The following is a 52,830-nucleotide window of genomic DNA, read 5'->3' as shown; positions in this document are numbered from 1 at the left end:
ACGAAGGACTTTATTTCGGACAAATTGGGATGTCCTAATTGCTTCATTAATGGCGGTTATTTGTTGTGGTTTAGGGTAGACCTTAAACTCGTAGACAAACACGGATGATACTGAGTTAATGGATATCGAATATTATAATAACATGGAATTGAAAAATGGGTAATAAAAAGCCGTCCTGAAGGACGGGGCTTGTATCCCATTATTTTCGGTCAAAAGGAGATCAGAGTTTAACTCAACATACCGGAGGAATGGCTCGGGGCCGATCGCCACCCTCTCCTGATTCAGCATAAGGCATTACCTCGTCCCTCTGCTAAAAACAGCCGGAGTTGTGTGAGGGAGAGGATAGGGGCAAGGCGATCGCTAGGGGTTGCCTCCACCAGCTTAGGTTGACCGGAATCCGGATCATTACCGTCGATCACGGGTTGAGGTTTGCTCCAGTTCCAGAGGGAGTAAAGGGGCCTGAGCAACTGGAATTTTTATCCTGACTCCAGCTACGTTCAACGCGAGTGCGCCAGAATCATCAATGATCAAAATTCCCTTAGAATCATCACAGGGTTGAGGAGATGACTATGGATGGAAGGCGATCGCTCGTAAAATTAATCGTCGGTGGTAGCTGCGTCTTGGGTGGCGTGGCATTTCCCCCCTTACTCGCCGGAGAAGGGATTGTTTGGGGGACAGTCTTGGCAACTGCCCTAGGGAGTGTGGCTGCGGGCAATACTGCCAATGTCATTGATGCGTTACTCGATGGAAGAGAGGGGGAAGTCTCCCTAGAAAATCATGACTTAACCAAGGCGGTGGGAAAAGCCATAGCTGCCGTCATCACCCTCGCCGCCAAACAACAGCAAGGCAAAACCCGCCAATATTTAGAAAAAATTGCTGCCCAAGCCAAGGATAACTGGCTGCACATCGCCCAACAGGAACTCACCCAGCAACGTTACCCCGAACTGCGAGAAGCCAAACTCGACCAATTTCTCACCCCGGAAGAATTCCAACTCACCCAACAAGGCAACCTCACTGCTACAGAATGGGGGAATATTTTCATCCGCCTCAATATGAAAGCCTGTAAAGGGGGTGGGTTTCCCATTCCCCCAGAGGTGCGTCAAAAAGTCGCCGAATTACTGCATACCACCTTCCCCAAAGCCTTGCGAGAAACCCTTAAGGAAGACTTTGCCAATGATGGGAAAGCCTTTGCCGGGTTAACCTTGCAGTTACTCACCCGAATGCAGGCACAACTGAGTCAACTGCAAGCCAGTCAAGGGGGGATGAAGGCTGAGGAGTTCAGTCAAATTCTGCAACAGTTCCAGGAATTAGAAACCCAGTTACGGGGAACGGTTGCCCAGCAGCAGGCATTTTTTAACGATATTTCCCGCAGGATTGATTCGGGTTTTGCGGAAGTGTGTCACCAGTTGGGGGTGATGGAAACCACCATCACCGAATTGCTACAAAGCCTAGAGGAACGCCTAGAGGAGTTGCGCCAAGAAGTGACGGAATTTCGTCAAGAGGTGCGGCAGGGGTTCGAGTCGCTGCACAATCAACCGGGGGGGCGACAGTTATCTAAACAGGAGTATCGCCAACGTCAAAGTGTATTGGCATTAGCCAAAGATAGTCAAGCAGAATTTATAATTACAGGAGATGCCGATTTATTAATCTTGAAAGAGTTTGAAAGTACAAAAAACGTTGCTGCCTCTACTTGACAAAAGGCACACAAGCTTAACTTGTCAAAGTTGGGTAATAGGGAATAGGGAATAGGTAATTGTTCCCCCTCTTCCCTACTCCCCTGCTCTCGGGATTAGATACGCACTCGGGAAGCCTTAATTAAGGTTGGAGTTGATTCAGGCGATCGCGAGCAAATTTCTCCAATTCCTTGGCCTTCTCATGAGATGTCGTACCCGCCTGAACCCGATCCAACTCATTCAAGATCCCCTGCAACTGTGCCGCCACAAGACTCCGGTCCATATGTTCAGGATTGGCCGGAATCCCCGCAATAACCCGTTCTATGCCCTCCTGAGCCTTGGTTAAGGCCGCGTTAGCCTGTTCCTCGGCCTCTCGACGCAAGCGAATTTCACCCAGATTCTGGGTATATTGGGCAATCAAAGTCTGAGCCTGTAAATAGCCCTGACTTTCCTCTGGTGGAACCTTCTGCAACTCCTCAATCGCTCGTTCCCACGATTGCTCAATCTGTTGCCATTTACTAGCCGGATGGGGCGGATTCTGACTACTCTGGGCGGCGTGCCACGCAAACTGTTTCGCCACTGTCACCAAGGTACTGGAGCGCTCATTACTGGTTAGACTCCCCGCCACTTCCTGCAAATCCCGTTGGTAGGCGTGGAGTTTTTGTTGAGCATTCCGCCCAGCTAAAGTGTCCGGAGGCAGTTGCGTTAACTGATCAATGGCCGCCCGCCACGACAGCACCGCGTTTTGTTGTTCAGTTGGATTAGCCGCTTTTTGATAGTCAAGTTTCGACTCTTGAATCGCTTGCTCCGCCTGTTCGAGTTGTTGCAGGGCATTGGTTTCCTGAAAAACCTTCGCCTCCATGCGCCCCACACTTTTCCGGGCTTGCTCAAACTCATCAAAGGTAAAACGCCAAGTACAGCCGAACCAATTACAATAGGTAACGGGTTCATAGCCTAAAAACCAGACGGGAAGAGCGTTAAGGTGTCTTTTGGCTTCAGTCACCTTACGCGCTCCTAATTGGAAATCCTCCTTGCTGGTGGAACGATTAACCAGTTGATCAGCCTGTTCCACTTTCGAGACAGCTTGGCGATAGTTGGAGTCCATGCTGATGAAACTCGGCAACAGGAGAAGGGGGGCTGCTTTCGCAATGGGGCGACGAATGGGGGGAAAGGGGAGATTCACAACCCAGATGATTCCTAGTAGGCTGAGAATGAAAAGAATGGGGAATTTTAGCCCATCTAAGGCCGTCGTGGGGGATTGATGGGTCTTAGCGGCCTCGGCAATGACTTCATCGCTAAAGTCGGGAAACATATCTTTGACCGTGGCTGCTATTTCGGCTTCCGAGACCAATCGACCGGATCCGTTGCGAAGTTTGTCAAGGCGTTTGCGAACAATACGGAGTTCTACCTGAGCATCGAGGGGGGCTAAAGAAGCGCATTTTTCGGCTTCTTTAAGCAGGATATGGTAGGCACGATCGGTAATACGGGCCATTGTGTTTCTCCTGGCTACAAAAATCAATACTAGAAAAATTAATGGACAATTTCCGCTCTCAAGGGACGGAGATTTTTGAGTTAGGGCGGGCTGAAAAGAACCGGATGCTAGATGGAAGCAGAGCAAGCCCTAAATGTTCTAATGCTGACGCTATTTTGACATACTCCCGCCGTTAATTGCTTCGCTAACGGGGGAATCTTAAACTCGCGTTTAAGATTTCCTGCTTCACAGATTCTTGACTGGGCCAAGCTTCTAACGGGAGTCCTATGAGTGACATTTCAAGATAGCCCGGGGGGTAGGGGTTCGCCGCATTGGTGATGAATCTCCCCAATGCGGTGAAATAACCAAGGGTAGGACTGACGATATTCTGGAATTAAGGCTAAGGGACTTAAGAGGGCGGCGGCGGTTAAATCGGCTAGGGTTAATTGATTTCCCACGAGATAAGGCTGATCTTGCCAGTGGCCTAAAATCACCATGGCTTGTTCTAAACGGCATTGAGCCTGTTTCACGGCGGTTTCGGTGATGCCATATTGCCAGCGCACGACCTGAATCACCATCTGACTGGCGAGGGAGGGATCAATGCTTTTCCCGGCTCCGGCCCGGAAGTGATAGTAAACGAAACGGGTGGCGGTGCCAATGCTTTCATCAAGCCAGTCTTCTAGTAAATTCACCTGAGTTTGTAGGGTATGAGACTCGCCACATTGCCAAGAGGGTTCTGGACAAATTTGCTCTAGATAATGAAAAATAGCGGTGGAGTCTGCGATCGCCTCGGGTTCTCCCGCTTGTTGGGGCAATAACACCGGAACCGTATTCAGTCCCGTCAAAGGCTTAACCCGTAGTAAATGGGCTCCCGGAGTCAAATTTTCCACGGCAAAAGAAATTTTTTTATACCCCAAAGCTAAACGGACTTTGCGACAATAATGAGACGTACTAAACTGGAGCAGGAGCATGGTAATGAGTAAGATAAAACTTCAACAGATTTTCTAAAGTGGTATTATGACAGCTTCTCCCCGTCCCATTCGTTCTCTTCGAGACGCTACGCGAACAGCCCGATCCACCAAAACTCGTAAAGGATCGAACCCTCCTGCTCCTCCCCGCAACGGGGGCAGCAAGGTTGCTCGTCATCCCGCTTGGAAAGGATCTCCCACTCCCCCACCCCCCAACAATGTCGCTCAATTCCCCAAGCGACCTGTTCCCCGGCCCAATCCCTCCCCCCTCCAATCCTATCCCACCCCCAACCGTTCCCAACCTCCTCATCCGGGGTCACAACGGCGGGAAATGCCCCGTCCTACGCCCCTAAGACCTGTTGCCCCCCGTCCGAAACTGCCCATCTGGTTACGGGTATTACTGGGTATTCAACATGGGTCTTCTATTGTGACCTTTTGCCTCATTACGGCGGTTTTGATTGTCTACTCCTCCACCGTGTATATTCAGCAACAGTGGAGTCAAGATTACCGTAGACTAGAAAACCTCCAACGCGCTCAACGCAATCTAACTGTGGCCGATGAACTGCTCAAAAACCAACTCGCTCAACAGGCCAACCGTCCTGAAACGGGTATGGTTGCCCCGAGTCCGGATAATACCATCTTCCTACAACGGTCGATGGAGAGTCCTTTCACCTCTGAACCTGCTCCCACCACAAGGGATCATGAAACCACTTTTGTAACCCCTCTGGGATATTAGTAATGGCCGGATCCAAAGTCACTGTTTTACGTCCGAAAACCTCATCTTCTCGTCCTCATGCCTCGACTGTTCCTCCACAATCCCCGACTCCGAAGAAACAACGGAAAGGGGGCTGGGTGGGTCGGAATCGTAAAACAGGCCGTTTGCTTTGGAGTCGTTTGTTACTGGTGTGGGGTGCATTATTAGCGGGGAGTGCGGCCTTGGCGTTTCATCTCTACCAGTTGCAGATTGTGCAGGGCGATGAGTTTATGGAGAAGGCCCAGCAGCAACAGATGGTCTATATGCGCCCCTATGTGCCGCGACGACCAATTGTAGACCGTCATGGGAATGTCTTAGCCACAGACCGTTTAGTGTATAAGTTATTTGCCCATCCTAAGCTGTTCAAAATTCCGCCCGAGGAAATAGCGACTCGGTTGGCCCCCATTTTGGAACGGAATCCAGAACGGTTGTTGGAGGCGTTCCAACGGCGAGCGAGTGGGATTCCCATTGCCCATCGTTTGCCGGAAGAACGGGCGGATCAAGTGGCGGCCTTGGGGTTGGATGGTTTAGAGTTAATTCGTCAATATTCCCGTTTGTACCCCCAGCAGGAGTTAGCGGCGGAGATTGTGGGCTATGTGGATGTTGACCATAAGGGGCAGTCGGGGCTGGAATTTACCCAGCAGGATTTGTTGGAGCGCAATGTGCGCACGCTGCGACTGAATCGGGCGGGAAATGGGGCGCTGATGCCAGATCATATCCCGGAAGGGTTTATGAATTTTGATGATCAACGGTTGCAGTTGACTCTGGATATGCGTTTGCAACGGGTGGCTCGTTCCATCTTGAAACAACAGGTGACGAACTATCAGGCGAAGCGGGGGGCGGTGATTGTGATGGATGTTCGGGATGGCTCGATTTTGGCGTTGGTTACTGAACCGACGTTTGATCCCAATGAATATTCAAGGTATAACATCAATTTGTTTAAAAATTGGACGATTACGGACTTGTATGAACCGGGATCGACGTTTAAACCGATTAATATTGCGATCGCCCTCGACAAAGGCGTAATTAACGAAAATACCATTCTGGCGGATCCAGGTCGCGTTCAGATTGAACGCTGGGAAATCCGTAACCATGATTTTGAACGACGGGGAGGCCGCGGACGACTTAATTTAAGTGAAACCCTGATTTATTCGAGCAATGTAGCGATGGTTAACTTGGTTCGTAAAATGCGGGTTCAGGATTATTACGAGGCACTGCAAAATCTAAAAATGAACCAACGCATGGGCATTGAGTTACCGGGGGAATCGGCCGGACAACTCAAAAGTCCCCAACAGTTTTTTGCTTCTCCGGTGGAGGCGGCCACTAGCTCTTTCGGTCAAGGTTTTTCTCTCACGCCCCTGAAGTTAGTACAACTCCATGCGGCTTTAGCCAATGGCGGGAAGTTGGTCACGCCCCATGTTGTGAATGCCATGATTGATGGGGAAGGGAATGTAATGAAACGCCTTCCTCTCCCCAAACCGGAGCGCATTTTCTCGGAGGAAACGACAAACATTGTGATGCGCAAGATGGAGGATACAATTAATTCCTCTGCCGGGGCGACGGTGAAAATCCCCAATTATCGCCTTGGGGGTAAATCGGGGACGGCTCAGAAGGCGAGTCCGGCGGGGGGCTATTATAGTGATCTCAAGATTGTGAGTTTTATTGCTGCTTTACCTGTAGAAGACCCCAAATATGTTGTTTTGGCGGTGTTGGATGAACCCAAGGGAGATAATGCTTTTGGGTCTACGGTGGCTGGTCCGGTGGTGCGGGCGGTGAGTGAGGCGTTAATTGCGATTGAAGGGATTCCTCCGAGTCAGTGATGGGGAATTGGACATGGAGCAAAACCGCCGCGCATCCTAGGAATGAACGCTTTGGCGTAGCCTGTCCACAGGAAACAGCGTCAAAGGCAGAGTGTTCACAGTTGATCAGTGATTATGGAGTCAGGGGAAATGAATAAGAAAACCCGCAAGACGTTAGTTGACATTACCCCCCGTTTAATGGAGTTTCGTAGTCTGCCTAAAAAGACCCAAGAGGAGTTATTTCCTCTGTTGGGTTCTGTCGCCCAAAATGCGTTACAACTGATTGATGCGCTAGAAATTACGGGGGAAACAACCTATGAGGAATTGGCTATTCAGTTGGGTCAGAATCCCCAAACGATTTCCCAAAAACTCCACGCTTTGATTGAGGGGGGATATCCGATTCAATTGGATGAGCGCACGGCGATCGCTAAAACGGGCCGACTTCGACGCACGGCGAAGTTGCTTTAACAAAGTTGCTTTAACAAAGGTGTTGCGGAATTCCCCTTTCTCGCTGGCAGGGATGAGCCGGATTATCCCCCAATTTGGGACATGGTGCGGTGATAACTCCCATCTTCGGTTCCTGAATCGCGCAATTTAAAGTTAATCTCGGGCTTAAGTAGAATTAAGTCCTGTACTTGTTGCTGTAAAATACTCCAACTTACCCCTTCCCGTAGGGCTGATTTTAAGTTTAATTGTCCGGTTTCATTTAATAAACAAGGGCGTAACCAACCATCGGCGGATAAGCGCATTCGATTACAGCGATCGCAAAAACACTCAGACATCTGACTAATAAACCCCACAGTCCCCTGTGCGCCCGGAATGCGGAACACATCGGCTGGACCATTTCCCTGTACTTGACTGGCTTCTAGCCCCCATTGAGCGCGAATTTGTTGCCGTAACTCTTCTGAGGGAATCCAAGCGCGTTCGCCGAATAATTCTGGATTGCCAATGGGCATAAATTCAATAAACCGGATATGCCAAGGGCGATCGCAACTTAAGGCCGCTAAATCCAACACCTCCCCCTCATTCACCCCCGGAATCACCACCACATTAAGCTTTAAGGGGCTGAACCCCACCTCATAGGCTTTCTGTATGCCCGCCCAGACCCGTTTCCAGCGACTTTTGCCCCCGTTGCCGATGATTTTGTCAAAATTAGCCGAATTCAGGGAATCTAGGCTAATATTCAGCCGTCTTAGCCCGGCATTATAGAGGTCTTGGGCCATTTCCGGTAAGAGGAAACCGTTGGTGGTGAGGGCGAGATCCTCGGTTTCCGGCAAATTTGCGATCGCCTCCACTAAATCCACCACCCCCGGTCGCAGCAACGGTTCCCCCCCCGTCAGGCGAAATTTGCGAAATCCCACCGGAATAAACACCCCTTGTAACAACGCTAAAATTTCCTCCGTTGTGAGCAGATCCTGCTGGAGAATATAATCTAACTCTGCCCCTTCCGGCATACAGTATTGACACCGAAAATTACAACGGTCAATTAAGCTAATGCGTAGATAATCAATCGGATTCATTCGAGCTAATTTTCAGTAAAAATTCAGGATTCCTCAGTACAGTTAATTGGTTTAACATCAGCAGTCAACATGGAAGTCGTCTTAACTTGGACATTACTACTCGGTTACAGTTTTTTCATCTATCAAACGGTGCAGAAAACCACCCCCCATCGGGTTTCTGCCATTGCCTTTTTTCAGGGAGAGTCTGAACAAGGAACACCTCCCGGACTTTGGTTATTAGTATTTAGCGCCGCCATTAGTTGGATTTTTGCCAAGTCCATTGAAAATGCCGCCAGTTTGACCCAAGCTTTTGGCATTAGCGGGGGGATTGGCTATGGAATCTATTATCTCAGTTTTGTCACGGCCGGGATTGTGATTTATTTCCTGCGCTGTCGGGGGGGATATCATTCCCTGCCTCAGTTTTTGGTGGACAAATATGGGGGAGATTGTGCGAAATTGTTTTTAGGTGCGATCGCCATTCGTCTTTTTAACGAGGTGTGGTCAAACACCAAAGTCTTTTCCCTCTACTTTGGCCCCGAAGGCAGCACCGGATACTGGTTAGCCGCCCTCTGTGTTACAGCTTTTACCGTCTATTACAGTCTCCTCGGTGGTTTGCGTAGTAGTTTACTCACCGATGGCATTCAAATGATTTTAGCCGCCATTCTCCTCGTGATCATTCTAGGGTTTCTGAGTCCCACCCTGATCAGCCAAGGGTTGCCCCGCGTCCCCCCAGAAACCCACCATGCTGGTCTGACCTTTTGCGGCCTTGCCCTCGTCCAAGTCCTCAGTTATCCCTTTCATGATCCCGTCCTCACAGACCGCGCCTTTATAACCGCCCCCAAAACCATGTTAAAAGGGTTTATCTGGGCTGGATTGCTCAGTGGTAGCTTCATCATCCTCTTTAGTGTCGTGGGACTCTATGCCTTGCGCTTTGACCTACCCGGACAAGCGACCCTCAGCGTCCCTCAACTTTTTGGTTTACCCCTTCTCCTGATCTTCAACGCCATCATGTTAACCAGCGCTGGGTCTACCTTAGATTCCACCTTTTCCAGCGTGGCTAAACTATCCGGTCGTGATTGGTCCAATGCCGAAGGGCAACCCTCAGAAAATCAAGCCTATATTGGACGTTGGGCCATGATTATTATTGCCATTTTAGGCAACCTGCCCCTCTTAAGCATTTACTTAGGCGATCAAGTCGGTCCGGCCATCATTTTGGCTACTACGATTAGCGGAACAATGGTCATGGGATTAGCTCCCATTTTCCTGCTGGCCTTTTTACCCCGTGCCGGTCGTTTAAGTTTCCATCTCGCCTTTTGGATTGGTTTAAGTTTGGGCGTGTTACGGGTGGTTGAAAATGCCTTTGGTGTGGAAGTTTTCCCAGCTTGGGTTTCCTTGGGAACCGGTCGCTATGCCCTAGATTTAGGGGTCAATGTTTATGGTTTACTGCTCTGCGTTGGCGGGTATTTATTCGGGATGATTTTTCCTTCTCGACCCAACCAGAATAAGAGCATCTATCGAAATTATTCATCTTAACCATGAATGTTCTGCGTTGTTGCGGGTTTGGGGCTGTTGTTAGAGTGAATGTACTCCAGACAAAACCCCAAGCATTATGATTACTCATTCTTCCTCAACCCAACGCATTGAAACCCCGGTTATCCGTTGCCTAAAATGGTTTCTCCGGTTTAGTCGTTTTTACGGTCAGTTTATTACTACCCCTCCTCATCAACGCCATTGGGTCGGGCGTTCATAGGGTCTGCTGAAAAAAACGAATGCTAGACTCAACTAGGGAATAGGGAATTGATAATTGATAATTGATATTAGAAACCGGGTTTTTGCTAGGGTGTATCGAGAAAACTAGACAATGAACGCAACCCGGTTTCTGGCTAAAGTTAGTCAATGACATTACACCCGACTCCTGACCCCCCTCTCCCCTGCTCCCCGAGTTATTCAGCAGACCCTACTTATTTCTCTTCTGTCAGATCCGGTTCAAACCCTGATTCTCTCGTTGGCTGTGATGGCGAAGATTCGTTAAAATCTTCCAGAGTGACAGAAGAGGGTTATATTAAGTCCGGTTAAACACTTGTCATTGCGATCGCAGGGAAGCAATCGTCAAGACTAGCGATATAGCAGAGATTGTTTCACTCCACTGCGTGACCTTCGCAATGACTTAATCTGCTTGATTAAGCTGATATGAATACTCCTCCACCTCGCGTAGCAGGTGGAGGAGTATTCATTAGAAGGATTTATCCCTCCCGACAGGCGGTATTCTCGCGCCCGTTCTGGGAACTTTTGCCCAGAGACACCCCCAAGTCGTTTCCGCTATGGGGCTTTGAGTGAAACTTTGACCCGGAGTCCGACCTATATGAAGCGACTCTCTAGGATTTATAGGGTGCTTCTCCATCACTTGAGAGGTCGTGTCTCCGGGGTGTTCGGATCTCTCAGTTCCGCCCTTTACCGTACCGCTCAAGATGTGTAGCATCATAACATAGAAACCGCCGCTCCTTGACCCCCACCTGTTCCGAGGTGGGGGAATGCGTCGCTCATTTTGTTCAAGATAAAGGCTCAAAGGATTTGAGATGAACTCCCATTTTCAGCCAAATCGCTGATTCTCGGACTACTCCACACCGTAGCCCCCAAAAAAACCCAAAAAACTTGTTATCATCAAACAATCCCGATGCTGTGGGAAAGTATCAGTCATCAACGGGATGGTGCATCCGACTGGGCATTTCAACCAGTCCTTACAACATTTTACGCTTAACCATAACCCCTCAGAGCAGAACATCTGCTCCATCTTGCACTGCCATCCTTTGCTCTAGCACACAAATCTATGCCCCTGACTCGCCCTATCCTGACCCCTACAGTCTGTCTCCTCTCCACCCTTGCCCTCCTAACCAGCCCATTAATCCCCATCCACAGTCAAATTCTCCCCGAGGCCAACACCCACATCACCCCCGACAGACAACACCTCAACATCACCGGAGGCATCTTGTCGGGAGACGGTAGCAACCTCTTCCACAGTTTCCAAGAATTCAGCCTACAAACCGGACAAACTGCCAACTTTCTCACCACCCCTGAAATCCAGAATATCCTTGGACGAGTCACCGGAGGCAATCCCTCCCTCATCAACGGTTTAATTCAAGTCACCGGAGGTTCATCTAACCTTTATCTCATGAATCCTGCCGGGATTATCTTTGGACAAAATGCACAACTCAACATTCCGGGGGACTTTTTCGCCACAACAGCCACAGGCATCGGATTCAATAACAATTGGTTTAATGTATGGGGAGAAAACGACTATCAAAAGCTCATCGGGACTCCCTCACAATTTGCCTTTGACCTGACCCAACCTGCCCCTATTTTCAATGCCGGAACGTTAGCACTCACCACAGGACAAAACTTAACCTTTTTAGCCGGAAATGTGATTAATACGGGTAGCATTCAAGCCGGAAATATTACCATTGCCGCCGTCCCCGGTAGCCATTTAATACAAATCTCCCAACCCGGTCATTTATTACGCTTAGAAATTGTCCCTCCCCGAGATACACAGGGCAATCTTCTCCCCTTTTCTCCCCTAGATATACCGACCTTACTGACTACCCCTGCCGTCACCCAAATTACAGGTAATCTCCCCACAAGTAACCCGGGAGAAATTACCATTGGCGGAACTATTCAAGGGGAAACTGTTAATCTATTTGCCCAAGAGAAAGTTTATCCTCTCCCCGCGTCTAGCCCTTGGGTTTTAACCGGAGATGGCACAGAAAGCGCCCCCACTGTGACCATTTTTCCCCGAAGTCCCCAAGATTCTAAGATTTTTACGTTTATTGATGCCACAGTCAAAGATTATGAGCAGTTTCTCTATGGTGGCATTCCGGGAACAACTCATATTGTTGTTACGCCCAAAGAATCAGGTATGCGCAAGATTACAGATAGTTTAATCGGGATAACAGGGATTAATTCTCTACAAATTATCTCAGAAGGTAACGAGGGAAATTTTTGGTTAGGTCAAGACTTTGTAAGTGCAGAAAATATCGAACAATATCAAGAACAGATGCAGCAATGGGGTCAATCTTTAGCCGTTGGGGCAGATATTTTGCTCTGGAGTTGTTACACGGCATTAGGCACTCAGGGCGATATCTTATTAGCTAGTATTGCCAACGCAACGGGGGCGGATGTGGCAGGTTCTACTAACCTCACAGGGAATGGTCAATTAGGAGGAGATTGGGTCTTAGAAAAACAGCTAGGAGAAATTAATTCAACTCTGGGCATAGATAGCCAAATTTTAGAGAATTATCAAAATACTTTCCTACTTTATACTGTTACGAATAATAATGATAATGGTGCAGGTTCATTAAGGGAGCAAATTAATACGGCTAATGGCACGTTGTTTGTAGCGGATGAAATTCGCTTTGCTCAAAGTTTTACAATTTTGTTGAATTCTGAGTTAATGATTGCCTCTAATGGGGGAGATTTAACAATTAACGGAGGCACAAATCAAATTATTTTAGATGGTCAAAATAACACTAGAGTTTTACGAATTCAGGGGACGGGAGGGAGTCCTAATGTTACGTTAGAGAATTTGACGATTCGCAATGGTAACGCGACGACTGGCCCGGGGGGAGGGATTTTAGATCAGAGTCCGGGGACACTCACTATTAATAATAGTATTATCACCAATAATGTCACAGGAGGAATGTATTCAGGTGGTGGCATTAGTAGCATCGGGAATGCGATAATCACCAATAGCACTATTTCTAATAACACCGCTACAGGAAATGCAGGGGGAGGTATTGATATGAGCGGTACTTTAACTATTACGAATAGCACAATTTCTAATAATACGTCAACGAATAGCAGTGGTGGGGGTGTGCATATTGGGGGAACTGTTACTGTTAATAACAGCACATTTTCTAATAATGTAGCTAATTCTGATGGTGGGGGAATTGCTGCTACTACGGCTACAATTAGTAGTAGCACTATATCGCAAAATAGAAGTCTTTCTAATGGAGGAGGTGGCGTTAGTGCTGTTAATATTGCTGTTAATAATAGTACTGTTTCTAATAATTCTGCTGCTTTGACGGGGGGTGGAATTTCTGGGATAACGCCGACTAGCAATATTACTATTAACAATAGCACCGTCTCAGGTAATTTTGCGGCTATTCGGGGGGGTGGTGTTCATAGTGCAAATAGTTTAGCGATTACGAATAGTACCATTTCTGGCAACTCCGCGAATTTTTTTGGGGGTGGAATTTTAAGTTTGGGGGATATGACGATTAATTTCTCTACCATTACGAACAATTTGGCGGATGCTAATAATAGCGGAACGGGAGATGGTGGGGGTATTTATAATAATGATGGGGCGAGAGCTTTAACGATTCGCCATAGTATTATTGCGGGTAATTTTGATAGTCCGGGTAATTCAGGGACTGGCTCAATTCATCCTGATTGGGGGGGTAATTTTGGGATTAATCAAGTTTTTGAATATAATTTAATTGGCAATACAAGCGGATTGACTGGGGTGAATTTAGGCAATACCAATATTTTAAATCAAGACCCTAAATTAGCTCCTTTGGGGAACTATGGGGGGGCGACTCAAACTCATGCTCTTTTACCGGGAAGTCCTGCCATTAATGCAGGGGGTAATTTAGGGGGAATTCTAACGGACCAACGGGGACAACCGAGGGGAGTTCCTGATTTAGGGTCTTTTGAAGTAAATGCGGCGTTAAGTTTAACGACGACTCCCCCACAAGTTGCTGGAAATATTGTTTCAACGACGATTGTTTTAAGAAATTTGGGACCCGATGCGATTGGCAATATTATCCAAACGATTACGCTGCAAAATATTGCTAATTTGGTCGGTTTTGTCCCTTCTTACGGCACTTATGACCCCCTGACTGGGATTTGGCAAATTCCCCAATTAGATGGCAATTTTGACCTGTTACCCCAAGGAAATGAGGTGACATTAACGCTGAGGTTTTTGTTGCCAACTCCACCCCCAGATTCTCCTGTTTCTGTTCCTCTTCCTGACCAGATTGTTCTTTTTACGCTAGAACCTCCCACTTTTCGAGGAAATTCACTAAATCTGAATGATCCTATTGTACGAGATTTTGTTCTGTCTCTGAGTACGTTTAAAGACAGGGTTAATTCTGATGTTCCGGTACAAAATCAACGGAATGTGATTGAGGTGACGGATTCGGTTCAAAATTTAGATGAAGTGGTGGCATCAGAGTTTAAAGATCACTTTAATATCCCTGATGATGAGTTGGAATCTATTACTCTGGATCAAGCACAATCGAAGCTCAAGGAAATTGAGGAAGTTACGGGAATTCGTCCGGCTTTAATTTATGCTTTCTTTCGACCTGTTACGGTTGAAGGTGGAGGTGAAGAGTTGTCAGAGGGGAGTATTTTATGGCAGTTTACGGAGGCTGGATTTAATACGAATCGGGATCAGTTTATTAGTGTGTCTGATACTGAACAACCAACGGATCAGTTGGAGTTAGTTTTAGTGACTCAGACGGGGGATGTTTTGCGTTATTATGTGCCGGAAGCGACGCGAGGACGAGTGATGGAGGCGGTAGACGAGTTAAATCGGATGGTTAAAACGGTGAGTCGTCGCGATCGCTATTTGAGTTCTGCTCAAAAACTCTATGATTGGTTAATCAAACCGTTAGATAAGGATTTGCAAAAGTTAGGCATTGCTAATCTTTCTTTTATTATGGATAGTGGTTTAAGAACGTTTCCTCTGGCGGTACTTCATGATGGGGATGGGTTTTTAATTGAGCGTTATAGTGTAGGTCAAATGCCTAGCCTAGCGCTGACCAATACGGACTATCAAGATTTACGGAGTTTTGATGTTTTAGCGATGGGGGCGGATCGTTTTGAAAGGTTGCCTCGTTTACCGGGTGTGTCGGCGGAACTGGAGTTAATTAGTGAGGAGGTTTGGCAAGGAACGGCGTTTTTAAATGAAGCCTTTACTTTGGAAAATTTGCAAAAAAATCGTTCTCAGGGTGTTTATCCTTTGATTCATTTAGCCACTCATGCGGAGTTTAATCCGGGCAGGTTGCAGGATTCGTTTATTCAGTTTTGGGATGAGTCTTTAACGTTAGATCGTTGGCGAGATTTAACGTTACATGAACCTCCGGTGGAGTTGTTAATTTTAAGTGCTTGTCGGACGGGTTTGGGGGATAAGTCGGTAGAGTTAGGTTTTGCGGGGATTACGGTGGCTTCTGGGGTTAAATCTGCGATTGGGAGTTTGTGGTATGTAAGTGATTGGGGAACGTTGGCCTTGATGACGATGTTGTATGATCGGTTGCACCATGCTCCCATTAAGGCTGATGCGTTGCGACAGGCACAGCTAGCGATGCTGGAGGGGAGGGTGCGCATGGAGGGGGGTGAGTTGGTGATTGGGGATGAGCGTTTTCCTTTGCCTACGGGATTGGAGAATGTCGGTGATTCTCGTTCTGAGAAACTGCCTGATCGCATTTTTGATCATCCTTACTACTGGAGTGGCTTTACCCTGATTGGTAATCCTTGGTAGACTGTGGGGCATTCACATCATGGGTAATGGCTCAATGTCTCCCCTATTGCAGGTTTTGAATTTGGAAACGCGCTTTTACACTCGTGAGGGTGTGGTTCATGCGGTGAATGGGATTTCCTTCATGGTTAATAAGGGGGAAACGCTGGGGATTGTGGGGGAGTCGGGATCGGGGAAAAGTATCTCGATGTTGTCGATGCTGGGATTAATTCCCTCTCCTCCGGGGAAGGTGACGGGGGGGGAGGTGTGGTTTGAAGGACGGGATTTGTTGCAGTTGACGGATCGGGAAATGCGGGGGGTGCGGGGGAATGAAATCTCGATGATTTTTCAAGATCCGATGACTTCTCTGAATCCGGTGTTACGGGTGGAACGACAACTGACGGAGGGTGTGGAACGACATTTGGGGTTAAATCGGGAGGAAGCGCGGGAGAGGGCGATCGCATTGTTAGAACAGGTGGGGATTGCTGGAGCGCGAGAACGTATCCGCTACTACCCCCATCAGTTCTCGGGGGGGATGCGGCAACGGGTGATGATTGCCATGGGGTTAGCTTGTCATCCCAAGTTACTGATTGCCGATGAACCCACTACTGCTCTAGATGTGACGATACAAGCACAAATTGTGGAATTAGTCAAGCAACTTAAGCAAGATTTTGAGATGGCGGTGATTTGGATTACCCATGATTTATCGCTTTTGGCGGGGCTAGCGGATCGGATTATGGTGATGTATGCGGGGCAAATTGTGGAAGTTGCGCCGTTGCGTCGTCTGTATCAAAACCCCCAACATCCTTACACGATGGGATTATTAGCGAGTATTCCCCGTTTAGATGAACCGAAAGATCCCCAAAACCCCCAGCGTTTGCAAACAATTGAGGGTTTGCCCCCGGATTTAACGGATTATCCCCCAGGCTGTCCTTTTGCGCCTCGTTGTCGGTTTGCGATCGCCCAATGTCACACCGAAGATCCTACATTACGCAGGGTTGAGGAGGATCACCAAGTCGCTTGTTGGGTAGAATTTTGATCGAGGAGTCGGGAAGGGATTGCTCTTTACCGATTTTAGCCTTCATCATCTTTCGTTAACACAAAAATACTGCCCTCATTTCCCCGTCCAATCCTTAAATTTTCGTCTAAATAAGTAATATCTAACCAGCCTTGACGGTCGCGATTTTCAATGGAGATATCTGTGGGAAAGAAACGTTTTCCGGCTTCTAACTGCTTAATAAAATCATGAGAAGATTTATAACTGACTAAGCGCTGTAATCCTACGACTAGGCGTTCAAATTTAACGTTAACCCGTCGTTCTGAAATGGGTTCAAAAACGGCGGACACACAAATAAACCCCTCTAAAAAAGGCACGCCAATCACTTCCGCGATATTGTAAATGTGGTTGGTTTCCGTGCGGATACATTGATGAATTTGTCCTAACTGAAACAAGGGGAATCGATCCAGCCCTAAAAGCTCCTTACTGGTGGTGTAAAGGAGTCGCCAGTTGCCATCTAAGAGGGAGGTGGCTTGGAGGGGTTTGGGAGTAGGGTTTAAGTCTTCCAATTCTGCGATCGCCCCGAGAATTTCCACTTTGTCTAACTCTCGGGCGAGCAAACCGCGATTTTTTCCGGCGATCGCGCTTAATAGTTTAGCTTTCTGGGTCATCTCCCTCCATTGTGCTTGTAAACCGTCCATCTTTGAAGTTAACATTTAACTCCCCGGATAGGGTAAACTCGGAAAGGATAAATGGTAAACAACAACTGGCACAACACGGACTGAAGCCCATGCAAAACCCTGCTTTACGCCAAGAACCCCGCTACGAACCCGCTTCTGTCATTCCCCTCAAGCGAGACGGTTCTCTGTTGGATTGGTTAGAAAAAGAAGGTCGTCTCTTGCCCCGAGAACCTCTAGAGGACGTTTTTGAGGAAGAAGACAGCGATGAGGAAATTGCTGAATTGATGGATGTGGATGATCGGGACTTCGACGACGATGATGACGATTTGATTGATCTCGATGAATAATTTTTCGCTGAATTTTGCCCGTTGGCTGGTATAACAAAGGCTAGGAGATTAAGTGGGTGAGTGAGTTGTGGAAGCTAAATTGTTATCGCGCAAGATTCTAACAAAGCCTTCAGGTCAACAGTTACTAGGGTTATTAGCCCTCGTCTTAACCGGGTTTGTCGTCCTCTGTGATGGAGTTTTAGGATGGTTAACCCACCAAACCTTCGGGTTAACCCTGCCTTTTGCCCTAAGTGCGATCGCCAGTGTTAGTCTAGGGTTTTGGGTTATCCCCCTGCTCAGAAAACTCAAGGCCGCCCAGGTGTTCCAAGAAGATGGCCCCCAAAGCCATTTGAAAAAGGTGGGAACGCCAACCATGGGCGGTATTTTCTTTGTTCCTGTGGCTATTGCGATCGCCTTAATTCTGTCTAACTTTAGTGCTAATGTTCTAGCTGTCTCCCTAATCACCCTATTTTACGGGTTAGTGGGCTGGTTAGATGATTGGCAAATTCTCCGCCTCAAATCCAATAAAGGCATCTCACCCCGGGCAAAACTACTCTTTCAATTTGCCGGGGCGATTGTTTTTTGTCTCTGGATGACCTTCACCCAACCGGACAGCATAACCACCGTGGCTTTACCCTTTGGGGTAGCCATTCCCTTTGGCATTTTCTTCTGGTTTTTAGCCGTGTTCGTCTTTGCGGCTGAAAGCAACGCCACCAATATTACAGACGGAGTAGACGGACTAGCTGGGGGAACCGGTGCGATCGCCTTACTCGGACTGGCCGCCCTCATTGCCCCGAGTTACCCCGATTTAGCCATTTTCTGCGCCTCCCTCAGTGGAGGATGCTTAGGCTTCGTCTTCCACAACCGCAACCCCGCCAAAGTCTTCATGGGCGACACCGGATCCCTAGCCCTAGGGGGGGCATTAGCCGCCGTTGGGCTACTCTCCCAACATCTTTGGGGGCTATTCCTACTCAGTGGTTTATTTTTCGTCGAATCCCTCTCTGTCCTTGCTCAAGTGGGCTACTACAAAGCCACCAAGGGACCCGATGGCGTAGGCAAGCGCCTCTTCAAAATGGCTCCCATTCACCACCATTTAGAAATTACAGGTTGGCAGGAAACCCAAATTGTGGGAGCATTCTATGTCCTGAGTTGTTGCCTTGTCCTGTTCACCCTTATCCTACGTTGACAGAAGAAAAAAGGCTTAACTTGTCAAGATTGGCGAATATCTAGGGCTTGCTGAATAAGTCCAAGAGTGCGGAATTGGGAGTCGGGGAATTAAGAATTATTCCCTATTACCTGTTCCCTGTTCCCTAGCCCCACGAGTAAAGTTATTCAGCAAGCCCTACCTATCAGCTAGGTTGGGAGCATTCGTGCGCTATATTTCTGGTGAGGATCATGCCGCAACGTGATGCTCAGATGCCAGCACCATCAAAAAACTCTTGTAACTGGCGATCGCCTACCCGACAATAAGACCGTTCCAACCCTTGAATCTCTTGGGTTGCAACCCCCACTAACACCCGATCTTGATCTTGGCGTTCCTGTAAAGCTTGGATCTGTTGTTCTAGGCCTTCAATGCGATCCACCAAAGCCCGAATAACCGTCGCTTCAGAATCCGGTAAACGACCATGCTCCAAGGGGTCAACCCGGACACCCGAGCGATACAACACCCGCCCCGGAACCCCCACCACCGTACAATCCGAGGGAACATCCCGCAGCACCACAGAACCCGCCCCAATGCGGACATTATTGCCAATTAACAAATTCCCTAAAACCTTTGCTCCGGCCCCAACCACCACATTTTCCCCGAGAGTGGGGTGGCGTTTGCCGCTTTCCTTACCCGTCCCCCCGAGGGTGACACCTTGATAAATCAAACAATAATCGCCCACAATAGCCGTCTCACCGATCACAACACCCATGCCATGATCAATAAACACCCCTTGACCAATGGTGGCACCTGGATGAATTTCAATCCCTGTAATAAACCGACTGATATGGGACATAAGACGGGGAATAAACGGTAAGCCCAAATGCCATAACCAATGGGCGACACGATGGAAGAGCAGAGCCTGTAAACCGGGATAGCAGAAGATAACTTCTAACCAGTTGCGAGCCGCCGGATCTCGCTCGAAGATGATTTTAAAGTCAGCAGTTAGGGTCGAGAGCATCGAATAATCTTATCTTTCCTATAATCAGCAGCCATTGACTATCCTACCAAAAACTGAGGGATAATCACCTGTCCCATTACGGATTAATGGGGATTAATGGGTCACAAACTGAGCCGCGCCATTAAAAAAACTCCGAGCAATGCCCTGAGTCACCAGAATCACCGCCACCAAATTCCCAAAAGCAATCATGATCATAATCAAAATCTGATACAGTGCCGCCGTGAGGGGGTCAATTCCGCTTAAAACCTGACCCGTGAGCATCCCCGGCAAACTGACCAAACCCACCACCATCATTTGATTAATAATGGGAATCAGTCCCGCCTGCATGGCCGCTTTCCGATAAGATGCGATCGCCTGTGGAGGACTTGCCCCCAAACTGAGATAAGTTTCAATCTCCCCCGGACTCTCCTTTAAACGACTTACCAAACGTTCCCCCGCCAACGTCGCCGCATTCATCCCATTGCCCAACACCATCCCCGTTAACGGAATTAAATACTGGGGACTGTACCAAGTCGGCGGTTGAATAATCACCACAATCACATAGGCCAGAGTAAGAGCATTACTCGCCCCCAAAGACAACCACAACAAGGGCAGCAAGTTTTTAATCTTCTTGCTAATGCGATTGCGGGCCACAATCGCCGCAATTGTTACCATGACCCCAAGCGCCAACAAAACCGCCCAAGCTTGGTCCAAGGCAAAAATCAACGTCAACCAATAGCCCGCCACCAACAATTGCAGAATAGTCCGCCCCGTTGCCATAATCCATTGTCCCGCCAGCGTTAACCCTTGCCAAAGAGACAACACAACCACTAAACCCATCAGCCCCAAAGCTAAGGCAATATCGAGCCAATCCAAGGCAATAAAAGAATCTTCCATAACATTTTGATTCACAGGAATTCTATCCAGCGTTTATCATGAGACTCACATCCCCAAAGTTTTGTAATTATTTCACGGTGTAAACGAGTGAACAACATTCCGCCTCTTGATTTAACTCGACAGTATCAACAAATTGACTCAGAAGTAAGTACCCAAGTGCTAGAAATTTTGCGCTCGGGTCGCTACATCGGGGGGGCAGCCGTCAGCCATTTTGAACAGGTCTTTGCCCAATATACCGGAACAGAGTATTCTGTCGGCTGTAACTCCGGCACCGATGCCCTCTATTTAGCCCTGCGCGTCCTCAACATCGGCACAGGAGATGAAGTAATTACCTCCCCCTTTACCTTCATTGCCACAGCCGAAGTCATTTCCCTCCTAGGGGCTAAACCCGTTTTTGTGGATATTGACCCCGAGAGTTATAACTTAGACGTGAGTCAACTTGAGGCCGCCATCACCGAACGGACCAAAGCCATTATTCCCGTGCATTTATTCGGTCGTCCGGTGGTTATGGATGCTTTAATGGCGATCGCACAGCGCCACAACCTCCCCGTCATCGAAGACTGCGCCCAAGCCACCGGAGCCGAATGGCAAGGGCAAAAAGTCGGCAGTATCGGGCATTTAGGCTGTTTTAGCTTCTTCCCCACCAAAAACCTCGGAGCCTGTGGCGACGGGGGAGCCATCACCACCAACAACCCCGACCTAGCCGCCCAACTGCGGATGTTACGAGAACACGGCAGCAAAGAACGCTACATCCACGAACTAATCGGCGTGAACAGCCGTTTAGACGCGCTCCAAGCCGCCATCCTAACCATCAAGCTCTCCCACCTCGACCAGTGGAACGAAGGGCGTTCACAAGTCGCACAACGCTATCACAAGCTGCTTTCACCCCTCGATACCATCGCCCTCCCCTCCAGTCCCGACCAGGGAAAAGCCGTCTGGAATCAATACAGCATTCGGATTTTAGCCGGGGAACGGGACAACATCCGCGCCAAACTCGCCGAACAAGGCATTAGCACCATGATTTACTATCCCATCCCCCTACACCAACAACCCGTTTATCAGCACTTAAACCATCCCCCCGGCTCCTTCCCCCACTCCGAACAAGTCGCCCGCCAAATCCTCGCCCTGCCCATGTTCCCCGAACTTTCCCCCAGCGAACAGGAACGAGTCGTCGATGCCCTATCTGCAATGTTGCCAAGGGAAAAAAACCGAGTTGCGGGGAGATTGTAGCCGGAAACAAGCGCGGGTGGTTTACCCTAAAACACCGAGGATTGACCACCGCGATTCATGCCGACGCTCACCGACTTAGGTAGGGCTTGCTGAATAACTTGGGGAGCAGGGGAGTCGGGAATAATTGTCAATTGTCAATTATCAATTATCAATTATCAATTATCAATTATCAATTCCCTGCTCCCCCTCCGCGAACGGTTTTTTCAGCAAGCCCTAACTCATCCATTCCGTGTGGAAAAACTCACCCCGGGGCTTATCCGTTCGTTCATAAGTATGCGCCCCAAAATAATCACGTTGCGCTTGGGTGAGATTTTGGGGTAAACTCGCCCGTCGATAACTATCAAAATAGTCCAGAGAAGCACTAAACGCCGGGACAGCAATCCCCATGCTATTGGCCGCGATTAAAACATCACGCCAAGACTGCTGACGGTCGAGAATACTTTGCTTAAACTCAGGCGCTAACAGTAAATTCGGCAGATTTGGATTCTCATTAAAAGCATTTTTAATCTTATCCAAGAAACCCGCCCGAATAATACAGCCGCCCTTCCAAATCCGCGCATCTTCCGCCAGATTTAAACCATAGCCAAACTCCGCCGAAGCCTTCCGTAACAACGCCATCCCCTGAGCATAGGAACACATCTTAGAACAATACAGAGCATCCTTCACCTTCTGAACAAACTCTTGAGGATTGCCCAAAAAAGGCGTTGTCACCGGGATTAACTCCTCAGATGCCGCCACCCGTTCCTCCTTATAAGAAGAAATCACCCGGGCATTGACAGCCGCGTAAATCGTCGGCACCGGCACCCCTAAATCTAAAGCCGTGTTCACCGTCCAGCGTCCCGTTCCCTTCTGTCCGGCAGAATCTAGGATAAAATCCACCAAATGCGTCCCTGTTTCCGGGTCAATATACTTGAAAATATCCGCCGTAATTTCAATTAAAAACGAATTCAGTTCGTCTGTAGTGTTCCACTCGCTAAACACTTCATGGAGTTGGGGATTAGTTAAGCCCGCACACTGTTTGAGCAAATCATAGGCCTCTGCGATTAACTGCATATCGCCATATTCAATACCATTGTGAACCATCTTGACATAGTGTCCTGCTCCTCCCGGGCCAATAAAGGTTACACAGGGGCCATCATCTACCTGGGCGGCAATTTTGACCAAAATCGGTTCTAACTCTTTATAGGCCGCCTCTGTGCCACCGGGCATGAGACTCGGGCCGTTTAACGCGCCTTCTTCTCCCCCACTCACACCCATCCCCACAAAGCCCAGTCCAGTGGCTTCTAAGTCTTTGGTTCGTCGTTCGGTATCTTCATAGTAGGAGTTCCCACCGTCGATAATCATATCCCCTTCTTCTAGGAGGGGTTTGAGTTGCTCAATCACCGCATCAACAGGTTTCCCTGCTTTCACCATGACTAAGATTTTGCGCGGCCGTTCTAGGGTTTGCACAAATTCTTCTAAAGAGTAGGCGGCTTTGATGTCTTTGCCTTGCGCCCTTGTGGCCATAAATTCTTCGGTTTTCGCGGACGTTCGGTTATATACGGCAATGGGAAAGCCCCGACTTTCCACATTGAGGGCTAAGTTTTCACCCATTACGGCTAAACCGATTACGCCAAAGGTTCGTTTAGTCATAAATACTCTGCTAGCTTGATTTCGGAAGGGGTTGGTTCAATCTTGAACACTATTTTTAAGAGTAGCCTGATCTCCTCTAGAGTCTTCTAAAGAAGAGATTAAGCTTCAGTGAGAGGGGTGAAAAGGGGCAAGGTTTGGTTAGAAAATACCTTGCTTTGGGGGGATTTCAAGATAGGATGATGGGGGAAAATTAAGCTGGTAAACTTAATTGAGTCTTTGAGAAGAAGTACCTATGGAAAGCCCTTGTCCTTGTCCTGTCTGTCGCTCTGGTGAACTAACCTCTTTAACGCTCATGGATGCTATGAGTTGTAATTTTTGCCGCCATATTTTTGTCCCGAATGGGGAGCCAGATGTTTTGACGTTGGCCGATAGTGCGGTGGCTTTAACGTGGCGTTGGAATGGCAAACGGTGGCTGGGGGTGCAACATGGGGGAACTATTGTGGGCTGGGAGGCCGGACTATTGGGGGCGGCGTTTGTCTTGTTCCCTACAATGGTCATGGGGTTTTCGGCTTATCTCTTCCCTCCTCTACCCGGAAGTCCTTGGGCTTGGTTTCCTCTGTTTTGGACGGGATTGACGTTCTGCGCTCATTTGGTTTGTGTGGTTTGGCTGGCGGTGGAATATTATCAGTTTCCTGTGCAACTTTATCTGAGGGCGATTCAACAGGCTGTAATCCGAAATAAATCATCAATTATCAATTGATGATTAGGAATTAGTAAATATCAATGGGATTAATTATTGAGAAATGTAACAAGGTTTTAGCTCCGGTTTAAGTTTTGTAAAATATGCGCAATAATACTAGCCAAAGGGAAAAGTTAGGTCTAAGGTTGATGCGTTGGGAAAATTGCAAGGTCGGATTTTGTAATTGCTTGGGCTAAGTGTAGCTATTTTGTGGCAGGTTAACGTGAACTTTCAAGAAAAAATGTTAACTTTGCTAAATAATCGTTCATTTTTCTGAGAATCTCGTATACACTCAAGTATCACAGGAACCAATTTTTCGGTTTCAGTGGGGGTTTAGTAGTTCTAGATCCCGTGGGCTAGGCCAGAATCCAATGCTACGGCTTAAGACTGGTATCCCAAAATTACAATCTTAAATTTGAACTGATATACCTATCTATCTGTGCGTTCAAGATCAATTGAGTCGGATCAGGCAAGACCCAATTCATCAGAATCTGTTTAATCAGGATCTGTTTAATCGGGATCTACTAAGTGTCGTTCAAGTTGCATTGAACTTGTACTGATCTAGTATGGATCTAGACTTTTGATCTAAGTTGATAGATTTTGAGGTAATTAGGGATTCAAGTTTGAATTGAATTCAGGTTGTACTGTATCTATTTGTCGGATGGATATGTGTTTTATTGCAGGTTTAGGGTCAGTTGTGGTTAAACAACCTCATTTCAAAATGATTTAATTCTGCGATCGCCTCGTTATAGCGATAAAAAACTTAAGATTCTGTGTTGATTACTGGAGGAACAAGACATGGTGTTAGCTCAAAGAAGAAGTTGGGAGAAAACCTATTTCACCCTAGCTAAGAGTTTTCTGATTTGGAGTTTCACGCTGACCGTGTGTCTCTTGGTGGTGGGTTTCCCCTTGGTGGTTGTGATGGCTACTTTGGGGGTTTTATTCACCATTATTCTGCAATCGGTGTTGCCTGTGAGTGCGGTGTTGATTGTGTCTGGTGGGATGTTAGGGGCTAACGTCTTGGCTGTGATTGTCGGGGCGGCCATCTTGACCTTTAAAGGGATTCATCCAGAAGATGTGAGTTGGTTACATTGGCTGCATGGTAAAACGAACCATCCTCAACCGGCCACCTATGCCGCTTGTCCTTTAACTTGTAATCTGGCCCGATAATTTCGGTCTTTTCGATAGGTTCTCTCCTAGGGGGAGAAGGGTGTTTGCTAGTTCGTTCTCTGTAGATGTTCCCCGACTCAATGGCGATTGGGTTGGGGAAATCGCTGTATAGTGCTTTAAAAGCCTTTGATCTAGTCCCGATAAATTATGAAGAATGCCCCTTTGCACATTGATATTATTTTGGGAACTCGTCCCGAAGCGATTAAACTCGCCCCTGTGATTGGGCAGTTTCAAAAAGATATGGCGATCGCAACCCAAGTCATTTTAACCGGGCAACATCGGGAAATGGTCGATCAGGTCATGGCTTTATTTGACCTGAAGGCTGATCAGGATCTAAACATTATGCAGCCCAAACAAAGCCTCACAGACATCACCTGCCGCACCTTACAGGGTCTAGAGAGGTTATTTCGTGATCAACGGCCGGATTTAGTCCTCGTGCAGGGAGACACTACCACGGCCTTTGCAGCCACCTTAGCGGCCTTTTACCAACAGATCCCCGTGGGTCATGTAGAGGCAGGATTGCGGACAGATAATCTCTGGAGTCCCTACCCAGAAGAAGCTAATCGCCGTCTCATTTCCCAACTGGGTCAACTCCATTTTGCCCCTACCTCCCTCTCCGTAGAACATTTGCACCGCTCAGGCATTACCCAAGGAGTGCATCAAACGGGAAACACCGTAATTGATGCCTTACTCACCGTGGCGCAACGGAATCCTCCCTGTGAGATTCCGGGATTAGACTGGGACAAGCACCGAGTTTTACTGGTGACTGTCCACCGTCGGGAGAATTGGGGAGAACCCTTACAGGACATTTTGCAGGGGTTTGAGGCCATTTTAACGGCCTTTCCTGACACAGCGCTCTTACTTCCCCTGCACCGGAATCCGACGGTACGAGAACCGATTCAAGCCTATTTAGGCAACCATCCTCGGGTATTTTTAACGGAACCGTTGGACTATGGGGAGCTTGTGGGGGCAATTCAGCGCTGCTATTTGCTGTTAACGGATTCTGGGGGACTCCAAGAAGAAGCACCGAGTTTAGGCAAACCTGTTTTAGTGTTACGGGATACAACAGAACGACAAGAAGCGATCGCCGCCGGAACCGCCCGTTTAATCGGTACCCACAGCCAAGACATCTTACAGGCGGCGCAGGAATTGTTAGCAGACTCCCAAGCTTACGCCAAAATGGCCAATGCCGTTAATCCCTTCGGCGATGGTCATGCTTCTGAGCGCATCCTACAAATTTGTAAGGATTATCTCGGGCTTGCTGAATAACTCGGGGAGTCGGGTGTCGGGAATAATTGTCAATCACAATCAGAATTATCAATTATCAATTCCCTTGTCAATTCTGTCTAAGCCAGTAATCTCTGTGACCCAAGAATCCCCTTGCCTTGATTTCTATGCAGAAGCCTTAGAGATTGCCATCTGGGGTTATGGGGTGGTGTTAGCACTGCGGGCGGATAACCCCCCAAAACGGGCGCAAACCCTGACTAACCTCGGAAATGCCCGTCAAACCCAAGCCCAGATGGGCATCAACCCGGCCGCCAATCTCGAAAGTGCGATCGCCCACTACGATACCAAGCTCAATCTCGTCTAGCGGGGAACAGTTCCACCCAGGAACAACAAGCCCTCGCAAAAGCCTACGGCAGATTTCAAGGAGCACTAGAACAGATGGAATATTTGCGGGGTGAAATTGGTGCGGATAGTGAGGGCTATAAACGCAACTTTAAAAACTTCCCCACCTGCCAAAAACTGATCCTCATCCCCCACCGCTACCTCCACCTCTTCCCCCTCCACGCCTTACCCATCACCCTCGAAGAGGGCGGATGCAATCCGCCCCTACAAAATGACCCCGTAGGGGCGAAACGCTTGCGCCCAATCCCCGCAATCCCCCTCCAAGACCTCTTCCCCAAAGGCATCACCTACGCCCCCAACTGCCAACTCCTCCTCCCCCTCCTAAACCCCCTTTGTAGGTTGGGTGGAATGAAAGGCAACCCAACATTTTTCAAGTTGGTATTGCCATGAAATGTAACCCCATATTCCCCCGTTAGTTGTTGGGTTGCGCTGGTGCTTCACCCAACCTACAAATTGCTATAAATCCCTATTCATTGTGATTATTCTCGGTGCAGAAAACGCCAGAGGGGATGGCGACGACCTTGGCGATTGATTTGTTGGACTTGTTGCTCTAACTGATATTTCTCCCGGGGAGATAAACCAAAGACTTTTTTAGTCAATTGTCCCACTATTACGGCCACCGTAATGGCGAGACAAAAACCAATACTAAAACTCGGGATAGGGTTAAATTCCAAGCTGTAACGAATCGTTGCCCAAGTAAAATGGTCTTGTAAAAGACTTATTTCTTCTTGCAGAAACAGGAAGGCGACCGGAGCAATAACCAACCAGCAAAACCCCACAAACAACCAGCGACCATAAATCATCAGTTTTTGTAAGCGTTGCACTTGGGCTTGAATGTCGGGATCGGTTGAGATGGGTGTTCCGTTACGATTAGCCATATTTCCTCTCCCCTTCTACAATTTCCGTGCATCTTTCCCGTGGCCTCCCTTCACATCCTACATCCTAAAGGGAAAACAGTAAGCTCACCCGGCTCTGGGGTTTCTAGTTTCCCGTTCTATTTCCTGATTTTTCTCTCTCTAGGTTATTTTATAGGCACGTTCCCCCAACCTGAGCGCGCCGAAGCTATGAGTGAAGAACCAACACCCGATCTCCTAACCCGTCTCTTATTATTAGCCACGATTTGGCTAATGGCTTTACTTGTCTGGGTTAAAGTGGCGGCGGGGTGGGAGGCGCGATCGCTTACTCTCTTAACGGAGTCCCTCTATACCTTGTTAGTCGGTTGTAATGGGGTGTTAAGTTTTTTAGCTGTGACCAATCCCGATCATCCCACAGGACAGGATATCTACGGTCATGGTCGGCGAGAAACGGCGATCGCACTCTTCCTCACCGCAGGTCTTACCCTTGCCTGTGCCTTCCTGATTTGGATGTTTACCCAACAAGTCACGGCCGCCCTCCAACGAGAGGTTTTACCCTTTCCCTTACAAGTCAATCCCCCCCTCTTACAACTGGTAGGACTTTCCACCCTCTCCACCCTCGCCCTCGCCCTGTTTTGCCTTTACCATGCTCGCCGTTTAAAACATCCCCTCCTCGGCTACAACGCCACCCAACTGTTCAAAGATGCCACCCTAGGAATCGTGGTTTTATTGAGTCTCTGGGGCGTTTGGTGGGGCGAACCGTTATTTGACCTTTTAGGGGCGTTAATCCTGTTTATCATCCTGTTAGACGGCTTCTGGCACATGATCTGTTGGCAGTTGCCCCTGATGGTGGAACAAGTGAGCATTGCCCCTGATGTGTTGGCGGCCATTGCCCAAGGGGTGAGGGGGGTATCCTACTGTTATCGGATTCGTTCTCGGGGCATTGTAGGACAGTTTCTTTACATCCAGATGCACTTAGTCATTGAAGCGCGCTATGAACCCCAAGCGCCCCTAATTGCGCGGTACATTGAGGAGGAGTTGCGGTTACGCTATGGGGCGTTACAGGTGACGTTTTATATTGAGACAGAACGGAAACGTGGGGTAGGGAATGGCAAATAGGCAGGGTAAACGCATCAAACTCAAAAAGCAGACTGTGTTAAAGTGTTTTTAGCGAATAACTCGAATTTCGAGGTCAAGATCTAACTGATTCCATTGGCGGTCTGCTGTGATCACGGGTTGATGGAGAAGCAAACCTAGAGCTAGGCAAGCGCGATCGCCTAGGGATAAGCCTAGAGGTTTAGTGAGGGGTCGTAGCATACCCGTTAGTTGAGCTTGTGGTTCATCAAAGGGAATAAATTAATCGTGCCAATAGTTGCATTTTCAATCAGGTCAGTTATTTGCTCGCTACCGCTTTCTTGATTGAGAAATGCGAGGATTGCAGAAGCATCCATGATTACATTACTCATGGATTGATTCCTGGCGGCGTTCTTGAATCAGTTCTTCTGCTAGGTGGCGATTTTTAGTACTGCTTGGGAATTTTGATGATGGGCATCGTTTTTTTCCTTGAATGCTTACTCTAAGTTTTACCCGTTCATCGTTCCAAATTGTGCAACCATTGCAGGATATTGGCAATCAAATCCGGGTCGCTTTCTAGGAATTGCGGTAATCGGCACTCCGGGAGGCGATCGCCTACAACCACGGCAATGGGCGGATGGCTAAACCGGGCGAGTTGATTGAGTACCGCCATATCAAACCCTTGGGGGGGTGGGTCGGTGGGTGCTTCGTAGAAGATGAGGGCGATTTTCTCTTCACTGAGGTCATCTTCGCAGTAGGCTTGCAATTCGGCGATCGTGCGGGTTTTACCGTCTGGACTGGCGGGACAGCCTGCTTTTTTGAGGGCGGTGTAGATTTGCAGGGCGGGGTTACTAGGGTCGCTGAAGCGGCTACCGTCGATGCAAATGATTTGGCTGTTTGAAAACCAAGTTATTGCTGTAGAGAATCTGAATGTAAAAGGGATGGTAAGAAACCCCAAACTAGCCAAGGCGATTAGTGATGTGGGCTGGGGAATGTTTACCACAATGCTTAAATATAGCGGGTCTATCTGGATCGCGAATGGACTAGGGACTAGCTTCGGATATATAGCGGGTCTATCTGGATCGCGAATGGACTAGGGACTAGCTTCGGATATAATAACGTAAGTTTGATGACCGTGCTTCGCTGACTATACCGTTCCCGACTCCAAGGATGCGATCGCCTGCTCCCAAGACACAATCCTTAGAAATAACTCACTGCCAGAGGATTTAGACAAATGTCACCCCCTTTTCCTGAGAAAGAAAAACAGCTATCGAGTTTACAAGAATTCTTGAAAAGTTATCCTGGTGGGAAGGAATGTCTCCGAGCCTTAGCCGTAAAACTGGCTCTCGAAGGCTATACTTATCGTTCAATTGCCCAAATTATAGGATGTTCACCTGCTTTTATCAGTAAGTGGAAAAATGCCTTTGAATTCGGAGGAATAGAGGGATTAAAGTCTGGCTACAAAGGCTCTTCAGTATACTTAAATTCTAGAGAAAGAGAGAAAATAATTGACTGGTTGATTGAAAAAGAAGCCTGGGATATAACTGAACTAGAAAGCCATGTGTTAGAAGTTTATGATGTTGTATTCAAATCTCGTCAAAGTTACTACAGTCTTTTAAAAGAAGCCCGGATAAGTTGGCAAAAAGGCGAGCATATAAATCCGCGTCAAGACCCAGAACAAATTAGAGCTAAGAATGAGGAGATTGCTGGAATACTTGAAGAAAAACGGGAGGAGATAGAAGGGGGAAAGCTCAAAGTGTATTTGATAGATGAATGTCATCTCCATTGGGAAGATATCTGCGGATATCTCTGGAATTTCATCAAAAATCCGTTAAAGATCCCGTTAAAAAATCCAAGAGAGAGGCAAACATACTATGGAGCATTAGACTTGATGAGTGGAGAATTTATAATGTTTCGTTATCCCACAGGAAATGGAGAAGATTGGCGAGTGACCTGTGTCAAATTTGCTCCTTATGCCCCTCAATGTAATCCAGTTGAAGCCATTTGGCTACAACTTAAAACCTTGCTGAGAAGAGCTTATCGCTTTGGCAAGACTTTTAAAATTGTTAAACGTTTGTTTGAAATGTTTGTGGATTTCAAATTATTCAATCTTCCCGATTTGAAGAGATACGATGCTTTTTCACAATTCGTTTAGACTCGCTATATAGGTCTAGATTTACATTCAATGCACAAGGAGCATGAGTATGAGAAGAAAATGTCTGATGTGCGCCGCGATATTACCAGCCAATTCAAGATCATCGCTGTCGACCTAGAACAGCAAATTGAGTCACAACTTCAAGAATTTGAATCACTGGTTTATGTTCAACTTGAAAAGAACATTGCTGAAGCACGTCGAAAAACTGAGTCAGAAATGTCTACTTCTCATACAGAAATCGGACAAATTGTAGCGATCAGGAAAGAACTGGAAGTAATCATACTAGAGATACAACGTGCCGCTACGTCTACTGTGCTTTGATGAGAAAATAAATCTATTGCTCTTTACACAGGAATAAACTGAAATCTTGAGATCACTTAACCTTATCCCAAGATTTTGGCTTGGGATAATTCTATGTTTGATAGAATTGAGAGAGGCCACATGAGGTTTTAACTATGTCTCTTGCAATTTCGGCAGAACCTGCACCCTTGACAGTCAACCTTGATGGTGTAGTTCGGGTTGGTGGAACGCGGGTAACTTTAGACACCGTCATTACTGTATTCAAGCAAGGGTCAACTGCTGAGGAGATTGTCTACCGTTATCCATCTTTAAGATTAGGTGATGTTTATGCTTCAATTGCCTTCTATCTCAACCATCAAGAGGATGTAGAAGCGTATCTCAAGCAGCGGCAGCAACAAGCGCAAGAAATTCGACAAAGGAATGAGGCTCGATTTGATCCGCAGGGCTTGCGCGATCGGCTACTGGCTCGAAGAGTCGAGCAACAAGGATGATTAAGTTACTAGCGGATGAAAACCTAGACAACACGATTATTAGGGGGTTGCTGCGTCGAAATCCAGATATTGATATAGTCCGAGTCCAAGATATCGGTCTGTCAGGAGAAGATGATCCTGTTGTGCTTGAGTGGGCGGCTAATGAGAGGCGTGTCCTACTGACGCATGACGTGGCAACGATTACTCGCTATGCCTACGAAAGGTTAGCTCAGGATCTCGCTATGCCAGGGGTAGTTGAAATTCGCACAGATGCACCCGTAGGCAGCGTCATAGAAGACATCTTCATTATTCTAGAGTGTGGTGTCGCAGAGGATTTAGACGGTCAAGTTTATTACCTGCCTATGTAAAGCGGCGACGGCATAACACTGCGTTGGTGCGGACGGTACAAAGGTTACCGGTGAGAGTTCAAGGTTATCTGCCGCCGCACAACTTCACCGTTATGTTGCTGAAGACCTCTGCTGAGACATAGGCGAAAGGCTATCGCTGGATGAAAGATTATAGAAACTTTTCCGGGTCGATGGTATAAAATTAGTAAGAACCTGATTTTCCTTTCTAAGGATGAGGGCAAACTAAGTAAAATTGGTTTAATCTGCTATGCTGTGGAGTAATTGTGACTGAACTGCCTTGGAATCCTAAATTGCCAGGTCAACAGGTTAGAATGCGTAATGATCCTGGCAAGCAAGGAGTGACTACAGGAAAAGTCAGAGAGTCTGCTGGTCGGTTGTTGGTCGAAGTTGATTTTGGACCAAACGAAAAAAGCCTGAGAAAGTTTGATCAGCTAGAGCTTATAGAGCAGATAGAGAACCTCCGAACACTATTGAGGAAAGGAAGTTATGGTTCGCTGTTTGATTTGAGGCGAATCATGATTTATGAAAAAGTCAAAGGACAATTGACGAACATCCTTTACAGCATGGAGTCAAGCAATACAGACTTCTACCCTCATCAATTTAGACCTGTTCTAAAATTCCTTGACTCACCAGTAGGAAGAATATTGGTTGCAGATGAGGTAGATCTTGGAAAGACGATTGAAGCGGTTTTCATTTGGAAGGAACTTCAAGCTCGTCAAGATGCCCGACGCTTACTTATTATTTGCCCTGCGATGCTGAGAGACAAATGGAAAACAGATCTCTCAACAAGATTCAACATTGATGCTGAATTTACTAACGCAAAAAGACTTGCTGAGAAAATAAAAAGAATTCTACAAAACAGTGTTCGAAAAGACTCGGTAGCCTTTACATATGTTGCGAGTTTGGAAGGAATACGTCCATCTAAAAGTTGGGATGATCCAGAAAATTCTGACCCGCGCTCTGAATTAGCAAGACTTCTTGAGCAGAACATATCCACAGATGAATTTAGCATTTTTGATTTAGTTATTATTGATGAAGCACATTATCTTCGTAATCAAGAAACTTCAAGCAACCAATTAGGTCAATTACTGAGAGATGCAGCAAAACATCTAGTTCTCTTAACAGCCACTCCAATCCAAATAAGCAGCAATAATCTATTTCAAGTTCTTAAGCTTGTTAGCCCTGAAGATTTCGAGTATCAACAAGTTTTTGATCAGATGCTCCAAGCCAATAAGCCGATTATTGATGCTCTCTATCTTCTCTGTCAGATTCCTTTGAATCTTGAAGCAATATCTGATTCTATCCATCGTGCTCAAAAGCATCTCTATTTTAGAGATAACAATAGACTCAATTTAGTTTGTACAGAAATTCAAAAGGAAATAGACAATCATTCTCAACCAGATATAGATCGTTTAATTAGGTGGCGACAAACTATAGAGAGTTGTTCTCTACTCGGTCAGTTCATGACACGTAGCCGCAAGCGTGATGTCTTAGAAAACCGTGTCAAACGCTCCCCACAAGCTCTAGAAATAGAATTTTCTCCTTTGGAGAGGCAAGTTTATAACCATATTTCAAGCCAAATTCGGAAATTAGCTAGAGGGCAAAGAGGTGTTGCTTTTTTCAGTCTTGTTATCCGTCAACGACAAATGGCTAGTTGTATGGTAGCAGCACTGAAAAGCTGGAAAAATCAGGGCATTATTGATGATTTTCTGAATGACGATATTTTTACCGAAAATCTATGGGAAGACTTTGGATTAATAACTGATGATGAATTATTAGAAGATCAGTGGCCATTTGCCAATATAGAAATTAGTGATGAGGAAATTAGCCAGCTAAAGAAGCATGATAGTAAATATAATAGTCTGATCGCTTTTCTGAAAGAAAAATTATCTGATAATCCAGACGAAAAATTTGTTCTTTTTGCTTATTTTCGTGGCACTTTAGATTATCTAAAAGAAAGACTGGAAGAAAATGGAATTTCCAACTGTGTTATTCATGGAGGAATTGAATCCGATAAAAAAGACGTTCTAAATCTATTCAGGAATACGAAAACGTCAATTCTACTCTCATCAGAAGTCGGAAGCGAAGGAATTGATTTGCAGTTTTGTCGATTTCTAATTAATTATGACCTTCCTTGGAATCCAATGAGGGTTGAGCAAAGAATAGGACGTTTAGATCGTCTAGGGCAGCAAGCTGAAAGAATATCAATCATTCATTATAAGATCAATAATACTGTTGAAGAGAGAATCTTAAATAAACTGTACGAAAGGATTGATATTTTCAGAGAAAGTATTGGAGATATTGAGGAAATTTTAGGGGAAGAAACCGAACACTTAATTAGTGATTTGTTAAATCCTGATTTATCAGAACCCGAAAGAGAAGAGAGAGCTAATCAAACTCTTAGTGCCATAGCCAATAAAAAGGCTGACCAAGAAAGGCTAGAATCGGAAGCTATTAATATGATGGCTTTTAGCGATTATATCCTAAATGCCATCACACAGAGTCGAGAGCAAGGAAGATGGTTAAGACCAGAGGACATTAAATCTTTTATTGATGACTTTTTTCAACTTTACTATCCTGAGACAAAAATAACACCTCAAAAAGATGCTTTTATCGAGGTCGATCTTTCGCCTTCTGCAAGAATTGATCTGAGGCTTTTCTGTGAGCAAAAGCGCCTTTCTACGCCCACGAAATTATATATCGCTCCTGTAAGATGCTTGTTCGATCCTAAAAGAGTTGAATCTATGGGAAAAGGAGGGATAGAACTTCTCGATTCTACTCACCCACTAATTCAATGGATTCGATATGAGTATGATAAGCACTCTAGTGTTTCAGGTACAGCACATCCATTTCATGGAATTTCAGCTATCGAACTAGAGAGTAAGTTTGTAGATTGTAAGTTAGGAACTTATATTTACACTATTCATCTTTGGGAGTTGAAAGGTTTACGAACAGAAACGCGACTGGCTTTCCGGGCAGTTCATCTTGAGAGCGGGGATAAGCTATCAGACAATATTGTAGAAGTTATTTTAGATAAAGCCCTTTCTTATGGCAAATCGAAACCAAATGCCGCTAATTTGCTAGATTCAGCGCAGATCCTAGAAGCATATGAGAAATGTGAAGAAGAACTTCAGCTTGTGTTTCTAGAAATTTCAGATGCCTTTGAACAAGAAAATATTGATCGGTGCAATGTCCAAGAACAAAGTGTAAGAGCTTACTCTGGAAGAAGATGTTATGAACTACAACAACGAATCAATCGATTTAGATTTGAGGGCAAGCTTAGGATCATCCCAGCTTTAGAAGGACAATTGAAAAAACTAGAGCAGGATTGCCAAGTGAATCTGAAAAGAATAGAACAAAAACGTGAATGTCAAGTTCGTAATCCAGAACTAGCGGCTGGACTTATTTTTATTACTTACTAGATCGATGTATGGTAGTCTCTCAAGTCAGTCTAAATCTCGGAATTGATTTTGGCACAAAATATACAAAGGTTTGTGTTAGAGACACAGATCGTGACGAATCTTGGGTTGTAATACCAGGTGAAGCCAATTCTCTTCTGGGGAGTGCGTTAATTTTAAGTCAAATTGGAATTAAGACAGACGGAACTTTGGTTGCTGGCTTAACGGAATCAGAGTGGGAAACAGAAAAGGTATCTTGCGATGTCATTATAGATTTTCTAAAGATGCGACTAGCGCACCTTGATCCTGGACGACAGCATCAATACTGGTATTCTCCAGTATTATCTGACTTTCAAGGTAATAACCTTTCTTCGTGTAATGCTCTAGAAAATCTCTGTGCTTTTTTCCTGTATCGAATAATACAACGCTCGATAGAATGGATTTGTCAGGATGATCCAGATAGATTCAAGAATGTAGAAGTCGATTGGAGCGTACAGATAGGAGTACCAGTTGAATATTGTGATTCTCCATCGCTAGTGAGATTTAGGCGAGTTTTGTGTCTTGCATGGCATTTCTATGAGATCAATATCATTGATGTTAGATTTAATGAATTAAATGATTATTTAGATGATATACACCAGTCTTTGGTAATTGATGAAACACCTTGTCTAGGAATTCCTGAGATCGCTGCGGCTGTTTATTCTTATACCTTTTCCCGCCAAGCTAGACAGGGTGTTTATATTTTTTTCGATATTGGTGGTGGGACAACTGAGGGGGCAGCATTTAAGTTCTATAGAACTACGGATGATCAACCAAAAATAGACTTTCTTTCAGGTTTAGTTGAACCTATAGGAGTGAACGCATTAGCAAAGAGAATCGCTCAACACTCAAATGAATTAGAACTAAAAGTTTCCCAAGCAATAGTCAATCGTGGAGAAAGGATTCTAAGCGGTATTGAAAAAGTTTCTAAAAGATATGCATCTCAGTCACCCCTAAGAGTAGGCGATCATATCGCTAACAAGTATCGGGTTTCAACAAAAGTGGTGAAAAAAAATTTAAATAATAACGATATTAATCTTTATCTTCTGCAAATCCTTATTTTATCCCAGGCACTGATTCACCGTCAGGTTGCGACAGTAATTCGTACTTGTTGCAAAAAACTACCATATGGAGAAAGAACGGCTATTTCTGTATTTCTAGGAGGAGGAGGAAAAGTTTCTGCTTACTACCAAGACACTATTTATGCGACATACGATGCCTTTCAACTGTCTTCAACAGGGATGCCCCGATACCGTATGTTGGATGTTCCACGCCCACGAGACTTTGATATGAAAGGTATTGACGAACAGCATTTTCATCGCTTCTCAATCGCCTACGGATTATCAATTCCTGACTACCAAGCGCCAGAATTTAGACTCCCTAGACAATTTCGAGACACTCCACCTCTACCAGTTGGTCAAAGGTGGATTCCAGAGACAGCTTTAGATGATGGATAATTGCTGGGGTTGATAGAAAAGTAGAAGCAACCGCAGCATAACAACCCGGCTGGAGCGGACTGAAGGGAGATCTCAATGGAGATGCAAAGGTTACTTGCAGCCGCTCAGCCGGAACGTTAGGCATCAGGAGGGGCGTGTGCCAGTCAATATTATTCATCTCAGTGAAAATGATGTTGCGTTGTTGCAATCTATAAAGAAGTGCAACAAAATATCAAAGCCAAAAATCCTACTTATATCGGAGTATATGGCTATAAATTTGAAAAGACTGACCAATCATGGTGGTCATCTCAGAAAACAATATGCAATTAGCGTATGGGAAAGCTTTACATCACAAATTAAAGTTTTGGACAGTCTTTCCAGAGGGCGATTTGAGCTAGAATACAGTAAAGACCATGAGACAGTCATGATGATGCCTGCTACTAGCCCAACTATCCAAGATGTTTATGCTTATATCACTCGCATCTTGCCACCAACTGCCTTACTACAGTTAGCAGCTCTAATTTTGAATGGTTTGACCCAGCAAAATAATTCTGTTGTGGATGACAGCGATACTTGGACTGAGCAAGACCAGTTAGAATTAGCAGCCTTTTCTCTACAGCACTTTAGTACAACTTCTCTTGGCAATGAGGAGACGAGTGAGTGACTTTTAATTCTGGCGATATTGTTACCGTTGATTTTCCCGGTGTCACAGGTATTAAACGTCGTCCTGCTGTTGTGTTATCTTCCGCAACCTATCACGCAAACCGTCCTGATGTTATTTATTCAGAATAATGGTGAGCCGCCCACATCGGAAGAAGTTGCAGAGGCATTCAAAGCAAAGTATCTACAACTTGCTGGCGGTAGATGAGCTAGAGAAGTTTAGGTACAGGTTAAAATTTAGGGATATAAGTTCAGCAATTTCATCTGTAGGTAAACCTCATGCAAGTCACCCTTAATCTTGATGAAGCCCTTATTAATGAAGCTTTTCAACTGACAAAGCTGACTACTCAAGAGGAGTTACTGAATTTAGCCCTGAGAGAGCTTGTAAGATCGCGTCGTAAGAAAGACCTTCTCGACCTGGCAGGGCAAATTCAGTTTGCCCCAAATTTCGACCACAAAGCCTTGCGTGAAACTCGTCATGCTGCTGATTGATACGTCTGTTTGGATCAGCGTCTTTCGAGATCGTAGTGGTCAAGTTCGCCAACAGCTTGCAACCCTGATTGCTAATCGAGAAGTTTTACTTACTCGCTTCACTCAGCTTGAGTTGCTGCAAGGTAGCCTAAACGAGCAAGAGTGGACTCTCCTCTCTACTTATCTTGAAACACAGGACTACGTTGAACTCACGCCTTCTTCGTGGCAAGAGGCTGCACGTATCTACTACGAATTGCGTCGCCAAGGACTTACCGTTCGTAGCCCAATCGATTGTTGTATTGCTCAAGCAGCACTGGAAAACAATTTGCTTTTGATTCATAACGATCGTGATTTTGAAACCATTGCCCAAGTGCGCTCTCTTCAACACCTTCGTTTTCAGCCTTAAATCTTCTATCGTACTTAAAGGTTATCGGTGGGGTTAAGCCAGCTAACACTGCGCTGCAACGGACGGAACCGAGATCTTGGTGGAGATGCCAAAGTTGTTTGCCGCCGTTGAGCTTCACCGTTCGACTGCTTGAGCCTTTGGTTGGGACTAAGCGGCTCTAAAGTGAACTATTAGGGTTTGAGATTGCCGATTCAGCGAAACGCTCTTTTGATTGCCAAATACCTCATTTAGTTTTTCTGTGGCAACAACGATAAATGACCATTTATCCAGATTAAGAATGTTGACCTTTTGTGTGTCCTGCTCCTCGTAAACACAAAAAATATAACAATCAGCACTACGACTCTCTTGGTCAGCCATGACATTTTCTTTAGAATCCCATCCTCTTTTTTTAGCGATATCAAATTTAATTAGTGACAGTTTTTTTTGTTGCCAACTTTGAACATAGGCTGATGATTTCACCTCAATCTTTTTATCGCCATACGTTAAATCGACTGCATCCCATTCAATTCTCGGTTGGTGTGTCAAATTTAATGCAACTGCAACCAAAAATTCAGCAAACACAGATCGATTCCGATTAGACAAGATATCAGAATAAGCCCAAGCCCAAAAATCTTGAACTGTCACATTGGCTTCTGAAACTAGCTCTGAACCACTAAGTTTTGAGATTTCCACACCTTTTACCTGTCAACTACTAGATTTACAGCCTTTAGCGGAAGCCCTCGGGGAGGGCGTTACTTGGCAGAGCCAAGTAACGAGGAATACAGTCTCTCTATCACTAGAATTTAGAGAATTGGTATAATATAGCGCTGCGCGCTAGTGTAATTACAGGTTAGAATTAGGTGAGTTGACAAAAATCTCAGGAAACAGCTTATGGCGATCGCGTACAGTGAAGACTGCGGCTTTTCAGTACTGTAACTACAAAAGCGCGCAGCGCTATAGCTGAAACCTGGCAAGGAGAAAGAAAGCAATTTTCTGGACTGAGTGCTAACCAATCAACAAAGGAGAATGAACATGACCTTTCGTAAACCGATAACCACTCTAGGCGGTCTAATCTGGTGGAATAATATTAAACAGAACGAGCATTTTATTATGCAGGAACATAAGGTCGGCCTTCCGATTTGGCCATACAAGTATAGAATCACAATGCGTCAAAACGGAATGGAGATCGCTAATTCAAACGATTTAGAAGAAATCACGCTGGATTGGAAGTATCTTGAAAGAAATGCCGTACCACAAATTGAGCACCAGATTGATATCGGCGAAAAAGCATCGAAAATAGATTACATAGGGATACTCAACAAAGTCCTGAAGTATTTATAATGAGCTTCATTGATGAAATTGTGATTCTTCTGCATGGATTCAATAAGGGTCCAGATGATATGATGCCTTTGGCATCAAGGTTCAAAGAATTAGGCTACGAGTCCATTGTGCCTAGGTTGCCGACATTATTTGGGTCATTGGAAGATTGCGTGTCGTCATTGGAAATACAGTTATTTGATGTTATTTCTGATTGCCGTTCGTTTTTCATTGTGGCTCACAGCATGGGGGGTCTAATTGCCGAGAGCTATTTACTCAAAAACCCCTCAGAAAAATTAAGTGGAAAAGTATATATTTGTTCGCCATTTGGCGGAACCAGGCTTGCAAAAATCGGATTCAGGCTACCTATATAGCTAGTCCTAATGAGACGTGAACTGTGGGCTATTGTCCTAGTTGAATTGCAGGCGAACCTTTTTAGCACGACTCAGATAGGTTCGCTATATTTTGCAAGGTGATAAAGCCGATTGAGAGTCTCGCGAGTGGCTTTTCTTTTTGTCACGCAGCCAAAGGAGTAAATATTGGTGTTATTTCCGGGTCGAAATGCAACCTGTTTCTTGGAAAGATGTTCATTAATGAAGAGAATGACGGCAGAGTGGAGGTTTCCTCGTCGAATATAGCATCAGCCGCTGATCGCCTAATTTTAAATTACGGCCACAAGGAGATACACCACTCCATGGAGTGCATTACACAAGTTTTGTACTTTATCAAGAATGGTAAGTTCTGTCATCGCAAAGCCCAACAAGGCGCTGCACTGGACGGAGATTCCGCTGCGCTCCATCCCCGCCAGTGAGCTTTGCCGTTAGGTAGCAGCGGAGCCGATCAAATGAAGAAATTTTCCTCGGATAATTGGCTGGTAGTAATATTTGTTTTATCTGCAATGTCGGGTGAAGACCCTCGGTTTTACCGACGGGATGAAACCTGACCAATATAGAAACAGCGATTAGGAAAGAGCTTCCCATCCATCAATTTGATGTTCACAAAGCTGCCGATGCGGCTTTTCAGTATTTGTAACTACACAAGCGCGCAGCGCTATACCTAGACAGTTTGCAGGGCAAGCAGAACCAGGAGCGATGTATGAACATCATGCCCAGCGAGGGGAAGCCACAGGGACTTGACAAAAGTCACACAAGCTTAACTTGTCAAAATTGCCTATTCCCTATTCCCTATTCCCTGACCAGAGGAGAAAAGGCTTAACTTGTCAGGATTGAGCAAGCCCTAACTGCCCCATTAATCTAATTCTTCCGTCGAAAGATGGGGTTGACGGGGAGTGGAACCCTTGGCTAAAGAAGCCGCACGGATGGGGCGATATTCTTTCGGGGGTAACACCGACTGACGGGCTAGAGCGGGCTTGGGTTGGTCTGGAACAGGGGGAGCGCCGATGATTTGCAGATATTCAATTAACTTCTGGGAGCGCTCCCATTGGGAGTTCCCTTGGGCTGTTTCTAGGGCGCGGCGTAGGGCATCGGCCAGAGGTTCAACTCCCACCACTTCTAAGAATTCTGAGAAGTCAATGCTGGGGGTGGGGGCAAGATTTAAAGGGTTCGGTTCGTTCATGGTTGGAGTTAGAAATTCAGAGAGTGGGAAGGTGGGAGATGAGCCAAGGGGACTTCACAAGTCGAGATCATCAAATTCAGCTTTAAGATCCCGTTCCATCAAGGCTTGTACAGCCTGTTGGGGGGTAATTTTACCGTTGATGAGGCGATACACCTGATTAGAAATGGGGACGGCTATATCTTCTTGTTTGGCCAGTTTGATTAAAACGTTGGTGGTGTTCACCCCTTCGGCGGTTCCTTCGAGGTGTTCTAGTATATCTTCTAGGGTGCGGTCTTGGGAGAGGCCATAACCGACTTGATAGTTGCGGGATAGGGGACTGTCACAGGTGGCTAATAAGTCTCCTAAACCCGATAGACCAAAAAAGGTTTCTGGGTCGGCTCCGAGGTGGGTTCCGACGCGAATCATTTCGGGGAGGGCGCGAGTGAGTAGGGCGGCCTTGGCGTTGGTGCCGAGTTTTAAGCCATCACAGACTCCCGATGCGATCGCCATGACATTTTTCAGGGTGCCGCCTAACTCGGTTCCCAAGGGATCTGTATTCACATAAACCCGAAAGGTATCACAGGAAAATAGCACTTGTACTGTTTCGGCCGCTTCCACATTCCGACTCGCTACTACTGTGGCGGCCGGGAGGTCTTGCATGATTTCTTTAGAGAGATTGGGCCCCGATAACACCACCACAGGATGATCCGGGAAAGCGTCTTGCCAAATTTGAGAGGGAGTTTTTTGGGTGAGGGGATCCAGTCCTTTGGTCGCTGTGACAAAAATCACCTCTTTGGGGATAGAGAGGCCCTGCAATTGTTCCACCACACTCCGCACCCCTTTCATGGAAACGGCCGAGAGAATCACATTGGCCCCTTCGATCACTTCCGGGAGGGTTTTAGCACTGCGACGGGACCAGAGGCGAACCTGATGACCACTGCGTTGAGCAACATGGGCTAAAGCCGTACCCCAAGCGCCCGCCCCAATGGTGCTGAGGTGGATGGGTTGGGAGACAGAGGCGACATTCTGATTGACTTGTGACCCAGATTGGGCTGATGGCATAGCAGAAGTCGGAAAATTGGTCATGATTTCTGTTCCGGTTAAGTGCAAATCATCTGAACCGACCTGTTGCAGGTGGTTCGGTTTAGGATACCCCGTTCAAGGCTGCTCCTCTGTTCTATGTTATCGCTATTCTGGGTCATCCGATTCCTGCTCTCCTATTGGGTCAAACGTTTACAGTCTGACCTAGACCCAACCTATCCGGATCACAGGAGAAGCCCCCGTAAAGAGGACTATAAGCCCTTACAGGATTTATAGTTATGTTTACAGCTTTAATGCTCTCTAGTTTGTTGAATGGTTATTCCTTGCCTACCCCTAATCTGGGTCAAGGAATGGAAAGCTTGAATGCTTTGCCTACTCTCACCGAATCGGTGGAAGTGTCCTATGATAAAAGCCGTTCTCGTCGCCGTCGTGGGACGGGACGACGGGAAATGTTGTGGTTCCAAAATTGAACAAAATAGCGACGCATTCCCCCACCTCGCCCCAGGCAGGTGGGGTGAGCTTCATTTCTAGGGGGTGGGACGGCCTAACTGTTCGAGTTGGTATTTTGCATCTTCATAACACCCTAAACGTCCCACATCTAGACAACGTTGGGCTGACTCTTGAAAATCGGCGATCGCCTGTTCTCGCTCCCCCATCGTCAGATGTAACATCCCCCGGTCATAGTAGGCTACGACATGATCGGGGTTTAACTCTAAGGCGGTGGTAAAGTCTGCGATCGCACCCCGTTGATCCCCTAAATCCCGTCGCACCAGTCCCCGGTTATAGTAGGGGTCTGGGTCATCGGGATCTAATTCAATGGCAATGTTATAATCCTTCAGCGCCCCTAATAAATCCCCGGTGCGGCGGTAGACTAAGCCTCGATTTTGATAGGCGAGGGGATGGGTGGGCCGGAGATTAATCGCTTGATTACAGTCTAAAATCGCCCCTTCGTGGTCATCCAAATTAGAGCGGGTGAGGCAGCGATTTAAATAGGCGGCGGCGAGGCTAGGATCTAACACAATGGCTTGATTATAGTCGGCTAGGGCTTGGGGTTCGTTGCCCTGATCAGCATGAACTAGCCCCCGATTCACATGGACTTTCGCCATGTTGGGATTCTGTTCTAGAGCCGCATTATAATCCGCAATGGCCCCGGGGCGATCGCCGATTAAATAGCGCAAATTGCCCCGTTGATAATAGGCTTCATCTAAATTACTGCCTCCCAACTGAATCACCGTGGTTAAATCATCAATCGCCCGTTGATTTTGCCCAAGGGTGCGATGAACCATTGCCCGTTGATAGTAGGCTTCAGCTGAGTCAGGATGTTGGTCAATCAAACGGCTATAGGTGGCGATCGCAGCTTGATAATCTCCCTTCAAGACTTGTTCCCGGGCCTGTTGCAAGGACTGACCCCGTAATACTCGTTGCGGCACTCCCAAGGCTATAATCAGCCCCACCAAGACCCCAATCCCCAACACAGCTACTCCCACCCATTTAAGGGGGAAAGAGGGGGTTGATGAGGCGGCTGGTGCCGAATCAGAAGACGTGGGGGGCTGATTGATCTTGGGAGGAGGGGGAGGCTTGGGCAAGGCAGAGGCTCCATTTTTGTTCACCACAGATTCCACCTCGGATTCCTGGCCGTCTGACTCCTTCACGGCTACTGGTGTGGCTGTCATCACCGGCACCGATCCATTTACTCCCTCTTCCTGATGGCCATTGGACACCAGCGCCCCTTGGGCTGTTTCCCACTGTTGTAAATCGACTAACACATCCGTCGCGCTTTGATAGCGTTGCTGATAGTCAGGATGAACCATCTTTTTCAAAATGGCCAGTAAGCGGGGATGGATTTTGAGGTTGGTTTCCCAACTTCCCTCATCTGCCTTCTTTTCGGCCGCTGGGTCAAACTGGGTTAAATCTTCGGCGGAATAGCCTGTGAGGGCTTGAATTCCAATCATGCCTAAAGCATAGAGATCACTATTAAACTGGGCTTTCCCGATGGCTTGTTCTGGGGGAATATAGACGGTTGTATCATGGGGGGGTTTGTCCATTTCTTCCCCCTGACTGCGCAGGATTTGGGTGCTAATTTCGCGAAAAATTCCAAACCCTGTAATCACAATATGATCGTCAGACTGACGATGAATCAAGTTAGAGGGTTTAATGCCTCGATGAATAATTTCTCGACTGTGAACAAAGTTTAAGACCTCTAGCACCTCAACCAGTAACTCTACCACTCGTTCTTCTGGGAAGGGATGACCGGGTATGATATCTTGACTGAGCGATCGCCCACTGATAAACTCTTCAACCAGATAAAAACTCTGATTTTCAGCAAAATAGTCCAAAATTTTGGGAATTTGGGGATGACTTCCCAAGGTTTTCAGGGCTTCTGCCTTTTTCTCAAAAATAGCTAAACTCACTTCTACCGCTTTAGTGGGCTGACTCGGCAAGCGCAATTGTTTCACCACACACCGAGGATAACCCGATTGTTGCGTATCACCCACTAAAACCGTTTGTCCCATAGCTTCCGAGCCAAGGGATTGAATAAATTGATACCGTTGATTGAGGAGTTGCCCCATGCCCCTTATCGGTGATGCCCGCTAGTAGATTGTATCTGTTTAACATTATGGCAAAACCCAAGATGATTGACCGAATTTCTGTGAGGAAACCTTTGATATTGTTATTGATTGATGATAGTTCCTTGGACTACTCCTCGATGTGAAAGCGCGAGTCAGTCAGTGCTGGGCAGGAGAGGAAGAGATCACCCCGGAAGAATCGACTAAACGGGCTAATTGTGCGATCGCCATTCCGGAGATAGGTTCAATCCAATCCGGTGCAATTTCCGCTAAAGGGAGCAGGACAAAAGCCCGTTGAGTCATGCGAGGATGGGGAATCTGGAGGGGGGGAGAGTCGATAATCCAATCCTCGTATAACAGTAAGTCTAAATCTAAGGTGCGCGGCCCCCAAGGTTCACGGCGCAGTCGTCCAAATTCTCGTTCAATTTCCAGTAATCTATGGAGGAGTTCACTGGGGGAACGTTGCACATCTAACACCGCGCAACCGTTGAGATAATCCGGTTGAGGGGGGCCAACGGGGGCGGTTTTGTACCAACTGGATATTAACTTAACCTGAATCCCCGGACTCTGGTCAAGGGTTGCGATCGCCTTGTTTAAAATCGTCAGAGAGTCGCCAACAGGACTGCTAAGATTACTACCGAGAGCGATCGCTACGCGACACTTCGTGAACGCACTGCGCATAAATTCTGTTCCCCACTTCGTCCAGTGCAGTTCACTTTAACATAGTTGAATCTAAAGCCCTTGCCTACAATCCTAAGCAAGAAACCTTAACCCAACAGGAATGAGCAGCCATGAGTGGAATTTGTGGGATATGGCACCGCGATCGCAGTCCCCTAGATAGTAGTATTTTGCACCAGATGACCGAGTTTTTAGCCTACCGGGGGCCCGATGGTACCCACGACTGGCAACAAGCAGAAATCGGTTTTGGCCATACCCTGTTACACTGTCACCAAGATAGCCAACCCGATGGCATTTACCATTTACATCACTTCTCCCTCACGGCCGATGTGCGCTTAGATAACCGTCAGGAATTAGTCACCCAACTGCAACAGCATCATTGTCCTGTCACCCTTCACACTTCCGACTCTGAATTGCTCCTCTGGGCCTATCACACTTGGGGAAAATCCTGTTTAGACTACTTACTCGGAGATTATGCCTTTGCCCTATGGGATAGTAAAGCCCAGCAACTTTGGTGTGTGCGAGATCCCTTGGGAGTCAAACCCTTTTTTTATGCCCAAGTGGGGGCAATTTTCCTGTTTAGTAATACCCTAAAAGCCTTACGATTACATCCGGCCGTCTCCGCTCAACTTAATCAAGATGCGATCGCCGACTTCCTGCTCTTCGACTTCAACCAAAACCCCAAAACCACCGTTTTCCAAGACATTCAACGGCTCCCCGGAGGTCATACCCTCACCTGTACCCCCCAACAGATCTACCTTCAACGTTACTGGACTTTACCTGTCCCCCAATTCCTGCCCTATCGTCGTGATGAGGACTATCTTGAACCCTTCCAACACCTGATGAATCAAGCCGTCACCGACCGCTTACGGCGACGAGAAGCCGCCATTTTCCTCAGTGGTGGGTTAGACTCCACCATGCTCGCCCAAACCGCCTTAAACGCTGTGCCAGAGGGCAATTATCAAGCCTTCACCGTCATCTATCGGGAACTGTTTAAGGATCCCGAAGGAGACTATGCCCAAATCGTGGCCGACTCCCTCCACCTTCCCCTGAAACTAATCTCAGCCGATCATTATGTCCCCTTTCAAGGGTGGGAAAACCCCGCCTTGCACCCCCCTGAACCTTACAATATTCCCTTTCTCACCCAAGATTACAACCTTCACCAACAAGTTTTAACCCATAGTCCAGTCGTCCTCTACGGCCAAGGAGGAGACGAAGGAATGCGCCCCTCTCCCCTGACCGAATTAGGTCGCGGAATGCCCCTAGGTGAGCTATTACGGGGCCTTGGGCGTACCCTATGGCGAGAACGTTTGAAACCTCCCTTCGGCACCGGAATTTTAGCTCAATTGCGGGGACAAAATCGGGATATCTGGCGAGGATATCCCCAATGGTTGAACCCAGAATTTGAGCGCCGTTATGAATTGCGCGATCGCTGGCAAACCGTCATCCAAACCCAACCCCACTCCCCCCATCCTTGGCGCAGCAAAGCCTATGAGGATCTTCTCCAGCCCCTCTGGTGGTATAACTTTGAAGCCACCGATCCCGGTTTCTCTCGCGTCCCCCTCGAAATTCGCTATCCTTTCCTCGACCTACGACTCCTCAACTACTTACTCTCCCTCTCCCCCCTACCTTGGTTTATCAATAAACACCTCCTGCGCGTCACCCTACAAAAGCACGTCCCCTCCACCATCTGGCAACGTCCCAAAACTGCCTTAGCCGGAGATCCTGTCTATATCTACCTACAAAAAGGACTCCAACCTTGGCAATCTGCCCAGCAACAACACCGAGAATTATTGGCAAACTACATTGACTTAGACGCATTATTGTGCATTACCCAGCAGCCCAACCTATCCCCAAACCTTGCTTGGTCGAGTCTACGTCCAGTCAGTTTAGGATATTGGTTGGAACATTTTAACAAAATGTTGCGGACTTCCCCTTCCTCCCTTGCAGGGAGGGGATGAATAGCAACCAATAAACCAACTGAGCGATCGCGAATTCTCGGATGAGCAGCTACAATATTATCGGCGGTTTATGGCAAGACTGCCCGTTGCCGTGAGGACTTTCTACACAAACTATCCCGCAAGATAGTCAACGAAAACCAAGTTATTGCTGTAGAGAATCTGAAGGTAAAAGGGGTGTTACGAAACCACAAGCTAGCCAAGCACAAAATATCAGAAATGAAGCCTTGCGGCTCTTGTCGTTGGGAACCAGCGATACTGCCTGGGGAGGGAGTGTAAGACAACCTAGCAAAACATCGGTGCAAAACATCGGTTTTGTTAGATGCAGTTCCCGTTGAATCAGGAAGCCCCATCCTCGCCAACGGCAGGGTGGGGTAGTTCACAATAAAACTAAATCATCTATAGGATTCATTAAATCATCGAATGACAAACCAAGTAACTGAAACCGATCTGAAGCAAAAACAACCCTATTATGCTCCCCAAGTCCAATGTTATGGGGACATTAAAACCCTGACCCAAAGTGTGGCTATTCGGGGGAATAACGATGGTGCTGGTCCCCGGGCTGTTCCCAACCGGACTATCTAGGGTCTGCTGAATAAGGCTCTAATCCCGAGAATAGGGGAGCAGGGGAGCAGGGGAGCGGGGAATTGACAATTGACAATTATCAATTATCAATTCTCAGGGGAGCAGGGGAGCAGGGGAGAAATTATCAATTGACAATTATCAATTATCAATTGACAATTATCAATTATCAATTATCAATTATCAATTCCCTGTTCCCTAGCCCCACGAGTAAAGTTATATGCCTAACGGCACAATCCGATGATGTGGCATTTTTTCTCCCATTGTCTAAAATGAGGATGACACATTCTGTCTATAGGATCATGTGATCATGAACGAAACCACTTCAAACTCTCCTAGCAAACAGCCTTACCATGTTCCTCAAGTGCAATGTTATGGGGCCGTCCAAGACCTAACCCGAAGTGTGGCTGTTGACGGCAACCGTGACGGTGCGGGGGAAAATTCCGTTCCCAATCGGACGGACTAGGGACCCATTCACCATACCTGAAAGAAATCCATTATTCGGACTGCCTCCGAGTTCCCATCTACGCAAGGGCAGGGAAGATCAAATTAACCCATGTCTCGTGACGAGGAAAGAGGGGATCATTGTTTTTGTCTAGATTGATTCCTTGTTAAATCCGGTTAGCATACAGGGCGCACCCAGTGATGATACATTACCAAGTCTATGGTCTAGAATTGTGTTCCGATGCCCCCATTCCGGGTGTTGCACCTGTGACTTCAACCCTTCCCCCCGAGAATTTAATTCCAGTGTCTTGGGGTCAACCCCTCCCCCAGAGGCTGAATCATCTTGCTCCTTGGTATGTGAGTCCCACTCGGGATTTAGCTGGACTCCCTCTGTTAAGGGTTTGGCGTTCCTCACCCCAAGAATCCCTATCCCCCAACTTCTATCATTTCCGCTACAGTGAGGGGGTGGATTTTCTGGTGCAATGTCGCCCCACTTGGCAGATTTGGACGACTTGGCAACCGCCCCTAACCTTAGAAGATGCGGCCACCTATTTACTTGGCCCGATTTTGGGCTTTATTTTGCGCCTCAAAGGGTTGATTTGTTTACACGCTAGCGCCGTGGCTATTGGGAATCAGGCGATCGCCTTTTTAGGCAGTAGTGGGGCTGGCAAATCAACCACAGCCGCCGCTTTTGCCCAACAAGGTTATCCCATTTTGGCCGATGATGTAGTGGTGTTAACTCCCCATCAGCCCCAATTTTTAGTACAACCCGCCTATCCCCGACTCCGTTTATGGTCGGAGTCAGTTCAACACCTCTACGGTTCGCCGGAACATTTACCCCGCATTGTTCCCAGTCATCCCACTTGGCATAAACAGTATTTAGACCTCACCCAACCGGGGTATCAATTTCAACCGAATCCCTTACCTTTGAAGGCTATTTATCACTTACAGCCCCGGAGTGATCAAGATCATGCCCCTTACTTAACCTCAGCTTCCTTGCGGGATCATTTAATCACCCTCGTCACAAATACTTATACCAACTATCTGCTAGATAAACCCCAACGCCAACAGGAATTTATCCTGCTCCATGAGCTACTCAAAATGACCCTAGTGAAAAAAATCACTCCTCACAAACACCCTGAACGTCTTCCTCAACTCTTAGAGCTAATTTTGGCGGATCTTGCCAATCTAGCCCAGAAAAATCAATGAACCCGTTGGGCGAGTAATTGTTCTTCTAAGGCTGCAATTCGATGATAGGCCGCCGTCACTTGAGCCGTTAACCGTCGAATTTGTAACTCTGGAGCTAAATCTTGATCCGACAAATTATAGTCCGGGGGAATGTCCCATCCTTCCTCGTCTTTGAGAATATCTTTGTGCATCATTTCTAAGTTTTCTGACTCTTGAGCATGGGGGGGATAAACAGGTAGATCATTCCATAACAACGGGGGGGATAGAGCATCAAACTCCCCAGAAAGCCGCTCTTGGGAGGAAGAAACAGAACAAGATGCCACACATTGATTGAATTGATGGGTTAACTGTTCCATCATTTGATAAAGGGCGTCAACTTTATAGTTGAGTGTTAGCAGTTGTTGCTGTAGACCGTCCATAAATATTTTCTCTCTTAATTTCAGTCATCTTTAATGAATTCCATCCTAGGTCTTGTCTGAACCGTCAGGAAACTATATCCTGATTCATTTAAGAATTGTCGTAATACTTGTTGTGGGTGATTTTCTCAGGAAATGTATTAAAAAATACATTTAAAAAATCCGTAGACAAGAGCCAAGAGGTAAAAATGCTATATTAGCTGTGATCTCTGGGCTGTAACGCCCTTTTTCCCTGCTTTTCCAACTATTCCCTATGAAAATTGCGATCGCCCAACTCAACCCCACCATTGGGGATTTATCCGGTAATGCCCAAACCTTACTAGAAATTGCTCAAACCGCAGCTAATCAAGGCGTTCGCCTCTTATTAACCCCAGAATTATCCCTCTGTGGCTATCCCCCCCGTGACCTACTCCTACGTCCTCAATTCATCGCTAATCTGGCTCAAAAACTGGTCGATTTAGCTTCAGAATTCCCCCCCCAATTAGCGGTATTAGTTGGCACTGTCGAAGTGAATCCCTACGCCACCGAAAAGGGAGAAAAAAGCCTATTCAACAGTATGGCTCTCTTACAACATGGTAAAATAGAACGGGTGTTTCATAAAAGGTTACTTCCCACCTATGATGTTTTTGACGAACATCGTTATTTTGCCTCCGGGGAAGAAGCCAATCTCTTCGTCTTGTATGGACACCGTACCCCAGAAACTCACCTCAAAATTGGGGTGACAATTTGTGAGGATCTCTGGAATGATGAGCAGTTTTGGGGGAAACGCACCTATCAAGTTAATCCCCTTGAAGACCTAGCTAATGCACAAGTGGATTTAATTGTCAACCTTTCCGCCTCTCCCTATACCCTCGGAAAACAAGCCTTGCGGGAGTCGATGTTAAAACATTGTGCGACTCGTTACGGCATCCCGATTATTTATACCAACCAAGTGGGCGGTAATGACGATTTATTGTTTGATGGATGTAGTGTTGCCATGAATCGTCAGGGCGAGATTGTAACGCGGGCTAAGGCATTTGGGACAGATTTAGCGATCGCCGAATATGATTTAGAAACCCAAGACTTAACCCCCACCACCGTCAAGCCTCTTCCCAGCAGCGCCGAGGCGGAAATCTGGTCAGCCCTCGTCTTGGGAGTGCGAGACTATGCCCGTAAATGTGGGTTTTCTAGAGCCGTGTTAGGGTTAAGTGGTGGTATTGACTCCGCCTTAGTCGCTGCGATCGCCGCCGAAGCCTTGGGACGAGAGAATGTCCTCGGCGTTTTAATGCCCTCCCCCTACAGTTCCGATCACTCCATCAGCGATGCCGAACAATTAGCGCAAAATATAGGCATTCAGAGTCAAACCCTCCCCATTGAACCCGCCATGAAGGCCTATGATCAACTGCTTGCTCCCCTCTTTGCCGGAACAGAATTTGGCATTGCTGAGGAAAATATTCAATCTCGGATTCGGGGCAACTTATTAATGGCGATCGCCAACAAATTCGGCTATCTTCTCCTCTCCACAGGCAACAAATCCGAAATGGCCGTTGGTTACTGCACCCTCTACGGCGACATGAACGGCGGTTTAGCCGTCATCGCCGATGTCCCCAAAACCCGAGTCTATGCCCTTTGTCAATGGCTCAACCAAGAACAGAGCCTCATCCCACCCGCCATCCTCACCAAAGCCCCCAGTGCCGAACTCAAACCCGGACAAACCGATCAAGACTCCCTCCCCCCCTACGAAATCCTCGATGATATCCTCTCCCGTCTTATCCATCATCACCAATCCCCTCAAGAGATTATTGCCGCCGGACATTCCCCCCAAATCGTCCAAAAAGTCAGCCGTCTCGTCAATCGTGCCGAATTCAAACGCCGTCAAGCCCCCCCCGGTTTAAAAATCACAGATCGCGCCTTCGGCACAGGTTGGAGGATGCCCATTGCCGTTGTCATGGGCAACTGGTGAATGGCTCACGCTTGGGTCAATAACGATTACAAAAACGTTACACTCCTACCAAAATCCCTAAAATACTGAAGTACAATGAGTGTATATACTCATTTCACGGCTTAGGGATTCTAACCATGTGCCTCCAAAAAACATGGGCTGTTCTCGTCGCAACATCTCTCACCCTCACCACCCCCTCCCTCGCCCAAGCTGCCCAGTTATATAGGGCTACCCCCCTCCCCGGAGTCATTCCCAATCTAGCTTGGGTTGAACGGTCCAACGGTTTTTACCGATCATGTTTTCTTGAAAGCCCCGATACTTTAGGACGGGGATGAAAAGAAAAACAGTATGTAACCCGCGAAGCGTCAGCACTTAATGAGCCTTGCCAGTTTTATTAAGTGTGTTATAATGGGAGCATGATAACGATGACCTACGATTTCAAACTCAAGCCTAAAAAGTCTCAAGTCCAAAGGATTGAGATGCACCTTGAAACGTG

General features: G+C 46.8%; 50 protein-coding genes and 5 pseudogenes. 37 read left to right on the top strand and 18 right to left on the bottom strand.

What is annotated here, in order from left to right; all coding sequences use genetic code 11:
- Both K4A83_RS23090 and K4A83_RS06595 read right to left on the bottom strand, forming a co-directional pair.
- A pseudogene (locus K4A83_RS23090) lies at nt 1-102 on the bottom strand (transposase); the annotation flags it as partial.
- Between the two features lie 179 nt (nt 103-281).
- Nucleotides 282-419 (bottom strand): hypothetical protein, encoded by a 138-nt coding sequence (locus K4A83_RS06595; protein WP_265263661.1) that lies wholly within the window; start codon nt 417-419, stop codon nt 282-284.
- A gap of 150 nt (nt 420-569) precedes the next feature.
- Here K4A83_RS06595 and K4A83_RS06590 point away from each other — a divergent pair.
- Nucleotides 570-1,589: pseudogene (locus K4A83_RS06590) on the top strand (NACHT domain-containing protein); the annotation flags it as partial.
- 226 nt (nt 1,590-1,815) lie between these two features.
- On the opposite strand, the gene K4A83_RS06585 reads toward K4A83_RS06590, so the two are convergent.
- Both K4A83_RS06585 and K4A83_RS06580 read right to left on the bottom strand, forming a co-directional pair.
- A complete protein-coding gene (locus tag K4A83_RS06585; protein ID WP_265263658.1) occupies nt 1,816-3,165 on the bottom strand; it encodes a hypothetical protein in 1,350 nt (449 codons plus the stop codon).
- Between the two features lie 278 nt (nt 3,166-3,443).
- Entirely contained in the window at nt 3,444-4,115 is a 672-nt protein-coding gene (locus tag K4A83_RS06580) for a glutathione S-transferase (protein ID WP_265263657.1), read from the bottom strand.
- A 46-nt stretch (nt 4,116-4,161) separates the two neighbouring features.
- Between K4A83_RS06580 and K4A83_RS06575 the strand changes: the two genes are divergently transcribed.
- The 3 genes from K4A83_RS06575 (at nt 4,162) to K4A83_RS06565 (ending at nt 7,133) form a co-directional block, all read left to right on the top strand.
- Entirely contained in the window at nt 4,162-4,848 is a 687-nt protein-coding gene (locus K4A83_RS06575) for a hypothetical protein (RefSeq protein WP_265263656.1), read from the top strand.
- A 2-nt stretch (nt 4,849-4,850) separates the two neighbouring features.
- The gene (locus tag K4A83_RS06570) at nt 4,851-6,686 is read left to right on the top strand and encodes a peptidoglycan D,D-transpeptidase FtsI family protein (protein WP_265263655.1); all 1,836 of its coding nucleotides are present in this window, start codon (nt 4,851-4,853) and stop codon (nt 6,684-6,686) included.
- A 129-nt stretch (nt 6,687-6,815) separates the two neighbouring features.
- Nucleotides 6,816-7,133 carry a hypothetical protein gene (locus K4A83_RS06565; protein ID WP_265263654.1) on the top strand — a complete coding sequence of 106 codons (318 nt, stop codon included), beginning with the start codon at nt 6,816-6,818 and terminating at the stop codon, nt 7,131-7,133.
- 62 nt (nt 7,134-7,195) lie between these two features.
- Here K4A83_RS06565 and moaA read toward each other — a convergent pair whose 3' ends face one another.
- Nucleotides 7,196-8,185: a GTP 3',8-cyclase MoaA gene (gene moaA / locus K4A83_RS06560; protein WP_265263652.1), complete on the bottom strand. Its 990-nt coding sequence runs from the start codon at nt 8,183-8,185 to the stop codon at nt 7,196-7,198.
- A 69-nt stretch (nt 8,186-8,254) separates the two neighbouring features.
- Between moaA and K4A83_RS06555 the strand changes: the two genes are divergently transcribed.
- From K4A83_RS06555 to K4A83_RS06540, 4 genes are all read left to right on the top strand, one after another.
- Nucleotides 8,255-9,697 carry an SLC5/6 family protein gene (locus K4A83_RS06555; RefSeq protein WP_265263651.1) on the top strand — a complete coding sequence of 481 codons (1,443 nt, stop codon included), beginning with the start codon at nt 8,255-8,257 and terminating at the stop codon, nt 9,695-9,697.
- A gap of 76 nt (nt 9,698-9,773) precedes the next feature.
- Entirely contained in the window at nt 9,774-9,914 is a 141-nt protein-coding gene (locus K4A83_RS06550) for a hypothetical protein (protein ID WP_265263650.1), read from the top strand.
- 1,077 nt (nt 9,915-10,991) lie between these two features.
- The gene (locus K4A83_RS06545; RefSeq protein WP_265263649.1) at nt 10,992-15,698 is read left to right on the top strand and encodes a CHAT domain-containing protein; all 4,707 of its coding nucleotides are present in this window, start codon (nt 10,992-10,994) and stop codon (nt 15,696-15,698) included.
- 34 nt (nt 15,699-15,732) lie between these two features.
- The gene (locus K4A83_RS06540) at nt 15,733-16,713 is read left to right on the top strand and encodes an ABC transporter ATP-binding protein (RefSeq protein ID WP_265263648.1); all 981 of its coding nucleotides are present in this window, start codon (nt 15,733-15,735) and stop codon (nt 16,711-16,713) included.
- Between the two features lie 35 nt (nt 16,714-16,748).
- Here the strand turns inward: K4A83_RS06540 and K4A83_RS06535 are convergent, their stop codons facing one another.
- The gene (locus K4A83_RS06535) at nt 16,749-17,342 is read right to left on the bottom strand and encodes a PAP/fibrillin family protein (protein WP_407809921.1); all 594 of its coding nucleotides are present in this window, start codon (nt 17,340-17,342) and stop codon (nt 16,749-16,751) included.
- A 119-nt stretch (nt 17,343-17,461) separates the two neighbouring features.
- Here K4A83_RS06535 and K4A83_RS06530 point away from each other — a divergent pair, with 119 nt between their 5' ends.
- Both K4A83_RS06530 and mraY read left to right on the top strand, forming a co-directional pair.
- A complete protein-coding gene (locus K4A83_RS06530; protein ID WP_017305989.1) occupies nt 17,462-17,698 on the top strand; it encodes a DUF3134 domain-containing protein in 237 nt (78 codons plus the stop codon).
- A gap of 67 nt (nt 17,699-17,765) precedes the next feature.
- Complete coding sequence (gene mraY / locus K4A83_RS06525) at nt 17,766-18,863, top strand: phospho-N-acetylmuramoyl-pentapeptide-transferase (RefSeq protein WP_265263645.1); 1,098 nt, start codon at nt 17,766-17,768, stop codon at nt 18,861-18,863.
- 226 nt (nt 18,864-19,089) lie between these two features.
- Here the strand turns inward: mraY and cysE are convergent, their stop codons facing one another.
- On the bottom strand, nt 19,090-19,842 hold the full coding sequence (cysE, locus tag K4A83_RS06520) for a serine O-acetyltransferase (RefSeq protein WP_265263644.1): 753 nt from the start codon (nt 19,840-19,842) through the stop codon (nt 19,090-19,092).
- A 93-nt stretch (nt 19,843-19,935) separates the two neighbouring features.
- Nucleotides 19,936-20,718: an ABC transporter permease gene (locus tag K4A83_RS06515; RefSeq protein ID WP_407809920.1), complete on the bottom strand. Its 783-nt coding sequence runs from the start codon at nt 20,716-20,718 to the stop codon at nt 19,936-19,938.
- Nucleotides 20,719-20,805: 87 nt separating this feature from the next.
- On the opposite strand from K4A83_RS06515, the gene K4A83_RS06510 reads away from it, so the two are divergent.
- Entirely contained in the window at nt 20,806-21,948 is a 1,143-nt protein-coding gene (locus tag K4A83_RS06510; protein WP_265263642.1) for a DegT/DnrJ/EryC1/StrS family aminotransferase, read from the top strand.
- Between the two features lie 213 nt (nt 21,949-22,161).
- Here the strand turns inward: K4A83_RS06510 and gnd are convergent, their stop codons facing one another.
- A complete protein-coding gene (gene gnd, locus K4A83_RS06505) occupies nt 22,162-23,580 on the bottom strand; it encodes a decarboxylating NADP(+)-dependent phosphogluconate dehydrogenase (RefSeq protein ID WP_265263641.1) in 1,419 nt (472 codons plus the stop codon).
- 232 nt (nt 23,581-23,812) lie between these two features.
- Between gnd and K4A83_RS06500 the strand changes: the two genes are divergently transcribed.
- From K4A83_RS06500 to K4A83_RS06480, 5 genes are all read left to right on the top strand, one after another.
- Nucleotides 23,813-24,280 (top strand): hypothetical protein, encoded by a 468-nt coding sequence (locus K4A83_RS06500; protein WP_265263640.1) that lies wholly within the window; start codon nt 23,813-23,815, stop codon nt 24,278-24,280.
- Between the two features lie 777 nt (nt 24,281-25,057).
- Complete coding sequence (locus tag K4A83_RS06495; protein WP_265263639.1) at nt 25,058-25,429, top strand: hypothetical protein; 372 nt, start codon at nt 25,058-25,060, stop codon at nt 25,427-25,429.
- Nucleotides 25,430-25,576: 147 nt separating this feature from the next.
- Nucleotides 25,577-26,698: a non-hydrolyzing UDP-N-acetylglucosamine 2-epimerase gene (wecB, locus tag K4A83_RS06490; RefSeq protein WP_265263638.1), complete on the top strand. Its 1,122-nt coding sequence runs from the start codon at nt 25,577-25,579 to the stop codon at nt 26,696-26,698.
- Between the two features lie 94 nt (nt 26,699-26,792).
- Nucleotides 26,793-27,020, top strand: a complete 228-nt coding sequence (locus tag K4A83_RS06485) for a hypothetical protein (protein ID WP_265263637.1) — start codon at nt 26,793-26,795, stop codon at nt 27,018-27,020.
- Nucleotides 27,021-27,094: 74 nt separating this feature from the next.
- Nucleotides 27,095-27,448 (top strand): hypothetical protein, encoded by a 354-nt coding sequence (locus K4A83_RS06480; protein WP_265263636.1) that lies wholly within the window; start codon nt 27,095-27,097, stop codon nt 27,446-27,448.
- An 89-nt stretch (nt 27,449-27,537) separates the two neighbouring features.
- On the opposite strand, the gene K4A83_RS06475 is transcribed toward K4A83_RS06480, so the two are convergent.
- Nucleotides 27,538-27,936, bottom strand: a complete 399-nt coding sequence (locus tag K4A83_RS06475; protein WP_265263635.1) for a hypothetical protein — start codon at nt 27,934-27,936, stop codon at nt 27,538-27,540.
- A 186-nt stretch (nt 27,937-28,122) separates the two neighbouring features.
- Here K4A83_RS06475 and K4A83_RS06470 point away from each other — a divergent pair, with 186 nt between their 5' ends.
- On the top strand, nt 28,123-29,031 hold the full coding sequence (locus K4A83_RS06470; protein WP_265263634.1) for a cation diffusion facilitator family transporter: 909 nt from the start codon (nt 28,123-28,125) through the stop codon (nt 29,029-29,031).
- Nucleotides 29,032-29,079: 48 nt separating this feature from the next.
- On the opposite strand, the pseudogene K4A83_RS23085 reads toward K4A83_RS06470, so the two are convergent.
- A pseudogene (locus K4A83_RS23085) lies at nt 29,080-29,378 on the bottom strand (PIN domain-containing protein).
- A 125-nt stretch (nt 29,379-29,503) separates the two neighbouring features.
- Nucleotides 29,504-29,929, bottom strand: a complete 426-nt coding sequence (locus K4A83_RS06455; RefSeq protein ID WP_407809919.1) for an NACHT C-terminal alpha/beta 1 domain-containing protein — start codon at nt 29,927-29,929, stop codon at nt 29,504-29,506.
- 291 nt (nt 29,930-30,220) lie between these two features.
- On the opposite strand from K4A83_RS06455, the gene K4A83_RS06450 reads away from it, so the two are divergent.
- From K4A83_RS06450 to vapC, 10 genes and pseudogenes are all read left to right on the top strand, one after another.
- Nucleotides 30,221-31,141 carry an IS630 family transposase gene (locus tag K4A83_RS06450; protein WP_265263631.1) on the top strand — a complete coding sequence of 307 codons (921 nt, stop codon included), beginning with the start codon at nt 30,221-30,223 and terminating at the stop codon, nt 31,139-31,141.
- Between the two features lie 60 nt (nt 31,142-31,201).
- Nucleotides 31,202-31,462 (top strand): hypothetical protein, encoded by a 261-nt coding sequence (locus K4A83_RS06445; protein ID WP_265263630.1) that lies wholly within the window; start codon nt 31,202-31,204, stop codon nt 31,460-31,462.
- A gap of 134 nt (nt 31,463-31,596) precedes the next feature.
- Complete coding sequence (locus K4A83_RS06440) at nt 31,597-31,932, top strand: DUF433 domain-containing protein (RefSeq protein WP_265263629.1); 336 nt, start codon at nt 31,597-31,599, stop codon at nt 31,930-31,932.
- On the top strand, nt 31,929-32,279 hold the full coding sequence (locus K4A83_RS23080) for a DUF5615 family PIN-like protein (RefSeq protein WP_407809909.1): 351 nt from the start codon (nt 31,929-31,931) through the stop codon (nt 32,277-32,279). Before K4A83_RS06440 ends, K4A83_RS23080 begins: the two co-directional genes overlap by 4 nt.
- A 263-nt stretch (nt 32,280-32,542) precedes the next feature.
- Nucleotides 32,543-35,701 (top strand): SNF2-related protein, encoded by a 3,159-nt coding sequence (locus K4A83_RS06430; RefSeq protein ID WP_265263627.1) that lies wholly within the window; start codon nt 32,543-32,545, stop codon nt 35,699-35,701.
- A gap of 8 nt (nt 35,702-35,709) precedes the next feature.
- The gene (locus K4A83_RS06425) at nt 35,710-37,173 is read left to right on the top strand and encodes a hypothetical protein (RefSeq protein WP_265263626.1); all 1,464 of its coding nucleotides are present in this window, start codon (nt 35,710-35,712) and stop codon (nt 37,171-37,173) included.
- Nucleotides 37,174-37,309: 136 nt separating this feature from the next.
- The gene (locus tag K4A83_RS06420) at nt 37,310-37,816 is read left to right on the top strand and encodes a hypothetical protein (RefSeq protein WP_265263625.1); all 507 of its coding nucleotides are present in this window, start codon (nt 37,310-37,312) and stop codon (nt 37,814-37,816) included.
- Nucleotides 37,813-37,932 (top strand): annotated as a pseudogene (locus K4A83_RS06415) (type II toxin-antitoxin system PemK/MazF family toxin); the annotation flags it as partial. The gene K4A83_RS06420 and the pseudogene K4A83_RS06415, both read left to right, overlap by 4 nt.
- Nucleotides 37,933-38,091: 159 nt before the next feature.
- Complete coding sequence (locus K4A83_RS06410) at nt 38,092-38,304, top strand: type II toxin-antitoxin system VapB family antitoxin (protein WP_265263623.1); 213 nt, start codon at nt 38,092-38,094, stop codon at nt 38,302-38,304.
- On the top strand, nt 38,291-38,689 hold the full coding sequence (gene vapC, locus K4A83_RS06405) for a type II toxin-antitoxin system VapC family toxin (RefSeq protein ID WP_265263622.1): 399 nt from the start codon (nt 38,291-38,293) through the stop codon (nt 38,687-38,689). Before K4A83_RS06410 ends, vapC begins: the two co-directional genes overlap by 14 nt.
- A gap of 147 nt (nt 38,690-38,836) precedes the next feature.
- Here vapC and K4A83_RS06400 read toward each other — a convergent pair whose 3' ends face one another.
- A complete protein-coding gene (locus K4A83_RS06400) occupies nt 38,837-39,361 on the bottom strand; it encodes a hypothetical protein (protein WP_265263621.1) in 525 nt (174 codons plus the stop codon).
- A 339-nt stretch (nt 39,362-39,700) separates the two neighbouring features.
- Here K4A83_RS06400 and K4A83_RS06395 point away from each other — a divergent pair, with 339 nt between their 5' ends.
- Together K4A83_RS06395 and K4A83_RS06390 are read left to right on the top strand one after the other, a co-directional pair.
- Nucleotides 39,701-40,009: a hypothetical protein gene (locus K4A83_RS06395; protein ID WP_265263620.1), complete on the top strand. Its 309-nt coding sequence runs from the start codon at nt 39,701-39,703 to the stop codon at nt 40,007-40,009.
- Entirely contained in the window at nt 40,009-40,359 is a 351-nt protein-coding gene (locus K4A83_RS06390; protein ID WP_265263619.1) for an esterase/lipase family protein, read from the top strand. The genes K4A83_RS06395 and K4A83_RS06390 overlap by 1 nt, the downstream gene beginning before the upstream one ends.
- An 874-nt stretch (nt 40,360-41,233) precedes the next feature.
- On the opposite strand, the gene K4A83_RS06385 is transcribed toward K4A83_RS06390, so the two are convergent.
- Nucleotides 41,234-41,560, bottom strand: a complete 327-nt coding sequence (locus K4A83_RS06385; protein WP_265263618.1) for a hypothetical protein — start codon at nt 41,558-41,560, stop codon at nt 41,234-41,236.
- Between the two features lie 54 nt (nt 41,561-41,614).
- Complete coding sequence (locus K4A83_RS06380) at nt 41,615-42,625, bottom strand: NAD(P)H-dependent glycerol-3-phosphate dehydrogenase (protein ID WP_265263617.1); 1,011 nt, start codon at nt 42,623-42,625, stop codon at nt 41,615-41,617.
- A 233-nt stretch (nt 42,626-42,858) separates the two neighbouring features.
- On the opposite strand from K4A83_RS06380, the gene K4A83_RS06375 reads away from it, so the two are divergent.
- Entirely contained in the window at nt 42,859-43,050 is a 192-nt protein-coding gene (locus K4A83_RS06375; protein ID WP_265263615.1) for a hypothetical protein, read from the top strand.
- Between the two features lie 57 nt (nt 43,051-43,107).
- Here K4A83_RS06375 and K4A83_RS06370 read toward each other — a convergent pair whose 3' ends face one another.
- Together K4A83_RS06370 and folK are read right to left on the bottom strand one after the other, a co-directional pair.
- Entirely contained in the window at nt 43,108-45,150 is a 2,043-nt protein-coding gene (locus K4A83_RS06370) for a tetratricopeptide repeat protein (RefSeq protein ID WP_265263614.1), read from the bottom strand.
- Between the two features lie 156 nt (nt 45,151-45,306).
- Nucleotides 45,307-45,828 (bottom strand): 2-amino-4-hydroxy-6-hydroxymethyldihydropteridine diphosphokinase, encoded by a 522-nt coding sequence (gene folK, locus K4A83_RS06365; protein WP_265263613.1) that lies wholly within the window; start codon nt 45,826-45,828, stop codon nt 45,307-45,309.
- A gap of 110 nt (nt 45,829-45,938) precedes the next feature.
- Between folK and K4A83_RS06360 the strand changes: the two genes are divergently transcribed.
- From K4A83_RS06360 to K4A83_RS06345, 5 genes and pseudogenes are all read left to right on the top strand, one after another.
- Nucleotides 45,939-47,786, top strand: coding sequence for an asparagine synthetase B family protein (locus K4A83_RS06360; RefSeq protein ID WP_265263611.1), 1,848 nt, complete (start codon nt 45,939-45,941; stop codon nt 47,784-47,786).
- A 57-nt stretch (nt 47,787-47,843) separates the two neighbouring features.
- A pseudogene (locus K4A83_RS23075) lies at nt 47,844-48,161 on the top strand (transposase); the annotation flags it as partial.
- Between the two features lie 45 nt (nt 48,162-48,206).
- Nucleotides 48,207-48,368, top strand: coding sequence for a hypothetical protein (locus K4A83_RS06355; protein WP_265263610.1), 162 nt, complete (start codon nt 48,207-48,209; stop codon nt 48,366-48,368).
- Between the two features lie 307 nt (nt 48,369-48,675).
- A complete protein-coding gene (locus tag K4A83_RS06350; RefSeq protein ID WP_265263608.1) occupies nt 48,676-48,831 on the top strand; it encodes a hypothetical protein in 156 nt (51 codons plus the stop codon).
- Between the two features lie 176 nt (nt 48,832-49,007).
- Nucleotides 49,008-50,018 carry a phosphoenolpyruvate carboxykinase (ATP) gene (locus K4A83_RS06345; RefSeq protein WP_265263607.1) on the top strand — a complete coding sequence of 337 codons (1,011 nt, stop codon included), beginning with the start codon at nt 49,008-49,010 and terminating at the stop codon, nt 50,016-50,018.
- Here the strand turns inward: K4A83_RS06345 and K4A83_RS06340 are convergent.
- Nucleotides 50,012-50,416 (bottom strand): hypothetical protein, encoded by a 405-nt coding sequence (locus K4A83_RS06340; RefSeq protein ID WP_265263605.1) that lies wholly within the window; start codon nt 50,414-50,416, stop codon nt 50,012-50,014. The genes K4A83_RS06345 and K4A83_RS06340 overlap by 7 nt on opposite strands.
- A gap of 250 nt (nt 50,417-50,666) precedes the next feature.
- Here K4A83_RS06340 and K4A83_RS06335 point away from each other — a divergent pair, with 250 nt between their 5' ends.
- A complete protein-coding gene (locus K4A83_RS06335) occupies nt 50,667-52,355 on the top strand; it encodes an NAD+ synthase (RefSeq protein ID WP_265263604.1) in 1,689 nt (562 codons plus the stop codon).
- 116 nt (nt 52,356-52,471) lie between these two features.
- Nucleotides 52,472-52,669, top strand: a complete 198-nt coding sequence (locus tag K4A83_RS06330; RefSeq protein WP_265263603.1) for a hypothetical protein — start codon at nt 52,472-52,474, stop codon at nt 52,667-52,669.
- Nucleotides 52,670-52,830 lie beyond the last annotated feature (161 nt).

Source organism: Spirulina subsalsa FACHB-351, assembly GCF_026130165.1.
GTDB lineage: Bacteria > Cyanobacteriota > Cyanobacteriia > Cyanobacteriales > Spirulinaceae > Spirulina_A > Spirulina_A subsalsa_A.
Note: the sequence above shows the minus strand (reverse complement) of the source record. Positions and strands in the feature narration are given on the sequence as shown.

What these genes read in the sequence shown, in the direction of transcription:
- K4A83_RS06585 (WP_265263658.1), bottom strand. Translation starts at nt 3,165, where the DNA reads ATGGCCCGTATTACCGATCGTGCCTACCATATCCTGCTTAAAGAAGCC.
- K4A83_RS06580 (WP_265263657.1), bottom strand. Translation starts at nt 4,115, where the DNA reads ATGCTCCTGCTCCAGTTTAGTACGTCTCATTATTGTCGCAAAGTCCGT.
- K4A83_RS06575 (WP_265263656.1), top strand. Translation starts at nt 4,162, where the DNA reads ATGACAGCTTCTCCCCGTCCCATTCGTTCTCTTCGAGACGCTACGCGA.
- K4A83_RS06570 (WP_265263655.1), top strand. Translation starts at nt 4,851, where the DNA reads ATGGCCGGATCCAAAGTCACTGTTTTACGTCCGAAAACCTCATCTTCT.
- K4A83_RS06565 (WP_265263654.1), top strand. Translation starts at nt 6,816, where the DNA reads ATGAATAAGAAAACCCGCAAGACGTTAGTTGACATTACCCCCCGTTTA.
- moaA (WP_265263652.1), bottom strand. Translation starts at nt 8,185, where the DNA reads ATGAATCCGATTGATTATCTACGCATTAGCTTAATTGACCGTTGTAAT.
- K4A83_RS06555 (WP_265263651.1), top strand. Translation starts at nt 8,255, where the DNA reads ATGGAAGTCGTCTTAACTTGGACATTACTACTCGGTTACAGTTTTTTC.
- K4A83_RS06550 (WP_265263650.1), top strand. Translation starts at nt 9,774, where the DNA reads ATGATTACTCATTCTTCCTCAACCCAACGCATTGAAACCCCGGTTATC.
- K4A83_RS06545 (WP_265263649.1), top strand. Translation starts at nt 10,992, where the DNA reads ATGCCCCTGACTCGCCCTATCCTGACCCCTACAGTCTGTCTCCTCTCC.
- K4A83_RS06540 (WP_265263648.1), top strand. Translation starts at nt 15,733, where the DNA reads ATGTCTCCCCTATTGCAGGTTTTGAATTTGGAAACGCGCTTTTACACT.
- K4A83_RS06535 (WP_407809921.1), bottom strand. Translation starts at nt 17,342, where the DNA reads ATGACCCAGAAAGCTAAACTATTAAGCGCGATCGCCGGAAAAAATCGC.
- K4A83_RS06530 (WP_017305989.1), top strand. Translation starts at nt 17,462, where the DNA reads ATGCAAAACCCTGCTTTACGCCAAGAACCCCGCTACGAACCCGCTTCT.
- cysE (WP_265263644.1), bottom strand. Translation starts at nt 19,842, where the DNA reads ATGCTCTCGACCCTAACTGCTGACTTTAAAATCATCTTCGAGCGAGAT.
- K4A83_RS06515 (WP_407809920.1), bottom strand. Translation starts at nt 20,718, where the DNA reads ATGGAAGATTCTTTTATTGCCTTGGATTGGCTCGATATTGCCTTAGCT.
- gnd (WP_265263641.1), bottom strand. Translation starts at nt 23,580, where the DNA reads ATGACTAAACGAACCTTTGGCGTAATCGGTTTAGCCGTAATGGGTGAA.
- K4A83_RS06500 (WP_265263640.1), top strand. Translation starts at nt 23,813, where the DNA reads ATGGAAAGCCCTTGTCCTTGTCCTGTCTGTCGCTCTGGTGAACTAACC.
- K4A83_RS06495 (WP_265263639.1), top strand. Translation starts at nt 25,058, where the DNA reads ATGGTGTTAGCTCAAAGAAGAAGTTGGGAGAAAACCTATTTCACCCTA.
- wecB (WP_265263638.1), top strand. Translation starts at nt 25,577, where the DNA reads ATGAAGAATGCCCCTTTGCACATTGATATTATTTTGGGAACTCGTCCC.
- K4A83_RS06480 (WP_265263636.1), top strand. Translation starts at nt 27,095, where the DNA reads ATGGAATATTTGCGGGGTGAAATTGGTGCGGATAGTGAGGGCTATAAA.
- K4A83_RS06475 (WP_265263635.1), bottom strand. Translation starts at nt 27,936, where the DNA reads ATGGCTAATCGTAACGGAACACCCATCTCAACCGATCCCGACATTCAA.
- K4A83_RS06470 (WP_265263634.1), top strand. Translation starts at nt 28,123, where the DNA reads ATGAGTGAAGAACCAACACCCGATCTCCTAACCCGTCTCTTATTATTA.
- K4A83_RS06450 (WP_265263631.1), top strand. Translation starts at nt 30,221, where the DNA reads ATGTCACCCCCTTTTCCTGAGAAAGAAAAACAGCTATCGAGTTTACAA.
- K4A83_RS06445 (WP_265263630.1), top strand. Translation starts at nt 31,202, where the DNA reads ATGTCTGATGTGCGCCGCGATATTACCAGCCAATTCAAGATCATCGCT.
- K4A83_RS06440 (WP_265263629.1), top strand. Translation starts at nt 31,597, where the DNA reads ATGTCTCTTGCAATTTCGGCAGAACCTGCACCCTTGACAGTCAACCTT.
- K4A83_RS23080 (WP_407809909.1), top strand. Translation starts at nt 31,929, where the DNA reads ATGATTAAGTTACTAGCGGATGAAAACCTAGACAACACGATTATTAGG.
- K4A83_RS06425 (WP_265263626.1), top strand. Translation starts at nt 35,710, where the DNA reads ATGGTAGTCTCTCAAGTCAGTCTAAATCTCGGAATTGATTTTGGCACA.
- K4A83_RS06410 (WP_265263623.1), top strand. Translation starts at nt 38,092, where the DNA reads ATGCAAGTCACCCTTAATCTTGATGAAGCCCTTATTAATGAAGCTTTT.
- vapC (WP_265263622.1), top strand. Translation starts at nt 38,291, where the DNA reads ATGCTGCTGATTGATACGTCTGTTTGGATCAGCGTCTTTCGAGATCGT.
- K4A83_RS06395 (WP_265263620.1), top strand. Translation starts at nt 39,701, where the DNA reads ATGACCTTTCGTAAACCGATAACCACTCTAGGCGGTCTAATCTGGTGG.
- K4A83_RS06390 (WP_265263619.1), top strand. Translation starts at nt 40,009, where the DNA reads ATGAGCTTCATTGATGAAATTGTGATTCTTCTGCATGGATTCAATAAG.
- K4A83_RS06385 (WP_265263618.1), bottom strand. Translation starts at nt 41,560, where the DNA reads ATGAACGAACCGAACCCTTTAAATCTTGCCCCCACCCCCAGCATTGAC.
- K4A83_RS06380 (WP_265263617.1), bottom strand. Translation starts at nt 42,625, where the DNA reads ATGACCAATTTTCCGACTTCTGCTATGCCATCAGCCCAATCTGGGTCA.
- K4A83_RS06375 (WP_265263615.1), top strand. Translation starts at nt 42,859, where the DNA reads ATGTTTACAGCTTTAATGCTCTCTAGTTTGTTGAATGGTTATTCCTTG.
- K4A83_RS06370 (WP_265263614.1), bottom strand. Translation starts at nt 45,150, where the DNA reads ATGGGGCAACTCCTCAATCAACGGTATCAATTTATTCAATCCCTTGGC.
- folK (WP_265263613.1), bottom strand. Translation starts at nt 45,828, where the DNA reads ATGCGCAGTGCGTTCACGAAGTGTCGCGTAGCGATCGCTCTCGGTAGT.
- K4A83_RS06360 (WP_265263611.1), top strand. Translation starts at nt 45,939, where the DNA reads ATGAGTGGAATTTGTGGGATATGGCACCGCGATCGCAGTCCCCTAGAT.
- K4A83_RS06355 (WP_265263610.1), top strand. Translation starts at nt 48,207, where the DNA reads ATGACAAACCAAGTAACTGAAACCGATCTGAAGCAAAAACAACCCTAT.
- K4A83_RS06350 (WP_265263608.1), top strand. Translation starts at nt 48,676, where the DNA reads ATGAACGAAACCACTTCAAACTCTCCTAGCAAACAGCCTTACCATGTT.
- K4A83_RS06340 (WP_265263605.1), bottom strand. Translation starts at nt 50,416, where the DNA reads ATGGACGGTCTACAGCAACAACTGCTAACACTCAACTATAAAGTTGAC.
- K4A83_RS06335 (WP_265263604.1), top strand. Translation starts at nt 50,667, where the DNA reads ATGAAAATTGCGATCGCCCAACTCAACCCCACCATTGGGGATTTATCC.
- K4A83_RS06330 (WP_265263603.1), top strand. Translation starts at nt 52,472, where the DNA reads ATGTGCCTCCAAAAAACATGGGCTGTTCTCGTCGCAACATCTCTCACC.